Source organism: Rhizobium leguminosarum bv. trifolii WSM2297, assembly GCF_000271845.1.
The window spans coordinates 4,054,259-4,107,866 of the sequence record NZ_JH719395.1; the positions used below are offsets into that span (position 1 = coordinate 4,054,259).

The 53,608-nt window shown below is 61.6% G+C and carries 56 protein-coding genes, 1 tRNA gene and 4 pseudogenes (1 of these 61 only partly in view); 37 read left to right on the plus strand and 24 right to left on the minus strand.

What is annotated here, in order from left to right; genetic code table 11:
* Positions 1-7 precede the first annotated feature (7 nt).
* Complete coding sequence (locus RLEG4DRAFT_RS34805; RefSeq protein ID WP_003583892.1) at positions 8-562, plus strand: fasciclin domain-containing protein; 555 nt, start codon at positions 8-10, stop codon at positions 560-562.
* Positions 563-685: 123 nt separating this feature from the next.
* On the opposite strand, the gene yihA is transcribed toward RLEG4DRAFT_RS34805, so the two are convergent.
* From yihA to rpmH, 4 genes are all read right to left on the minus strand, one after another.
* A complete protein-coding gene (yihA, locus tag RLEG4DRAFT_RS34810) occupies positions 686-1,339 on the minus strand; it encodes a ribosome biogenesis GTP-binding protein YihA/YsxC (RefSeq protein WP_003583893.1) in 654 nt (217 codons plus the stop codon).
* Between the two features lie 280 nt (positions 1,340-1,619).
* On the minus strand, positions 1,620-3,413 hold the full coding sequence (gene yidC, locus RLEG4DRAFT_RS34815; RefSeq protein WP_003583894.1) for a membrane protein insertase YidC: 1,794 nt from the start codon (positions 3,411-3,413) through the stop codon (positions 1,620-1,622).
* On the minus strand, positions 3,413-3,814 hold the full coding sequence (gene rnpA, locus RLEG4DRAFT_RS34820; RefSeq protein WP_003583895.1) for a ribonuclease P protein component: 402 nt from the start codon (positions 3,812-3,814) through the stop codon (positions 3,413-3,415). The genes yidC and rnpA overlap by 1 nt, the downstream gene beginning before the upstream one ends.
* 21 nt (positions 3,815-3,835) lie before the next feature.
* Positions 3,836-3,970 (minus strand): 50S ribosomal protein L34, encoded by a 135-nt coding sequence (rpmH, locus tag RLEG4DRAFT_RS34825; protein WP_003570740.1) that lies wholly within the window; start codon positions 3,968-3,970, stop codon positions 3,836-3,838.
* 420 nt (positions 3,971-4,390) lie between these two features.
* Here rpmH and RLEG4DRAFT_RS34830 point away from each other — a divergent pair, with 420 nt between their 5' ends.
* The 4 genes from RLEG4DRAFT_RS34830 to RLEG4DRAFT_RS34845 all read left to right on the plus strand — a co-directional run bounded on the left by RLEG4DRAFT_RS34830 (position 4,391) and on the right by RLEG4DRAFT_RS34845 (position 9,234).
* The gene (locus tag RLEG4DRAFT_RS34830) at positions 4,391-6,388 is read left to right on the plus strand and encodes a methyl-accepting chemotaxis protein (RefSeq protein ID WP_037095012.1); all 1,998 of its coding nucleotides are present in this window, start codon (positions 4,391-4,393) and stop codon (positions 6,386-6,388) included.
* A gap of 362 nt (positions 6,389-6,750) precedes the next feature.
* Positions 6,751-8,283, plus strand: coding sequence for an ATP-binding protein (locus RLEG4DRAFT_RS34835; protein WP_003583897.1), 1,533 nt, complete (start codon positions 6,751-6,753; stop codon positions 8,281-8,283).
* 123 nt (positions 8,284-8,406) lie between these two features.
* Positions 8,407-8,483, plus strand: a tRNA-Arg gene (locus tag RLEG4DRAFT_RS34840).
* Between the two features lie 157 nt (positions 8,484-8,640).
* Positions 8,641-9,234, plus strand: coding sequence for a DNA methylase (locus RLEG4DRAFT_RS34845; protein WP_003583898.1), 594 nt, complete (start codon positions 8,641-8,643; stop codon positions 9,232-9,234).
* 115 nt (positions 9,235-9,349) lie between these two features.
* Here the strand turns inward: RLEG4DRAFT_RS34845 and RLEG4DRAFT_RS34850 are convergent, their stop codons facing one another.
* The 3 genes from RLEG4DRAFT_RS34850 to RLEG4DRAFT_RS34860 form a co-directional block, all read right to left on the minus strand.
* On the minus strand, positions 9,350-9,775 hold the full coding sequence (locus RLEG4DRAFT_RS34850) for a hypothetical protein (RefSeq protein ID WP_003570730.1): 426 nt from the start codon (positions 9,773-9,775) through the stop codon (positions 9,350-9,352).
* Positions 9,776-10,044: 269 nt separating this feature from the next.
* Positions 10,045-10,290, minus strand: a complete 246-nt coding sequence (locus RLEG4DRAFT_RS34855; RefSeq protein WP_003583899.1) for a DUF982 domain-containing protein — start codon at positions 10,288-10,290, stop codon at positions 10,045-10,047.
* A gap of 82 nt (positions 10,291-10,372) precedes the next feature.
* Positions 10,373-10,894, minus strand: coding sequence for a hypothetical protein (locus RLEG4DRAFT_RS34860; protein ID WP_003583900.1), 522 nt, complete (start codon positions 10,892-10,894; stop codon positions 10,373-10,375).
* A 301-nt stretch (positions 10,895-11,195) separates the two neighbouring features.
* Here RLEG4DRAFT_RS34860 and RLEG4DRAFT_RS34865 point away from each other — a divergent pair, with 301 nt between their 5' ends.
* Both RLEG4DRAFT_RS34865 and RLEG4DRAFT_RS34870 read left to right on the plus strand, forming a co-directional pair.
* On the plus strand, positions 11,196-11,375 hold the full coding sequence (locus RLEG4DRAFT_RS34865) for a hypothetical protein (protein ID WP_003583901.1): 180 nt from the start codon (positions 11,196-11,198) through the stop codon (positions 11,373-11,375).
* 56 nt (positions 11,376-11,431) lie between these two features.
* On the plus strand, positions 11,432-11,728 hold the full coding sequence (locus RLEG4DRAFT_RS34870) for a hypothetical protein (RefSeq protein WP_003583902.1): 297 nt from the start codon (positions 11,432-11,434) through the stop codon (positions 11,726-11,728).
* A gap of 38 nt (positions 11,729-11,766) precedes the next feature.
* Here the strand turns inward: RLEG4DRAFT_RS34870 and RLEG4DRAFT_RS34875 are convergent, their stop codons facing one another.
* Complete coding sequence (locus RLEG4DRAFT_RS34875) at positions 11,767-12,642, minus strand: LysR substrate-binding domain-containing protein (RefSeq protein ID WP_003583903.1); 876 nt, start codon at positions 12,640-12,642, stop codon at positions 11,767-11,769.
* Between the two features lie 104 nt (positions 12,643-12,746).
* Between RLEG4DRAFT_RS34875 and RLEG4DRAFT_RS34880 the strand changes: the two genes are divergently transcribed.
* Positions 12,747-13,451 carry an SDR family oxidoreductase gene (locus tag RLEG4DRAFT_RS34880; protein WP_003583908.1) on the plus strand — a complete coding sequence of 235 codons (705 nt, stop codon included), beginning with the start codon at positions 12,747-12,749 and terminating at the stop codon, positions 13,449-13,451.
* A gap of 8 nt (positions 13,452-13,459) precedes the next feature.
* Entirely contained in the window at positions 13,460-14,062 is a 603-nt protein-coding gene (locus RLEG4DRAFT_RS34885) for a pyridoxamine 5'-phosphate oxidase family protein (protein ID WP_003583910.1), read from the plus strand.
* A gap of 18 nt (positions 14,063-14,080) precedes the next feature.
* Here the strand turns inward: RLEG4DRAFT_RS34885 and RLEG4DRAFT_RS41070 are convergent.
* Positions 14,081-15,564: pseudogene (locus RLEG4DRAFT_RS41070) on the minus strand (hypothetical protein).
* 44 nt (positions 15,565-15,608) lie between these two features.
* Entirely contained in the window at positions 15,609-15,983 is a 375-nt protein-coding gene (locus RLEG4DRAFT_RS34895; protein ID WP_432416831.1) for a hypothetical protein, read from the minus strand.
* A gap of 295 nt (positions 15,984-16,278) precedes the next feature.
* On the opposite strand from RLEG4DRAFT_RS34895, the pseudogene RLEG4DRAFT_RS58750 reads away from it, so the two are divergent.
* A pseudogene (locus RLEG4DRAFT_RS58750) lies at positions 16,279-16,867 on the plus strand (hypothetical protein).
* Between the two features lie 89 nt (positions 16,868-16,956).
* Here RLEG4DRAFT_RS58750 and RLEG4DRAFT_RS34905 read toward each other — a convergent pair.
* A complete protein-coding gene (locus tag RLEG4DRAFT_RS34905) occupies positions 16,957-17,655 on the minus strand; it encodes a class I SAM-dependent methyltransferase (RefSeq protein WP_003583915.1) in 699 nt (232 codons plus the stop codon).
* Between the two features lie 296 nt (positions 17,656-17,951).
* Here RLEG4DRAFT_RS34905 and RLEG4DRAFT_RS34910 point away from each other — a divergent pair, with 296 nt between their 5' ends.
* From RLEG4DRAFT_RS34910 to RLEG4DRAFT_RS34950, 9 genes are all read left to right on the plus strand, one after another.
* On the plus strand, positions 17,952-18,272 hold the full coding sequence (locus RLEG4DRAFT_RS34910; RefSeq protein ID WP_003583916.1) for a hypothetical protein: 321 nt from the start codon (positions 17,952-17,954) through the stop codon (positions 18,270-18,272).
* Between the two features lie 191 nt (positions 18,273-18,463).
* The gene (locus RLEG4DRAFT_RS34915) at positions 18,464-18,835 is read left to right on the plus strand and encodes a hypothetical protein (protein ID WP_003583917.1); all 372 of its coding nucleotides are present in this window, start codon (positions 18,464-18,466) and stop codon (positions 18,833-18,835) included.
* 155 nt (positions 18,836-18,990) lie between these two features.
* Positions 18,991-19,293, plus strand: coding sequence for a hypothetical protein (locus tag RLEG4DRAFT_RS34920; RefSeq protein ID WP_003583918.1), 303 nt, complete (start codon positions 18,991-18,993; stop codon positions 19,291-19,293).
* Positions 19,294-19,726: 433 nt separating this feature from the next.
* The gene (locus tag RLEG4DRAFT_RS34925; RefSeq protein WP_003583919.1) at positions 19,727-20,398 is read left to right on the plus strand and encodes a class I SAM-dependent methyltransferase; all 672 of its coding nucleotides are present in this window, start codon (positions 19,727-19,729) and stop codon (positions 20,396-20,398) included.
* A 19-nt stretch (positions 20,399-20,417) separates the two neighbouring features.
* Positions 20,418-21,053: a TetR family transcriptional regulator gene (locus RLEG4DRAFT_RS34930; protein ID WP_003583920.1), complete on the plus strand. Its 636-nt coding sequence runs from the start codon at positions 20,418-20,420 to the stop codon at positions 21,051-21,053.
* A 215-nt stretch (positions 21,054-21,268) separates the two neighbouring features.
* Positions 21,269-22,150: an aldo/keto reductase gene (locus tag RLEG4DRAFT_RS34935; protein WP_003583921.1), complete on the plus strand. Its 882-nt coding sequence runs from the start codon at positions 21,269-21,271 to the stop codon at positions 22,148-22,150.
* Between the two features lie 545 nt (positions 22,151-22,695).
* Positions 22,696-23,973 carry an alpha/beta hydrolase gene (locus tag RLEG4DRAFT_RS34940; protein ID WP_003583922.1) on the plus strand — a complete coding sequence of 426 codons (1,278 nt, stop codon included), beginning with the start codon at positions 22,696-22,698 and terminating at the stop codon, positions 23,971-23,973.
* A gap of 151 nt (positions 23,974-24,124) precedes the next feature.
* The gene (locus tag RLEG4DRAFT_RS34945; protein ID WP_003583923.1) at positions 24,125-25,375 is read left to right on the plus strand and encodes an NAD(P)/FAD-dependent oxidoreductase; all 1,251 of its coding nucleotides are present in this window, start codon (positions 24,125-24,127) and stop codon (positions 25,373-25,375) included.
* A 52-nt stretch (positions 25,376-25,427) separates the two neighbouring features.
* On the plus strand, positions 25,428-26,465 hold the full coding sequence (locus RLEG4DRAFT_RS34950) for a proline racemase family protein (RefSeq protein ID WP_003583924.1): 1,038 nt from the start codon (positions 25,428-25,430) through the stop codon (positions 26,463-26,465).
* Between the two features lie 53 nt (positions 26,466-26,518).
* On the opposite strand, the gene RLEG4DRAFT_RS34955 is transcribed toward RLEG4DRAFT_RS34950, so the two are convergent.
* Entirely contained in the window at positions 26,519-28,072 is a 1,554-nt protein-coding gene (locus tag RLEG4DRAFT_RS34955) for a putative bifunctional diguanylate cyclase/phosphodiesterase (RefSeq protein WP_003583925.1), read from the minus strand.
* A 618-nt stretch (positions 28,073-28,690) separates the two neighbouring features.
* On the opposite strand from RLEG4DRAFT_RS34955, the gene RLEG4DRAFT_RS34960 reads away from it, so the two are divergent.
* Complete coding sequence (locus RLEG4DRAFT_RS34960) at positions 28,691-29,101, plus strand: hypothetical protein (protein WP_003583926.1); 411 nt, start codon at positions 28,691-28,693, stop codon at positions 29,099-29,101.
* Positions 29,102-29,188: 87 nt separating this feature from the next.
* Here RLEG4DRAFT_RS34960 and RLEG4DRAFT_RS34965 read toward each other — a convergent pair whose 3' ends face one another.
* From RLEG4DRAFT_RS34965 to RLEG4DRAFT_RS34985, 5 genes are all read right to left on the minus strand, one after another.
* Positions 29,189-29,566 (minus strand): TfoX/Sxy family protein, encoded by a 378-nt coding sequence (locus RLEG4DRAFT_RS34965; RefSeq protein ID WP_003583927.1) that lies wholly within the window; start codon positions 29,564-29,566, stop codon positions 29,189-29,191.
* Positions 29,563-29,922 carry a nuclear transport factor 2 family protein gene (locus RLEG4DRAFT_RS34970; protein WP_003583928.1) on the minus strand — a complete coding sequence of 120 codons (360 nt, stop codon included), beginning with the start codon at positions 29,920-29,922 and terminating at the stop codon, positions 29,563-29,565. The genes RLEG4DRAFT_RS34965 and RLEG4DRAFT_RS34970 overlap by 4 nt, the downstream gene beginning before the upstream one ends.
* Positions 29,919-30,500 (minus strand): TetR/AcrR family transcriptional regulator, encoded by a 582-nt coding sequence (locus RLEG4DRAFT_RS34975; RefSeq protein ID WP_003583930.1) that lies wholly within the window; start codon positions 30,498-30,500, stop codon positions 29,919-29,921. Before RLEG4DRAFT_RS34975 ends, RLEG4DRAFT_RS34970 begins: the two co-directional genes overlap by 4 nt.
* A gap of 146 nt (positions 30,501-30,646) precedes the next feature.
* On the minus strand, positions 30,647-31,321 hold the full coding sequence (locus RLEG4DRAFT_RS34980; RefSeq protein ID WP_003583931.1) for a hypothetical protein: 675 nt from the start codon (positions 31,319-31,321) through the stop codon (positions 30,647-30,649).
* Between the two features lie 96 nt (positions 31,322-31,417).
* A complete protein-coding gene (locus tag RLEG4DRAFT_RS34985) occupies positions 31,418-32,473 on the minus strand; it encodes a GlxA family transcriptional regulator (RefSeq protein WP_003583933.1) in 1,056 nt (351 codons plus the stop codon).
* A gap of 160 nt (positions 32,474-32,633) precedes the next feature.
* Between RLEG4DRAFT_RS34985 and RLEG4DRAFT_RS34990 the strand changes: the two genes are divergently transcribed.
* From RLEG4DRAFT_RS34990 to RLEG4DRAFT_RS58755, 7 genes and pseudogenes are all read left to right on the plus strand, one after another.
* The gene (locus tag RLEG4DRAFT_RS34990; protein ID WP_003583935.1) at positions 32,634-33,512 is read left to right on the plus strand and encodes an ABC transporter substrate-binding protein; all 879 of its coding nucleotides are present in this window, start codon (positions 32,634-32,636) and stop codon (positions 33,510-33,512) included.
* 80 nt (positions 33,513-33,592) lie between these two features.
* Positions 33,593-34,345, plus strand: coding sequence for an amino acid ABC transporter ATP-binding protein (locus RLEG4DRAFT_RS34995; RefSeq protein WP_003583936.1), 753 nt, complete (start codon positions 33,593-33,595; stop codon positions 34,343-34,345).
* 5 nt (positions 34,346-34,350) lie between these two features.
* Positions 34,351-35,010, plus strand: coding sequence for an amino acid ABC transporter permease (locus RLEG4DRAFT_RS35000; RefSeq protein WP_003583938.1), 660 nt, complete (start codon positions 34,351-34,353; stop codon positions 35,008-35,010).
* Positions 35,007-35,666: an amino acid ABC transporter permease gene (locus RLEG4DRAFT_RS35005; protein WP_003583939.1), complete on the plus strand. Its 660-nt coding sequence runs from the start codon at positions 35,007-35,009 to the stop codon at positions 35,664-35,666. Before RLEG4DRAFT_RS35000 ends, RLEG4DRAFT_RS35005 begins: the two co-directional genes overlap by 4 nt.
* A gap of 20 nt (positions 35,667-35,686) precedes the next feature.
* On the plus strand, positions 35,687-36,913 hold the full coding sequence (locus tag RLEG4DRAFT_RS35010; protein ID WP_003583941.1) for an Atu1372/SO_1960 family protein: 1,227 nt from the start codon (positions 35,687-35,689) through the stop codon (positions 36,911-36,913).
* 1 nt (position 36,914) lies between these two features.
* Positions 36,915-38,174, plus strand: a complete 1,260-nt coding sequence (locus tag RLEG4DRAFT_RS35015; protein WP_003583943.1) for an FAD-dependent oxidoreductase — start codon at positions 36,915-36,917, stop codon at positions 38,172-38,174.
* Positions 38,119-38,390, plus strand: a pseudogene (locus RLEG4DRAFT_RS58755) (RidA family protein); the annotation flags it as partial. The gene RLEG4DRAFT_RS35015 and the pseudogene RLEG4DRAFT_RS58755, both read left to right, overlap by 56 nt.
* Positions 38,391-38,505: 115 nt before the next feature.
* Here the strand turns inward: RLEG4DRAFT_RS58755 and RLEG4DRAFT_RS35025 are convergent.
* Complete coding sequence (locus RLEG4DRAFT_RS35025; RefSeq protein WP_003583944.1) at positions 38,506-39,396, minus strand: LysR family transcriptional regulator; 891 nt, start codon at positions 39,394-39,396, stop codon at positions 38,506-38,508.
* A gap of 226 nt (positions 39,397-39,622) precedes the next feature.
* On the opposite strand from RLEG4DRAFT_RS35025, the gene RLEG4DRAFT_RS35030 reads away from it, so the two are divergent.
* Positions 39,623-40,033 carry a DoxX family protein gene (locus RLEG4DRAFT_RS35030; RefSeq protein ID WP_003583946.1) on the plus strand — a complete coding sequence of 137 codons (411 nt, stop codon included), beginning with the start codon at positions 39,623-39,625 and terminating at the stop codon, positions 40,031-40,033.
* 198 nt (positions 40,034-40,231) lie between these two features.
* Here the strand turns inward: RLEG4DRAFT_RS35030 and RLEG4DRAFT_RS39570 are convergent.
* Positions 40,232-40,351 (minus strand): annotated as a pseudogene (locus tag RLEG4DRAFT_RS39570) (transporter); the annotation flags it as partial.
* Positions 40,352-40,652: 301 nt separating this feature from the next.
* Between RLEG4DRAFT_RS39570 and RLEG4DRAFT_RS35040 the strand changes: the two are divergent.
* On the plus strand, positions 40,653-41,516 hold the full coding sequence (locus RLEG4DRAFT_RS35040; RefSeq protein ID WP_003583948.1) for an alpha/beta fold hydrolase: 864 nt from the start codon (positions 40,653-40,655) through the stop codon (positions 41,514-41,516).
* Between the two features lie 33 nt (positions 41,517-41,549).
* On the plus strand, positions 41,550-42,554 hold the full coding sequence (locus RLEG4DRAFT_RS35045) for an NADP-dependent oxidoreductase (protein WP_003583950.1): 1,005 nt from the start codon (positions 41,550-41,552) through the stop codon (positions 42,552-42,554).
* 153 nt (positions 42,555-42,707) lie between these two features.
* Here RLEG4DRAFT_RS35045 and RLEG4DRAFT_RS35050 read toward each other — a convergent pair whose 3' ends face one another.
* The 3 genes from RLEG4DRAFT_RS35050 to RLEG4DRAFT_RS35060 form a co-directional block, all read right to left on the minus strand.
* On the minus strand, positions 42,708-43,289 hold the full coding sequence (locus RLEG4DRAFT_RS35050; protein WP_003583951.1) for a TetR/AcrR family transcriptional regulator: 582 nt from the start codon (positions 43,287-43,289) through the stop codon (positions 42,708-42,710).
* Positions 43,290-43,586: 297 nt separating this feature from the next.
* A complete protein-coding gene (locus RLEG4DRAFT_RS35055) occupies positions 43,587-44,060 on the minus strand; it encodes an RbsD/FucU family protein (RefSeq protein ID WP_003583953.1) in 474 nt (157 codons plus the stop codon).
* On the minus strand, positions 44,044-45,291 hold the full coding sequence (locus RLEG4DRAFT_RS35060) for an ROK family transcriptional regulator (protein ID WP_003583956.1): 1,248 nt from the start codon (positions 45,289-45,291) through the stop codon (positions 44,044-44,046). Before RLEG4DRAFT_RS35060 ends, RLEG4DRAFT_RS35055 begins: the two co-directional genes overlap by 17 nt.
* A 326-nt stretch (positions 45,292-45,617) precedes the next feature.
* Between RLEG4DRAFT_RS35060 and RLEG4DRAFT_RS35065 the strand changes: the two genes are divergently transcribed.
* The 7 genes from RLEG4DRAFT_RS35065 to RLEG4DRAFT_RS35095 all read left to right on the plus strand — a co-directional run bounded on the left by RLEG4DRAFT_RS35065 (position 45,618) and on the right by RLEG4DRAFT_RS35095 (position 52,473).
* Entirely contained in the window at positions 45,618-46,637 is a 1,020-nt protein-coding gene (locus RLEG4DRAFT_RS35065) for a sugar ABC transporter substrate-binding protein (protein WP_003570686.1), read from the plus strand.
* A gap of 156 nt (positions 46,638-46,793) precedes the next feature.
* Positions 46,794-47,858: an ABC transporter permease gene (locus tag RLEG4DRAFT_RS35070; protein WP_003583958.1), complete on the plus strand. Its 1,065-nt coding sequence runs from the start codon at positions 46,794-46,796 to the stop codon at positions 47,856-47,858.
* Positions 47,859-47,860: 2 nt separating this feature from the next.
* Positions 47,861-48,643 (plus strand): ATP-binding cassette domain-containing protein, encoded by a 783-nt coding sequence (locus RLEG4DRAFT_RS35075; protein ID WP_003583959.1) that lies wholly within the window; start codon positions 47,861-47,863, stop codon positions 48,641-48,643.
* On the plus strand, positions 48,640-49,272 hold the full coding sequence (locus RLEG4DRAFT_RS35080; protein ID WP_003583961.1) for a nucleoside triphosphate hydrolase: 633 nt from the start codon (positions 48,640-48,642) through the stop codon (positions 49,270-49,272). The genes RLEG4DRAFT_RS35075 and RLEG4DRAFT_RS35080 overlap by 4 nt, the downstream gene beginning before the upstream one ends.
* 72 nt (positions 49,273-49,344) lie before the next feature.
* A complete protein-coding gene (gene pyrC / locus RLEG4DRAFT_RS35085) occupies positions 49,345-50,385 on the plus strand; it encodes a dihydroorotase (RefSeq protein ID WP_003583963.1) in 1,041 nt (346 codons plus the stop codon).
* 168 nt (positions 50,386-50,553) lie between these two features.
* Positions 50,554-51,732, plus strand: coding sequence for a GGDEF domain-containing protein (locus tag RLEG4DRAFT_RS35090; RefSeq protein WP_003583964.1), 1,179 nt, complete (start codon positions 50,554-50,556; stop codon positions 51,730-51,732).
* Positions 51,733-51,936: 204 nt separating this feature from the next.
* On the plus strand, positions 51,937-52,473 hold the full coding sequence (locus RLEG4DRAFT_RS35095) for a glyoxalase superfamily protein (RefSeq protein ID WP_003583966.1): 537 nt from the start codon (positions 51,937-51,939) through the stop codon (positions 52,471-52,473).
* A 206-nt stretch (positions 52,474-52,679) separates the two neighbouring features.
* Here the strand turns inward: RLEG4DRAFT_RS35095 and RLEG4DRAFT_RS35100 are convergent, their stop codons facing one another.
* Together RLEG4DRAFT_RS35100 and RLEG4DRAFT_RS35105 are read right to left on the minus strand one after the other, a co-directional pair.
* Positions 52,680-53,162: a DUF1772 domain-containing protein gene (locus RLEG4DRAFT_RS35100; RefSeq protein WP_003583967.1), complete on the minus strand. Its 483-nt coding sequence runs from the start codon at positions 53,160-53,162 to the stop codon at positions 52,680-52,682.
* A 2-nt stretch (positions 53,163-53,164) separates the two neighbouring features.
* Positions 53,165-53,608: the 3' portion of an NmrA family NAD(P)-binding protein gene (locus tag RLEG4DRAFT_RS35105; RefSeq protein WP_003583969.1), read on the minus strand. Its footprint extends 381 nt past the window's final position; only the last 444 of its 825 coding nucleotides appear in the window; the start codon falls outside the window, past its right edge; it ends in the stop codon at positions 53,165-53,167.

The window sequence follows — 53,608 nt, forward strand, 5'->3', positions numbered from 1 at the left end:
GAAAATCATGATCAAGTCCGTATTGCGCGGCTTCGCGCTCGCCACCGCCCTGTCGGCTGTCGCCTTTGCCGCCGCCAAGAACCCGATCGTCGGCGGTGCGGCGATGTTCGACAGCAAGAACATCATCGAAAACGCCGTCAATTCCAAGGATCACACGACGCTGGTCGCAGCCGTCAAGGCAGCCGGCCTCGTCGGCACGCTCGAGGGCAAAGGCCCCTTCACCGTCTTTGCGCCGACCAACGAAGCTTTCGCAGCCCTGCCGAAGGGCACTGTCGAAACGCTGCTGAAGCCGGAAAACAAGGCGACGCTCACCAAGGTTCTGACCTGCAATGTCGTCGCCGCCGATGCGATGGCCAAGACCGTTGCCAAGATGATCAAGGATGACGGCGGCGAGCACGACATCAAGACCGTCGGCGGTTGCGTGCTGAAAGCCAAGGAAAGCATGGGCAAGATCACCCTGACCGACGAAAACGGCGGCGTCTCGCATGTGACGATCGCCGACGTCAAACAATCGAACGGCGTCATCCACGTCGTCGACAAGGTGCTGCTGCCAAAGATGTAAGCCTATCCGTATCGGCAATGCATGGGGCGCTCTTTGGGGCGCCCTAAACTTTTGTTTTACGCAATTCCCGGCCGCTTTACGCTTTGCCTGGGAAAACCGCTTCACACTTTTCCTGGAATTGCTTTATTTCCAGTGGGCGATGCCGACGGTTTCAGCGATTGCCTGGCGCAATTCATCCATTCCGTCGCCCTTTTCGGACGAAGTGGACAGTACGCCGGGATAGGCGGCCGGACGCTTGCGGATTTTTTCCGCCGTTTCGGCAAGCAGCTTCGGCACGGCCGGCGCCTTGATCTTGTCGGTCTTGGTCAGCACCACCTGATAGGAGACGGCCGCCTTGTCGAGGAGATCGAGCACGTCGTCGTCGTTCTTCTTGATGCCGTGGCGGCTGTCGATCAGCACATAGACGCGCTTCAGCGTCGCGCGGCCGCGCAGATAATCGAAGACCAGCTTGGTCCAATTGTCCACCAGCTCCTTCGGCGCCTGCGCATAACCATAGCCCGGCATGTCGACGATCGCCATCGGCGGCAGGTCTTGGCCTTCGCCGGAATAGCCGTCCGGAACGAAGTAGTTGAGTTCTTGCGTGCGCCCCGGCGTGTTCGACGTGCGCGCCAGACCCTTCTGGCCGACCAGCGCATTGATGAGCGACGACTTGCCGACATTCGAGCGGCCGGCAAAGGCCACCTCAAGCGGCCCTTCCGGCGGCAGGAAGTTGAGCGACGGGACGCCGCGGATGAAGATCCATGGGTGGCCGAAGAGTGGCTTTTCGGTTTCGGGCATGCGGGCTCTCCGGGTTTGATCTGATCAGGTTTAGTTGACAAGCCCGCTCTCAACGAGCGTCACCCACGGCCCGGGAGATCGTCGATAGCGGCCCCTCATCCGGCTGCCGCCACCTTCTCCCCGCTTGCGGGGCGAAGGGGATATGCTGCGACCCCTCCGTTCCCATCGGCCTCTCGCAGGGCACGTCCCCTCTCCCCGTTTTTACGGGGAGAGGGTTAGGGTGAGGGGCAGCCCTAGCGCGAACGGAACAAGCCCGAGCATGACGAGATATTGGCAAGCCTTATTTCGATGGCGCCGTCTTTCGTCGGAACAGCCCCTTCAGATTGTCGAACAGCTCGACCTTGACGCCGTGGCGCTTCATGATCACCGACTGCTGGATCACCGAGAGCGTGTTGTTCCAGGCCCAGTAGATGACCAGGCCGGCCGGGAAGCTTGCCAGCATGAACATGAACACCAGCGGCATCCAGGTGAAGATCATCGCCTGGGTCGGATCGGGCGGCGTCGGGTTCATGCGCATCTGCAGGAACATGGTGATGCCCATGATCAGCGGCCAGACGCCGAGATGCAGCAGTGTCGGCGCTTCGAAGGGCAGCAGGCCGAACAGATTGACGATCGACGTCGGATCGGGGGCCGAAAGGTCCTTGATCCAGCCGAAGAACGGCGCATGCCGCATCTCGATGGTGATGTAGATCACCTTGTAGAGCGAGAAGAAGATCGGGATCTGCAGTGCCACCGGCCAGCAGCCGGCGATCGGATTGATCTTCTCTTCCTTGTAGAGCTGCATCGTCGCCTGCTGCAGCCCCATGCGGTCGTCGGCGAATTTCGCCTTCAGTTCCTCCATCTTCGGCTGCATGCGCTTCATGTTCGCCATCGAAGCGTACTGCTTGCTGGCGAGCGGGAAGAACAGCGCCTTGACGACGATGGTCGTGCACAGGATCGCCACGCCGAAATTGCCGAAGTAGCGGAAGAAGAAGTCCATCAGCTTGAACATCGGCTTGGTGATGAAATAGAACCAGCCCCAGTCGATCAGCCGGTCGAACTTCGGGATCGAATAGCTGGTCTCATAGCCGTCGATGACGGGCACTTCCTTGGCGCCGGCAAAGACGAGGTTCTTAACCTCGATCGATTGGCCCGGCGCCACGGTGAAGGCGTCGTCCTTGTAGTCGGCCTGATAGCGCGGCTGGCCGTCGGCAAAATGCGAGAAGCGTGCTTCATAGGCTGACGTCTGCGGCGGAATGATCGTCGCGGCCCAGTATTTGTCGGTAATGCCAAGCCAGCCGCCGGTGGATTTCGGCGGCATCACGGCTTCCTTCTCGGCGGCCGTATATTTGGTTTCGACGAGCCCGTCTTCGCCGATGACGCCGATGAAACCTTCATGCAGCACGTAGACGGAGGGCGTCGTCGGCTTGTTGTAACGCGTCACACGGCCGTAGGAAGACAATGATACGGGAGCCTGGCCGGTATTTTCGATCTTGTCGGCGACGGTGAACATGTAGCGTTCGTCGACGGAAATCGTCCGGGTGAAAGTCAGGCCCTTGTCGTTGGTGTAGGAAAGCGTCACCGGCGTCTTGTCGGTGAGCTTGGCGCCCTCCGGCGCCGTCCAGAGCGTCGAGGCGCCGGGAACGTTGCCCGTCGCGTCGCTGCCGATATAGCCGAGCTCGGTGAAATAGCCGTCCTTGGTTTCCGCCGGGCTGAACAGGGTGATGGTTGGGCTCGAGTCGTCGACGGTCTCGTGATAGCCCTTGAGCTTCAGGTCGTCGAGCCGGCCCCCGGCAAGGTTGATCGAGCCGGAAAGCGCAGGCGTATCGATGACGACGCGCGGGTTCTTTGCGAGCGCCTGTTCGAGCGTCGCCGTGGCGACGGCCTGACCGGAAGGGGCGGTACCAGTCGTTGGGGCCGGCGCCGCGCCGTCGGCTGCGGGCTGCTGCACCTGTTCGGTCTTCTGCTGCGCCTTCTGGGCTTCCTGCGCCTTGCGCTGGGCCTCGATGCGCGGATTCATATAGAGAAACTGCCAGCCGAGGACGATCAGCACCGAGAGAGCGATCGCAATGAAGTAATTGCGGTTTTTTTCCATCATACGTTCCTGGGGCGTCCGTCTCCGGAGCGCCGGGGTTTCGGCCTGGTTTCCACGCGAAATTTCAGTTCCGCGGCCAATTCTTTGAAGGACGCCTCAAGCACGTCCCTGCGCGCGACAACCACATAGTCGTGTCCGGGCTGCATTGCAAACCCTGCATGAAGCCGCACCGCCTCTTTCAGGCGGCGGCGCATGCGGTTGCGTTCGACCGCGTTGCCATGTTTTTTGGTGACTGTAAATCCGACGCGGGCTTGGCTGTCGGGTTCCTTCCGGTCGAGGACTTCGAGAAGGAAGAAGCCGCCGCGGCGTTTTTCGCCCTCGCGCACGGCAAGAAACTGCGGGCGGCTTTTCAGCCGCCCGACAGTGTGTTTCTGATCTTTGGTCGTCAATTCGCCCGCCATCTCTTTTCGGGCAACCCGGCCTTAAGCCGAAAGACGCTTGCGGCCCTGCGCGCGGCGGCCGGCGATGACCTTGCGGCCACCCTTGGTAGACATGCGCGCACGGAAACCGTGGCGACGCTTGCGAACAAGCTTGGATGGTTGGTAGGTACGCTTCATTTATTTAAAACACCGCGGAGTGCGGCCCTTCTTGAATTTGCATAATGCAAGGAGCGTTGTTTTTCGAACGGGCGGGCCATGGAAGGCTGAGTGACCGGACGTGCGGCGGCTTATAAGGACGAAGCCCGTGAAAGTCAATTATACCGGATAACTTCGCTTTGCGCCGCCGGTTGACAAGTATTTTCGCACTCTGGTGTTAAGAAATTCGATCTGCGCTGATTGGTTGTGATTTGTAGTTCGTTGCAGCTGAATGGTCCTGTTTTTCAGGGCTTTGCGCGCGCCGATCGGGCTCAACCTGGATAATTTTCCCCAGCCATAATCGTAAATATTGGAAATCTAACTTTAATGAATTTCGCCGATATTCGCATCATCGGCTGGAATTTGCTTTCCAGGCAGTGGCGTAGCTCAGGAGACAGTGCATTGAAGATCCGCGGCAAAATTAATCTGCTGGTATGCGTGATGGGCTCCGTCGCGCTTTTGATCGGCGCAACGGCATTGTCGGCCATGCACGAATATAGTCGCAACCTGACGGCCTATGAGCAGGCTGCCGCCCGCGCCTATGCCGGCGAACGCCTCAACCGTTTCGTTACCGCGGTAGTTATGGAATCGCGCGGCATCTATGCCGCAAAGACGATCAAGGATACGCCGAACTTCGCCAAGGGCCTGCTGGCCGGCCTCGATGAAATCGACAAGGTCATCGCCGGCTGGGCGCCGCTCGTCCCCGAGGACGAGAAGGCCGATTTTGCCAAGCTCGTCGCCCGCGCCGCCGAATTCCGCACCTTCCGCGCCGAGACCGCCCGTCTCGGCACGGAAGCCGGCCCCGAGGCCGCCAGTGCGCAGGGCAACAATGACGCCAACCGCGCCAACCGCAAGGCGTTCCAGGCTGAGATCGATGCGGTCGTCGCCACCGATAAGGCCGCGCTGGAGACCGTCAACGCCGAGATCGAGAGTTTCCGTTCCTGGGTGCTGGTGCTCGTGCTCAGCATCACCGGCATCGGCATCGCAGCCGGCATCGGCATGGGCTTCTATATCGGCACCAGCCATCTGAGCCGCCCGATCAAGCGTGTCACCCAGGCGATCAAGGCGGTCGCCGACGGCAACTTCGAGGCCGAGGTTCCCTTTGCCGGGCGCCAGGACGAAATCGGCGAGATGGCCGCAGCGGTTGCGGTCTTCAAGGCGAACGGCCTTGCCATCAAGCGCCTGAACGCCCAGGAGGCGGCGATGCGCGCCAAGAGCGACGACCTGCAGTCAAGCATGTCGGTCGTCGTGGCCGCGGCTGCGGCCGGCGACTTCAGCCACCGCATCAGCAAGGACTATGAGGACGAGAACCTCAACCAGTTCGCCGGCAACATCAACACGCTGCTGTCGAGCGTCGATACCGGCATTGGCGAAACCCGCCGCGTCATCGCCAGCCTTGCCGAAGGCGATCTGACCCAGACGATGCGCGGCAGCTTCCAGGGCGCCTTCGCCGAGCTGCAGCAGAACGTCAACAATACCTTCGTCACCCTGCAGGCGACGATGCGCGAAGTGCGCGAGACGACGGAAGCGATGAACGGCAACACATCAGAGCTGCGCAATGCCAGCGACGACCTGTCGAAGCGCACCGAACAGCAGGCGGCCGCCCTCGAACAGACCTCGGCAGCGCTCGATCAAATCACTGCCGTCGTCCAGAACTCCACCGAGCGGGCGCATGAAGCAACCGTCATGGTCTCCGAAGCCAAGGACAAGTCTGGCGCCTCCGGCATTGTCGTGCGCAACGCCGTCGAGGCCATGGGCCGCATCGAGCAGGCCTCGCGCGAAATCAGCCAGATCATCAACGTCATCGACGAGATCGCCTTCCAGACCAACCTGCTGGCGCTGAATGCCGGCGTCGAGGCGGCACGCGCCGGCGAGGCCGGTAAGGGCTTTGCGGTGGTCGCCCAGGAAGTGCGCGAACTCGCCCAGCGTTCGGCAAAGGCGGCCAAGGACATCAAGGCGCTGATCACCAAGTCGGGCAATGAGGTGCAGGTCGGCGTCAAGCTCGTCCAGGCGACCGGCGAGGCGCTGGCCGAAATCGGCACCCGCGTCATCGCCATCAACGACCATATCCACTCGATCGCGACCGCTGCGACCGAACAGTCGACCGGCCTCAAGGAAGTCAATACCGCCGTCAACCAGATGGACCAGGTGACCCAGCAGAACGCCGCGATGGTCGAAGAGACCTCCGCCGCGACGCACAGGCTTTCGGCCGAAGCCGGCGGGCTGGTGCACCTGATTTCCCGCTTCAAGCTGTCGAATGATGCCCCGGCACCGGTGGCGCTTGTCCGCAACGAGCCGCAAAGGCCGGTCGCCTCGCCCGCCCGCCGCGCGATCGCCAAAGTCGCCCGCGCCTTCGGCGGCAACGCGGCCGCCGCCGAACAGAGCTGGGAAGAGTTCTGATCACTCCTGATCACGCGCCTTTTAACGCCGCCTCCGGGCGGCGTTAGTTTTTCTGCCGGTTCGCGCCGGGCAAAGACCCCGCCCCAAACCCCTCCCCACAAGGGGAGGGGCTTAACCTGTCTCACCGGCGCTTCCCACTTCGTCGTTTCATCCGCGGAAAGGCTGATATTTGCTGTGCGGGCGCCGCAGGTTTGTCCCTCCCCTTGTGGGGAGGGGTTGGGGAGGGGCCTTCCTCCTCACAAGCGGCGTTTCTTTGTGACGACGTGACGCTGCTCGCAAAGATTTGAAAGCGGAGCCTTTTGGTCTAATATAGAGCTCCAACGGTGAGGGCGGCCACACGCCGCCGATCGGGCGAGACCAGAATGCCGGTACAAGATCAGGGCGACAATCCTTCGGCGGATATTCCCGCGGCCGGCGAGACCGCAAGGGCGCCGTGCCCGTCTGTTGGCATGTTCGGCGGCATGTTCGGTGGACTCTCGGGCAAGCTGCTCTGGCTTACCGTCATCTTTATCATGCTCGCCGAGATCCTGATCTTCTTCCCCTCGGTCGCCAGCATGCGCATCCGCTGGCTGGAGGAAAGGCTGAACACGGCCGCTGCCGCCGCCATCGTCATCGATGGTCTGCAGCCGGTCGAGCTGCCGCGCGCGCTGCAGAAGGAGACGCTCGAGGCGACCGGTACCAAGGCGATCGTGTTGCGCAAGGACGGCACCTCGCGGCTCTTGGCGACGACCGATATGCCGACCTCGGTCGACGAAGCCTATGATCTCACCGACGTGCCGCCGGCAACGGCGATACGCGATGCGCTCGACACCTTGATCTTCGGCGGCAACAGAATGATCCGCGTCTACGGCCCCGTCGGCGACACCAATACCGGTGTCGAGGTGGTGATGAGGGACAGGCAGCTGCGCACCGCGATGTTTGCCTATGCCCGCAACGTTCTGCTGTTGTCGGTGCTGATTTCGCTCTTCACCGCAACGCTGATCTTCTTTGCGATCAACCGCATCCTGATCGGCCCGATCCGCCGGCTGACCGGCAGCATGCAGCAATTCTCTTCCGATCCCGAAAACCCCGCCCACATCTATATCGGCGATGGCGGCCGCGACGAACTGGCGGTCGCCGGCCGCAACCTGACCTCGATGCAGATGGAGCTGCAGAAGACGCTGAAGCAGCAGAAGAACCTCGCCGCTCTCGGCCTCGCCGTCTCCAAGATCAATCACGACATGCGCAATATCCTGGCCTCGGCGCAGCTGATGTCGGACCGGCTGGTCGATGTCGACGATCCGATGGTGAAAAGCTTCGCCCCGAAGCTTTTGCGCACCATCGACCGCGCCGTCGGTTATACCACCGAGGTCCTGTCCTACGGCAAGGCGAGCGAATCCGCCCCGCGCCGCCGCCATATCCTGCTTTTGGAACTCACCCAGGACGTCAAGGACATGCTGGCGATCGATCCGCAAAGCGGCATCGAATTCACCGAGCAGATCGGCGCCGATCTCAAGGTCGATGCCGATGGCGAACAGCTGTTCCGGGTCATCCACAATCTCTGCCGCAACGCGCTGCAGGCGCTGACCGCGCCGGGCGAGGGTGCCCCGGGCGCCGTCAGGCGCATAACCGTCGCCGCCCAGCGCGTCGGCAGCGTCGTCAGCATCACCGTGGATGATACCGGCCCCGGCATGCCTTTGAAGGCGCGCCAGAACCTGTTTGCCGCCTTCCGCGGCTCCGCCCGCTCCGGCGGCACCGGCCTCGGCCTCACCATCGCCCGCGAGCTGGTCCTGGCCCATGGCGGCACCATCGCACTGGTGGAAAAACCGACTGCGGGAACCCAGTTCCGCATCGAGATCCCCGATCGCCCGGTTTCGCTGGAGGATTACCGCAGCCGGACGCATCTCGAGAAGTGACGGGATTTCAAAGGCACGCGGCCGCAAACTTTGAAACGCGCGATTTTTTCAGAAATGCTCTTGCATTGTCCCGAAGGACGCTTTAGAGGATCGCCCACGCAAGCGGCACCGCCGCAATTGCACGCACCCGTAGCTCAGCTGGATAGAGCACCAGACTACGAATCTGGGGGTCAGGAGTTCGAATCTCTTCGGGTGCGCCATTTTCCTTTTTATCAGCTTTCATCCGCGCTTGGCTCCTGAAGGGTAACGTCATCTGACGTGTTGCTCCGATACTGTGCGTAACTGAACCAGCATTTTTTCCCATAGTCTGAGCGGCGGAACTGGTCCGGTGGCTCTTGTCTGCGGAGGAAGTTTGCCGTGACAATTTCAGAATTATTGACCGTCTCGAACCGACATCAATTTCCCTTGCCGGACTTTCAGAACGGGGATGAAATCAGGTTTCCCGGCGATTTGGTGTCGGCCTTGCTGGATCGGTTCACAAAATCAGGAGACGCCGTCTTCGATCCCTTTGTGGGCTTGGGAACGACTTTCTTTGTCTGCGAGCAGCGGGGCAGAATCCCTTATGGGACAGAAGCCGACCGGCAGCGATATGAATGGGTCAAGCAACGCATCACGACAAAGCATCATCTGGTTTGTGGTGATAGCGCAGAGCTGGCAGCCTTCGATTTTCCGGAGATGGATTTTTGCATCACATCGCCGCCATACATGCCCCATTGGCATAAATGGAACCCGCTTTATAACGGCGATCCGGAATATGATGGCTATGGCGTTTATCTGAAAAGAATGCAGGAAATATACGGCCAGATCTGCAAACGCATGAAGGCAAACGCTTACCTTGTCGTTCAGGCCGACAATCTGACCAATGAACAATTCTCCCCCCTTGTCTGGGATCTAGGAAGAGCTTTGTCAGAGGTTATGACGCTTGAAGGGGATTATGGTGAATTGGTCTGAAGCAGTGGAAAACGGCAACCGGTTCACACAGTGCCTCGTGTTCAAGAACGCAAGGGGCTGAAAAGTTTGCCGCGACGGCCGCTCCAGTGACTGCCCAAGGCAGCGAACCGAAAAACTATTGAGCGGTCGGGTAGTCTCTCTCAAAGTCTTCCCTTTCTTCCTTCCCGAGCGCGGATGAGTAATAGCCACTGCAAATCAGATATGAGCACTCATCCGGGTCGCCCATTTCCCAACCCGGCAGGCAGGTTACCACGCGCTGAAATTTTGCGTTGCAAAGGCCGTGGTTTGCCAGGAGCCTCGGCTCGTTTCCGAAATACGCGCTTATGGCTTTCTGGCGAGTCCATGCAGGAACGGCTTTCCAATCCGCGGCGCCACCCTCGTCGCTGACATTGGCGATCGCACAGAGCGACCAATTGGAAATTACAACCGGCTGATCGCAGGGAAAGGCCTGGACAGCGCTTCCCAGCAGGATCGAAACCAATGCCAACAGCCGCTGGCCATAGACCATCGCGCCCTTCTTCCTCATGCCGACCTTTCGCATCCTGGCCTCCACCGCGTGCAATTACCTGTCATCATTTGACGGGATCAGGTAATCTCCAAACCGCCATAAGATTTTTTTCCTAGTTCATGAAATGTTCTTACGCTAGATTGCTCGCCGTTGCAACCGTGGAATGTTGACTGTCGAACAATATTGTGGCGATGGGCGCTGTGGTGGCAACCCGCGGACAAAGACCGCAGCAGTGCCGGAAACCGCCGGCTCGTGCAACTGGGCGGAGGCATCAAGCCCAACCGAGTCCAAATGCCCTGGCCCTACTCCTTGATCGGGATGCCGGCTTCGATTGCAGCTTCGATAAAGGCACGCCGCGCCTCTTCCCGGGTTCGCTTCCCCGACATGACATCGGCGCAGACCGCACACGCCCGATCCAGGGCCGGACCGTCTTCGGTCGGCCAGTCTTCGATCAACGCCCATGTTGCGGCCTGGGTCGTCTGGATGACCACCCACTGATCCGGGCCTTCGAGGGCCAGCGTCACCGGCTTCTTCCAAATGGTCTGCATTGTCTGAGGAACCTCCGCTGCGTGCTCTCTGCTGCCTCCTCAGATAAGGCAGTTTATCGCGCGTGGCGAGGCATGGCGCCTCTTAAAAATCCTGAGTGAATTCACATGCCAGCAATGTTTTGCCCGGCAAGGCGTCGCCTTGGCGGGCGACGATGGAAACCTTTCCAGGCCCGGCAAGTCCAGGTTCCGGCTGCTGGGCTGCCGGAAGCTCGCGCGAATAGCCCTTGGTGGATGTTCCGAGCAGGTCCGAGGTCTCCGGCTTCAACCCGTATTTTGCTGCCAGATCGTCAGCGCGTTGGCCCTCGACCAGAATTCCGACCGCGTTGCTGGCAAAGAACACCTCGGTCGATTTGAAGCCGTCGCGGCCTATCTGGTTCGGGATCTTGTAGATCGCCGCACCGAGCGACGAGGTGTCCGGCTTGGCCAGAGCTTCCGCGGCATCGTAGATCTCCATTGCCGACGTCATCGTATAGGGTGGTTTGCAAAGGGCCGCGTCAAAGAATTTTGCATTGGCCGAAGCCGCCATAGTGTTTTCGGCCTGGAAAATCTGAATAGCGGCGCAGAGCGCGAGGGCAGCGGAGCGAAGGAATTTGGCTTTGTGCATGAAATATTCCTAAAAATGGCTGTAGCGGGTCGCATCCGTTTGCGAATGCCAGATGCCTACGGGATTCGAAATGGTTTTGCCACTTTAAGTTTATTTTCCGCCTTTTCGAATGTGCCGCCAGATGTTTAAGTGATGTTCGATGGCAGGCCCGGAGAAACCTTGTCCCGGAAGCTTGATCGCAAGCTAAGCTCGGCTCATGGCGATGTGCGGCACTTCTCTTTGATGCGGCCCATGCCGTGATGAGCGGCTTTGCTTGTCGAGACGGAGATTGACGCAATGTCCTTACGACGGCAGGAGAGCCATGATCGCAGCCTATATCGACGAAATCATCATGTTTTGCGCCGGCCTGTGGATGACATCCGTGGGCTTTGGTTATCTGCCGATGCCAGGTTACGCGGCCACCCCGCCGCTGGTTCGTCACTTCAAATGGATGGGTCCGATGCTGCTTGTCATAGCCATCATTCTGGCCGCTGCCTCATAGGATGACCATATTCGGAAGGGCAGGGGCCGGAGAGTGCCCCACGCTGGAGTGAACCGATGAACGATATCTTGGCCTGCCCCTCGTGCGGATTGGATAAAACAGAAGCGATCGTCCACCGCGGCTCGTACATTCTGCGCTGCGCCGCCTGCGGCGAAGCGATCGTCGCGACATCCTTCATGGCGATCTCCGACTCGGATTATCAGTTTTCAGCCTTTGCCGATCCGGGTCCCGGGAAACGCCCTGGGCCGGAGGGGCTCATTGCGCGTGGGCCACTGCGGCAGATCTCACCGACAATCAGCGACGCGGCGCGTGAGGGAGCGCTGATCCTTCTGATCCCTGAAGGCGCGCCATAGCTTCTCTTATGTATGTCGTTCTCCTGTGCCGCTCTGCATCAGTCGAGCGCCAGCCGTGCTGCACACCAGTGCCATACCGCATCGACGGCCTTTCGCGGCGATGACGAGCGTTTGCGGATCAGGAAATAGTCGGGTTCGATTGTCGTCGTCGCATCCGTCACCTGCACCAGCCGCCCGGCCTCGAGATCCGCCGCCACGAAAGCCCTGCATGCCAGGGCGACGCCCTGGCCGGCGAGCGCGGCATCAAGCGCCAGCGTCGTGTGGTTGAACACGGCACCCGGCAGCTTCTCGCGCGACCGTAGGACGAGCGGCCAGGAACTGAGCGTGTCATGCAGAAGCGGCAGCATGCGAAGGGTATCGGCGGTCAGCGGAAGGTCCAGGCCCCTGACCAGATGTGGACTGGCGACGGCGACGAGTTCGTGGCGAAACAGCAGCCGTGCCTCCAGCGAGGCCGGAAAAGGCCCGCGGGTCAGGCGCACCGCAATGTCCACCTGATCACGGTCGAAATCGGACAGCGCCTCGGTGGCGACCGTGCGCAGTTCCACGTCGGGAAGCGCCGCCTTGAACTCGGCAAGGCGCGGGATCAACAGCTTGGCGGCGACGGTTGGGGTGACGCTGATCGTCACGGCGTCCGGCCGTGCGAGAAGCCGGCCCGTCGCCTCACCGAGCGTGTCGAAGGCGCGGCTCACATCGGCAAGATAGGCAGCACCCTGGGAGGTCAGGGCCAGGCCGCGCGGCAGGCGCTGAAACAGCATCAGGCCGAGTTGATCTTCCAGCGCCCGAACCTGTTGGGCAACCGCCCCTTGCGTGACGCCCAGCTCCTCGGCGGCGGCGCGGAAATTCAACCTGCGGCCCGAAACCTCGAAGGCGCGCAGGGCATTCAGCGGCGGCAGCTTGCGGCGAGTTTGCATCATGGCAATTCCAGTAGATTTTCTACAGTCTCGCACGTTTCTTTCTGGCGGGAAACTCGGCGTCATCTCTGGCATAGTGTGAGGCAAATCAATCGTTGGAGGCTCCGATGTCGAAAGAAAAAGTCGCTCTCATCACCGCAGGCGGTTCCGGCATGGGTGCCGCCGCGGCACGGAAGCTGGCCGAGGATGGCTATCACATTGCGGTGCTCTCCTCGTCGGGCAAGGGCGAAGCGCTCGCCAGGGAGTTGGGCGGTGTCGGGGTCACCGGCTCGAACCTGGTGAACGACGATGTCAAGCGGCTCGTCGATCTGGCGATGGAGAGATGGGGGCGGATCGACGCGCTGGTCAATTCTGCCGGCCATGGCCCGCGCGCGCCGATCCTCGAAATTTCCGACGAGGACTGGCACAAGGGCATGGAGGTCTATTTCCTCAGCGCCGTGCGGCCGACCCGGCTGGTCGCGCCGATCATGGAAGCCCAGGGCGGCGGCGCCATCGTCAACATCTCGACGGCATGGGCCTTCGAGCCGTCGCCGATGTTTCCGACCTCGGCGGTCGCCAGGGCGGGGCTGGCGAGCTTCACCAAGATCTTCGCCGATACTTATGCGCCGAAGAACATCCGTATGAACAACGTCCTACCCGGTTGGATCGACAGCCTGCCGGCCACCGACGAGCGGCGCGACAGCGTGCCGATGGGCCGCTATGGCACCGCCGAGGAAATCGCGGCAACGGTTGCCTTCCTGCTCTCCGAAGGTGCTGGCTATATCACCGGCCAGAATATCCGCGTCGATGGCGGCATTAGCCGTTCAGTCTGAGCCAGGCCATGGAAGCAAATCATGAAGCCGTGCCGCCGAACCTCGCCGAGATCGACGCTTCTGCATGGGAGGAACTGGGAACGGCGGCGGCCGGTCCGCAGTCAGGTTTCCGGTTCTTGAACCTCTGCTCCGTCGACGCCGAGGCAAGACCGCAGGCCCGCATGGTGGTGCTGCGGCGCGCAGACGGCTCATCGCGGCTTCTGGAATTTCACACCGATATGCGCAGCCCGAAATGGCGTGAGTTTTCGGAAAATCCGCATGCGACGGTGCTCGGCTTCTGCCTGCAGACGCAATTGCAGTTGCGGCTGCAGGGAACGGTCGAACGCCATGCCTCCGGCAGCGACCTCGCCAAGGCCGCCTGGGACAAGCTCTCGACCTGGACGCGGATGACGTATGCCGGCGGTCCGCCCGGCGACGAGCCTGACGCCATCGATGAGGCGGCTTTGCCGAAGCCTGTGGATGAGCCTAAGGGAAAGCCGCATTTCGGCCTGTTGATCTTTCGCGCCCGGACGCTGGACTGGTTCCAGTTGCGCCGGCAGGGCAATCGCAGAGCGCTGCTGACCTACGACGAGACGGGCGCCGTTGCAGCCAGTCGATGGATCAATCCATGACAGGGATCGGTGGCGCCCTCACGGGCGCAGCCGGACGACGATCGAAGCTCCGGCAACCCTCAACTGTTCCGCCATCGCTTCCAATTCTTTCCGATCCGCTCCCGAGAGAACTATGCGGCCATCCATGATCGGCTCCCGCATCCAGGGTTCCATCACGACCTTGTCGTTGATCAGCAACTGCGTTTGCCGCCCCAATGCCGCCTGGGTGAAATCGCGGAAAATGGCTGCGCTTTCCGGGGTAAGCACGATATTCAGTCCCTGGTCGTAGGAGATGGGAGACCGGGCTATCTCCGCACTCTTCACCGCAAGCGAGACCGGCGCGATCGCCTTGGCTCCCTGATTGCCTGCGGCAACGGTGCTATCCTGCGATGCTGGTGGCGCAGCGGCGTGGAAAGTTCATCCAGGATGCCTGGTGCAGCGTCGGCCGATGGCAGTGGCTCCACATGCAGATCGGGCGTCTGCAGATCCTTCGCCGTCAGGACGGTGGGAAGCGGCAAGCGCGCCGGCATATCCTCACGCAGAATGTGGGTGTATATGCGCAACGTCGAGCCGCCCGCCGTCATGCTGACGGTCTCGGTTGCTTCGACCGCCGAACCATCGTCCAGCGACACCACGAATTTAGCGCTTCGGTTCTTGCTGGCGCGTTTGATTGAATCCAGTTGATCGGCAGCAAGACTTTTTACCCGGTCGGGAAATGCCGTCATCATCTTGGTGATCGCCGCCTGCTGCGACTGGCTGAACGCCGCGGGATCGAATTCCTCCGATAGCGACAGGGTCGCGGTGCGCGTGGCCGCGTCGGTGGATTCCAGGGTCCAGGTCGACACCACGGGCACATCGACGCCGCCATAATCCTCGGTCCGCGACACCGCCAGGGGCTGGCCGATCTGCATGACCTCGTCCTGATAGGATTGTCCTGTCGCCAGCAGTTGCGCCTCCGGCACCAGGGCGACTGCAATGAGTAGAGGATTCTGCTCTATCTTGCTGATGATGTCATCGACACCGCTTGCCCGCGTCGCCGAGGCGCCAGCTGCGGCGGCCCCGCCCGGCCCATTGGCGGCCATCTCCCGCATATGCGCCAGGATCTGATCGACGCCGGAGAGATTGTTGGGATAGCCGTTCAGGTCCGTTGCCAGTTCGAGCGTGGTGGTGCCATAGGCTGTCAGGGAATTGCGATAGAGCAGGTTCATCTGATAGCTGTCGGCAGGACCTGCGGTGCCTGCCGGCAGATCGGCGTTGAGGGACCAGCGCACCCGCATGCCGTTTTCATCCCGCGACAGGACGCTCATGCGCTGGCGAAACGCACCGCGCGCCGTCACCGAGGCGGGCTTGTCGAACCAAAACGACATATCGGTTTCGGTGGCTTTTTGAACGCTGTAGCCATGCTCGACGCCGGTCGCCGGCGCATAGCCCGGGATGGTGAAGCCGTCGTCGGACCATGCCGGACTGGAGAGCGTGACGCAGACGCAAAACCAGACAACTCTTCTCCAGTGTGGTGATTTCATGCTGGCTGGCCTCTGAGATTGAAGGATATGGCGGTGGCCTGAGATCAGCCCCCTTCCGGTATTCTTTTCCATGAGGCGCCGTCGCAAATGCGATAAGAGCATTCGTCCTTGTTGCCCTCATCCCATCCCGGCCAGCAGACAACGACGCGGTGGAACTTGGCGTTGCAAAGCCCGTGGTTGGCCAGCGAACGCGGATCATTCAAGAAATACCGGCTTATGGCTTTGCTGCGAGTCCATGCAGGTACTGCCTTCCAATCAGCGTCGCCACCCTCTTTGCTCAACGAAGCGATCTGACAGGACTTCCAGTTGGACAGCACGATGGGCTGATCGCAAGGAAAGGCATGGACGGCGCTCCAAAGAAAGATTGAAAGCAATGCCAGCAGACGCTTGCCGTAAGTCACCATGTGCTTCTCCCCCATACCGATCACTTGCACCGTCCCGGACGTGTGTGATTCACCTGTCAACATCTTAGCAGCCAGGCTCGGGTGACATAAGATCCAAACTAAGAATATTTTCCTATATCGCCGGTCACTTTTGCGCTAGCTTGCTCGCAATTGCAACCATGGAATGCCGGATGTCGAGCAAATTTTTCCTTATCGGCGCGGTGATCGCCCGGACGCGCCGGGGCCGTCGCCCGCTTTATGAACTGAATTCCCGGTCTAGCAGAGCGGGAGTCTTGCCGAAGGATCGGCCGGCAACAGGGGGGAGGGGCTGATGGTGGAATTCAACCCGCGAGACAAAAGCCGCACCAGTGCCGGAAAGACGCGGGCGATGGTGCGCAAACATACCGCGCCGCCCGGCGGCAGCGATGACGGCAGCCTTCGCTGGCAATGGTTGACGATCCAGCTGCTGGAATCGCCGGCTTTCACGACATTGAGCGCCAATGCCTGCCGCGCCTTCTTTCGCATCGTCATCGAGCACACCGCCCACGCAGCACTTGAGAACGGCAAGCTGGTCGTGACCCATCCCCAGTTCGTGGCCTACGGCGTCACCGGCGAATATGTCGCTGATGCTCTGGACGAGCTGGAATATAAGGGACTCGTAAAAGTTCGCCGCGGCCGGGCCGGCAGCGGGGTCGCGCATCCCAACCGGTTCACGCTGACATTTGTCGGTGATCATGAGGGTGCGCCAGCCACCGACGAGTGGAAGGGGTGCACGGCCGAAAACTGCCGGAGATGGTCCGAGACCGACCGCAAGCTTGCCGCCGATAAACGCGGCCGCGTCGGCCGGGAAGAAAAAAACCTCACTTCGGAATCCCGAAATACTGCCGCTTCGGGATCCCGAAATTCGCCGCGCTTCGTGAGGGGTGAGCCTCAGGAAATGTTGAAGCATTTCAATGCCGCAACCAATTTCGGGATTCCGCAGTGCTATATAGAGTTTGGTGGGAGTTGCCTAACGAAGGCATTTTGCCACGATCAGAAACTCCGTCTCCCGCCCGCCGATCTTGCCGGCCGAAACGGTGCGAAGCAGAAGACCGAAAGCCTCATAAAGCCAATAAAGCGGGGGAAATCGGTCCTTGAGCGCATGCACCTGGGTCGACACATACTCGCCGACGAAGACGATATCCATGCCGAGGTCCTTCAGTGTCCCGGCAATCTCCGAATGGGATGCCTCTGCGGCGTGCTCGACACGAAAGGGCGCATAGCCTGGCTTGCCGGCGTTTTTCTGCCTGAGGACGTAGCGATAGAACAGCACGTGGCTCCACCAGGGCGTCAGGTCGGTGAAGATCCCTTTGGCCGAGCTCAGGATCGGACCCTTCACGAACACCAGGCCACCGGGAGACAGGGTGTCATGGGCTCTGAGCAGGGCGGCGCGCGGGCTTTCCAGATGTTCGAGAACGTCCCAGAAGACACAGGCGTCGAAGCGACGATCCCCGTAGTCTATGGTTTGAGCATCGCCGAGGATTCGCTCGGCGGCGTCCCTGTTCTTCGCGAGCTGCTCCTTCGAGATGTCGAGGACAGTATATCGCGCGCCTTGCAACGGGATATGGGTGCGAGAGCCGCCGCCAACTTCAAGGATATCGGTTTTGAGTTTGCTGGAAAACGCTAATTGCGCATGCGACAGCGCGTCGTTTACCCACGGCGAAGCCATAATCTTCCTCACCCGGATAGATTAGTGTCTGCGACTATAAGTAAGCATTAATGTAATATTTAAGCAATATTTAAACTTTCGGACGGCCGGGCAAGCCCCGGCTTTTGCCTCGGGCGACATGCATTAGAGCAATTCCAGCAAAAGTGCGTAGAGATTTGCGTCCGGAATTGCGTCAAAACAAAGAGATAGAGCATTTTCGTGATTCGAAGAAAAACGGAGATGCTCTAGTTTCGCGCAACCTTGCTGATGTACCCGCAGGTCTGATGAACTCAGAGGCGCTTCGGCCGGAGGAATGCATGACGGTTGGAATTTTGCGGGCTCCGGCAGTCCTGGCGATGATCATGGCGCTGGCCGGCTGCATCGACCACGCCAATGATCCGGTGCTGCTGGCGATCGGCGTGCCGGTCAATCCGCCTGCTGTTGCCCACGGCATCTGCATGACCGACGGCAACGCCATGTATCGCGAGGCGAGGAACCAGTATCAGCTGCGCGCCCAGCTGACCGGCTATGCCGAGGCCGATGAGCTGGAGGCGGAAACGACGGCGCGCGCCGCTGCCCATCGGCAATATGTCGCCTGCCTCTCCGGCCAGGGCTACCGGACATTATACGCGAATTGAGAACAGAGAATTCACGTTTCCGCCCCAGCGCCGTTTGAGCCCTTCTGCCGATCGCGACTTTTCACGTTTTTTGGCGATTTGGTCACGCCGGATCGCTTGCAATCACAAGTTCCGGAAGTTGCATGGGAGCCCGGAACTCAGGCCTCGGGAAAGGCATTTTCTTCACATAAATCCACGAAGGAGGGTTTATCATGAAGATGTTCAGACTTGCCCCTTCCACCGCCGCACTCGGCGCTTTTCTCGCCCTTGCGTCCACTGCTCCAGCGCTGGCAGCCCCCGTCCAGACGGTTCAGCCGCCCGAATTTCTGGCGGTAAAAATGGAGCAATATAAACCACATGCCGGATCCTGGCATGGTTATCAGGGCTTCCGCACCGAGCGCCCCGGCACCCGCCGCCATTCCGATGGCTACTGGTACCCGCTTGCCGCATTCGGCGTCGAATCCGGTGTCACCGGTTCCATCGTCCGTCAGCCGGTGAACAGACCAGCAGCCCCGGAAATGTGCAACCCCACGTTCTCAGGATCGATCGGTTCCGGCAGTATGCCCTGCGATAACGGCTATTGAGCCGGCAAATGAAAAGGCGGCGATGAGCCGCCTTTTTCTCCTTCGGGGCATCCCGCTCACATGTCTGTGATCTCGGCTTTGGCACTGTAGTTTGTGACAGATCGCCTTCCTAACTCGGGGTCGTAAATTCCCTGAATCCTCCCAAGGAGACGATCATGACCACCACTTTCAAGACCGGCCTGATGGCCGCAGCCCTCGGTGCGACCCTCGGCCTGTCGGCCCTTTCAGCCGCTGCCGCTCCCCTCCAGTCGAGTGCCACCGAGCAGGGCGCAACCGCCCGACCGGTTGTCCAGCAGCAAACCAAGCTTGACCACGACAGGCGCACGACCGGTTCGATCGGCGAGCGTGCCGGGGACAGCATGGGTCCGACCCACTATATGATGAACCCGAAGAAGCCCCTCAACATGGATTGCAAGCTCGGCTTCAACCCGACGAGCAGCTCCAGCTGCAATTACTGAGGAGGTCTCGGCAGTCCCGTTCACGCCGATGCAGCCGGACCTGTGTTTTGCCCCTCACCCTAACCCTCTCCCTGTAATGACGGGGAGAGGGGACGTGCCCTGCGCAAAGTATGCGAGGAACGGAGAGGTCGCGGCACGCCCCCTTCGCCCCGCAGGCGGGGTCCGAAGGACCGGTCGAGACCCGTGGCTCGACCCCGGTCGGTGCCGGCAGGCGGATGAGAGGCGGCACGGAATGCACATTTCCCCCTCACAGTCGCCGCAGACGTTGCATCAAGTGCAAAAATGCAATAAGTACAGAATCACCTAATTTGTGAATGACGCTGATGCGATACGCCGCATCGAAGCGCGATTGACGCATCTGCCTTGGAATTGCCATGCTCGCCGCGATGGTCGCTTTTCATAATCAATCGAATTTCAGACAGGTGGGACAGTCATGACCGCAAAGGCTGCATGCTCCGATTTCCTGCATTTTTTCCGCTCCTGGATCAGCAATCCGCTGCGGGTCGCCGCAATCGCCCCGTCGGGCGATTCACTTGCCAGGATCATGACCAGCGAAATTGCCGCACTCGACGGGCCGATCATCGAGCTCGGCCCCGGAACCGGCGTCTTCACCCGGGCGCTGCTGGCGCGTGGCGTCAGCGAGGCGGATCTGACACTGATCGAATACGGTCCGGAGTTCATCACCGCGCTGCAGGCGCGGTTCCCGACAGCGCGCGTATTGCAGATGGATGCGGCCCAACTCGCCCATGCCGATATTTTCGAGGGCGAGCCGGTCGGCGCGGTTGTCAGCGGCCTGCCGCTTTTATCGATGTCGCCACGCAAGATCGCCTCGATCCTGGCCGGCGCCTTCGCCTATATGCGGCCGGGCGGCGCCGTCTATCAGTTTACCTATGGTCCGCGCTGCCCGGTGCCGCGGCCGATCCTCGACCGTCTCGGCCTGAAGGCGGTGCGCATCGGCGGCACGGTGCGCAACCTGCCGCCGGCCTCCGTCTATAGGATTTCCCGCCGCAAGCCGCTGGAATTGTCGCGCGAGCGCTTCAGCTATCGTGAGAGTGAAGTCGAACTCGACGATGTCGCCGCCTTTTCCAGCGAGACCGGCGGCTGAACGATGATGCCGGGCGTAAATGGCTGACAGCAAGCGGACGGCGGCGACGGAAGGCAGGCGGGAACGCAAGCGGCGGCAGACGCGCGACCGCATCGAGCACGCGGCGATGACCCTCTTTCTCGAGCGCGGTTTCGAGGTCACCACCATCGAGGACATCACCGAAGCGGCCGACGTCTCCAAGCGCAGTTTCTTCGATTATTTCCCCTCCAAGGAAGAGGTGGTTTTCGCCTGGCAGGATGGTTTCGCCGATCGGCTAATGGCGGAGATCGCCGCAAGGCCGGCAGAGGAGCCCTCGGTCGCGGCGGTCGAGGCGGCGATCACCGCAACCGTGATCGCCTCTGTCGACGAGCGTAGCCTGGCGCTTGGTGAACTCATCCATAGCACGCCGGCGCTGAACGCCCGCGACCAGCTGAAATATGCCAGGCTCGAACAGAAGCTCGCCGAGGCGCTGCTTTTGCGCAAGGGAAATGATCCGGGAGAGCGCTCGCGCATGCGCGTCCTTGCGGCTGTTGTGATCGGCGCGCTGCGCGTCGGCGGCGAACTCTGGCATGCGCGCCCGCCGGGTGCCTCGCTGCACGATTTCGCCCATGGGATCTTCGCCGAGCTCTGGAAGATCCTGGCGGAATTCGGCGACCAGGCGAAGAACAGGGTTTGACGGGTGTCGCTCAGTCCGCGCACGCTGCGGCATTTTCAGTTCCGTCCCTGTGCGTCCCCGCGGCGCCTTCCTATATGTGCAAGCGTTGTAGCAGCCAGATTCTCAATATCACCGTGATCGGCGGATCATCACCACGCGCCGATGGCCGGTGAACCCGGCGGCACCTCGCCGTTCCAGCGACTTTAACAATTTCATTGACCAGGAGAGGAAAGACCATGTCCAGTCTTAACGCAGCCAAGTCAGGCACCTTCAAGATCGGCGGCGAGATCGAGATCAACCGTCTCGGTTTCGGCGCCATGCGCGTCACCGGCAAGGGCATCTGGGGCGAGCCCGCCGATCATGCCGAATCCATCCGCACGCTGAAGCGCCTGCCTGATCTCGGCGTCAACTTCATCGACACCGCCGATTCTTACGGTCCCGATGTCTCCGAATGGCTGATCAAGGAAGCGCTGCATCCCTATGGCGGCAAGTCGATCGTCGCCACCAAAGGCGGCCTGACCCGCCAAGGCCCCGATATCTGGATGCCCGTCGGCCGCCCGGAATATCTGATCCAGCAGGTGCATAAGAGCCTGCGCAATCTCGGCCTCGAGCAAATCGATCTCTGGCAGCTTCACCGCATCGATGCGAAAGTGCCGGCCAAGGAGCAGTTCGATGCGATCAAGTCGCTGCTCGATGCCGGTCTGATCCGTCATGCGGGCTTGAGCGAAGTCTCCGTTGCCGACATCGAGGCGGCCTCGAAGCACTTCAAGGTCGCGACCGTCCAGAACCGCTACAATCTCGTCGACCGCACCAGCGAAGATGTGCTCGATTATTGCACCAAGCACAATATCGGCTTCATCCCCTGGTATCCGCTGGCGGCCGGCGACCTCGCCAAGCCAGGCTCGCTGCTCGATAGCATCGCCAAAAAGCACAATGCCGGGCCGAGCCAGATCGCGCTCGCCTGGGTGCTGAAACGCAGCCCGGTCATGCTGCCGATCCCCGGCACCTCGAAGGTGAAGCACCTCGAGGAAAACGTCGCGGCGGTGGATATTGTGCTCTCGGACGAGGAATTCTCGGCGCTCGACGGTGAGGGTCGGAAGGTTTTCAAGGCGGCGTGAGGGGTGGGTGTAACCCGCCGGCCGCCCCATGCGGTTGTCCGGTCGGGCCAGCCCTCATCCGCCTGCCGGCACCTTTGCCTGGGTCGAGCCACACGTCTCGACCCCGGCAAGGGTCAGGGTGAGGGGCCGTTATCTGCGCGAACGGTAATTTAAGGATTGATCATCCAGGCGAAATTCTCGGCACAATTTTGACCATCCGATCAAACATGCTGAAAAATGAGGCGGCGGTCTGTCATTTTAAGGGCAAGCATTGCACCCACTGCATTGCTGCATTGCGGTATTTTCGCTATTCCGAATCAAATGAATGGGCTATTACTATCTTCGTAAGCAGCGCACTCCTCCTCCCAGCGCTCTTACATCGGACTGACAACACTCCTCCTCCCAGTTGTCAGTCAGGATCAAGAGCCCGACGCACCTCCTCCCGCGTCGGGCTTTTTTCTTTTTCCGCTCAAGCTTCCAGCCCATCCGGTTTGACTCGGCAAGCCTCGTCAGCCTATTTGAACGGGCGTCGCCTGTCCGGTGCGCGCACCGGTTGGAGTTTGATCATGATCGGCAAATGGCGCGGCCCGCGGGCGGCTCTGACAGGTCTTCTGCTGGCGGCTTTCGCGCTCGCCGGCTGCGGCGGCAGGCCGATCGGCGTCATGCAGGCGGCCGGCACTGTGCCGCCGGGCACCTCGAAGGTCGATCTTCTCGTGGCGACGACGCGCGCTGCCGACGACAATCCGGCCGTGCTGTTCTCCGGCGAACGCGGTACGGGGCTGACCGTCAATGCCGTCGATATCTCGATCCCGCCGGAAGCCAATCGCAAGGTCGGCCAGGTGCAATGGCCAAAGCGGTTGCCGGCCGATCCGCTGCGCGACTTCGTCACCGTATCCGTCGATCCGCTGGAAGGCGAGCGGGCGGGCGAGACCTGGCTGAAGGGCCACATGCCTAGGAGTCGCCGCGTGCTGGTCTTCGTGCACGGCTTCAACAATCGGTATGAGGACGCCGTCTACCGCTTCGCGCAGATCGTCCATGATTCGCATGCCGACGTCGCGCCCGTCGTCTTCACCTGGCCGTCGCGCGCCAGCATCTTCGATTACAATTACGACAAGGAAAGCACCAACTATTCCCGCGACGCGCTGGAGGAGCTGCTCACCCGCACCGCCGCCAATCCCGCCGTCAGCGACGTCACCGTCATGGCCCATTCGATGGGTACCTGGCTGACCGTCGAGGCGCTCCGGCAGATGGCGATCCGCAACGGTCACGTCGCCTCGAAGATCAACAATGTCATCCTTGCCTCGCCGGATCTCGATGTCGACGTCTTCGGCCGCCAGTTCATGAGCCTCGGCAAGGACAAGCCGCATTTCACCATCTTTGTCTCCAGAGATGACCGGGCTCTGGCTTTGTCGCGGCGCATCTCCGGCAATGTCGATCGCCTCGGCCAGATCGATCCTTCCGTCGAACCCTATCGCAGCAAGCTCGAGGCGGCCGGTATCACCGTGCTCGATCTGACCAAGCTCAAGGGCGGCGACCGGCTGAACCACGGCAAATTCGCCGAAAGCCCGGAAGTTGTGAAGCTGATCGGCGACCGGCTGATTGCCGGCCAGACGATCACCGATTCCAATGTCGGCCTCGGCGAAGCCGTCGGCGCGGTGGCGATGGGGGCTGCCCAGACCGCCGGAAGTGCGGTCAGCGTCGCCGTCAGCACGCCGATCGCAATCTTCGATCCGCGCACCCGGCGCAATTACGATGCGCAGTTGAAGCGTCTCGGCCAATCGATGGACAATACCGTCGGCTCGGTCGGCGACAGCGTCGGCGCCGGCCTGCCGGAAAGCCAGTAAAAATTCCACCGAGCAATTCCAGCAAAAGTGCACGGCGGTTTTGCGTTTCGGAGTTGCGAGAAAACAAAGAGGTTCTCTAGGCATCACTGCCGATCTGATATATCAGAGGGGCGAACGGCAATTCGGTCTGCCGTGTGGGTGGGTTGACGGCATGGCGGATGAGACAAAAAAGAGGGTGGTGGTCGTCGGCGCGGGCGTGATCGGCGCCTCGATCGCCTTCGAATTGCAGCGGCGTGGCCTTGCGGTGACGCTGATCGACAAGGCCGAGCCGGGGCGCGGCACGTCTTACGGCAATATGGCGAGCATCGCGCTCGATTTCGTTGCCGGTTCCGGCCCCTCGACCTGGAAGAAAATGCCCGGCTGGCTGCTCGATCCCGAAGGCCCGGTCTGGCTGCGCCCGTCCTATGCGGCAAAGATGCTGCCCTGGTTCCTGCGTTTCCTTGCGGCTGGTCGCCCTTCGCGGCTTCGAGCGATCGAGGATGCCGGCATGAGCCTGTCGCGGCGGGCGCTTTCCGATTTCAGGCAGATGCTCGAGGCGATCGGTGCGCCCGAGCTGATGACCGAGGAAGGCTGCCTGGCGATCTACGAGACCGAGGCGGAATTTGCCGCCGACCGCGGCCATCTCGCCATGATGCAGCGCTACGGCCTCGAATTCGAGGTGCTGAGCAACGGCGCCATCCAATATTATGAGCCGGCCCTGTCGCCTTCGATCGCCAAAGCCGTGCTGCTCCCCGACAATAAGTCGATCCGCGATCCCTATCAGCTGGTGGTCAAACTGACTGAAGCGGCCAAAGCCGCAGGCGCGGCCTTCGTCTCCGGCGCTGTGAGGAACATCGAGCGCAAGGGCGATGGCACCGTGGTCGTTCTCCTTGAGGATGGCAGCCGCATCGAGGCCGGTTCCGTCGTGCTTGCCGCCGGTGTGCACACCCGTTTCCTTGCCGCCAAGCTCGGCGAGCCGATCCCGCTCGAAACCGAGCGCGGCTATCACACGCAGATCATGAAGCCCGGCATATCCATGCGTTATTCGATGATCTGGCCAGCGCGCGCCTTCATGGTGACGCCGACGGCGGGCGGCATCCGCGTCGGCGGCAATGTCGAACTCGCCGGTCTTGACGCCGCTCCCGATTTCCGCCGCCCGCGGGTGTTGGTGCGCCATGCCCAGCGCGCGCTGCCGGGTCTCAAAGTCGAGGAGGCGGCGGACTGGATGGGGCATCGCCCGGCGCTGCCCGATACGATCCCGATCATTTCGCCGTCGTCGAAGATGCCGGGGGTTTTTTATGCGACGGGCCATGGCCATCTCGGCCTGACCTATGCCGCAACGACAGCGCGGCTGATCGGCGATATGGTGGGCGGCACTAAGCCGCCGATCGACATGACCCCATTCCGCATAGATCGATACTGAACAGAACCGCATCGATGACGTCGCCCGCCACGTCTGAACCGGAGTTTTCGATATGAGATGGAAGCGCACGATCCAGCTGCTGGATGTCCATGCCGAGGGCGAAATCGGCCGCGTCGCAATCGGCGGCGTGCCGAAAATCCCGGGCGACACCATCGCAGCTCAGCTGCATTGGCTGAACACCGATCCGAAGGGCGATGAGCTTCGCCGCTTCCTATGCCTGGAGCCGCGCGGCGCGCCGATCGGCTCGGTCAACCTGTTGCTGCCGGCAAGACACCCGGAGGCCGATGCCGCCTTCATCATCCTGCAGCCCGACCAGGCGCATGCCAGCTCCGGCTCGAACTCGATCTGCGTCACCACGGCCCTGCTCGAATCCGGCATCGTCGAGATGCAGGAGCCGGAGACGATCGTGACGCTGGAAACCGCGGCCGGCCTCGTCAAGGCGACGGCAACCTGCCGCGACGGGCGCTGCGAAAAGGTGAGGCTCACCATGGTGCCGTCCTTCGTCCATCAGCTCGACGTCGAAATCGACACGCCGCATTGGGGGAAGATCAAGGCCGATCTCTGTTATGGCGGCATCTTCTATGCGCTGGTCGATGTCGGCCAGATCAATCTCAAGATCGAGAAGGCCAATGCCGCCGGTCTCGTCCAGGCGGGCATGATCCTGAAAGAGCTGATCAACCGCGACATCAAGGTCGTCCATCCCGAGATCCCGGCAATCTCAGGCGTCGCGTACGTGATGTTCCGCGATACCGAGGCCGACGGCACGGTGCGCACCTGCACCACCATGTGGCCGGGGCGTGCCGACCGCTCGCCCTGCGGCACCGGCAATTCCGCCAATCTCGCCGCGCTCCATGCCCGTGGCAAGGCCAAAGCCGGCGATGTCTTCACCTCGAAATCGATCATCGGCTCCGAATTCGAGGTCGGCCTGCAGGCGGTCACCGAGGTCGCCGGCCGCCCCGCGGTCATCCCGACCATCACCGGCCGCGGCTTCACCTTCGGCCTCACCCAGGTGGCGCTCGACCCCTTCGACCCACATCCCGGCGGCTTCGCGCTCACCGATGTCTGGGGACCGTCGGCCGGGGAGATTTGATCTTCAGGGGCATGGTTCCGCCGTTCGGATCCAACGCACCTCTTCCGGGCGGATCATGCCATTAACGGCGTTGCAAAATCCTGGTGGCGGCGTGATGCGGCGATCTCCGCGATCGGCGCCGGTCTGCCGAGCAGATATCCCTGGCCGATATCGCAACCGAGATCCTGAAGCCGCTGAAGCTGGCTTTCCTCTTCGATGCCTTCGGCCGTTATCGTCACGCCAAGTCCGGTACCGAGAGCGATAATGGCCTTGATCACCTTGTCCTGCTTGTCATTGGTCTCGAACGAGGCGACGAAACTCCTGTCGATCTTGATTTTGTCGAAGCGGTAGTTGGACAGCTGGGAGAGGCTGGAATAGCCCGTTCCGAAGTCGTCGAGCGCAATCCTGACCCCCGCATTCACCAGATCGTCGAGGACGATTCGCGCAGTGACGGCGTCCTGGATGATGGCGCTTTCCGTCACCTCAAGCTCGACCCTGTGCGCGGGAAGGCCGACATCGCCCAAGATTTTGAGAATCCGTAAGCCGAGCAACCGGTCGCTCAGTTGGATCGGAGAAAGGTTGAAGGACAGGACAAGCTCGCTTGGCCAGGAAAGCGCATCGGTGCAGGCGCGGCGAAGCAACTGGTCCGTCAGTTCGACAATCAGGCCGGCTTCCTCCGCCACCGGAATAAATTCGCTCGGCGGGATGAACGCGCCGGATGCCGTTTTCCAGCGCGCCAGCGCCTCGAAGCCGATAATCTTGTTCGTCTTCAGGTCCACCAGCGGCTGATAATAGGGAACGATCTCAGCCTTCCTGATCGCCGCGCGCAGATCCGCCTCTATTCGAATCCGTTTCGCCAGGTCGTCCTGCATCGAAAGCACGAAGGGCTTCACCAGATTGCGCCCCTGCTTTTTCGCCACATACATCGCACAGTCCGAATGCCGGATGACTTCACCGAGGTCGCCGCCGTCCTCCGGATAAAGGGCGAAGCCGACACTGGCGCCGAGGTCGACGGCGGCGCCGTTGAAGGTGAACGGTTTGCCGATCACGCTGACGATACGGTCCCCCAAGGCGGCAAGATCGGGATTTCCAACGCGCTGGGCCAGAACGACGAACTCGTCACCGCCAAGGCGGAAAACATGGTCGCGGGGAAAGAGGGCGGAGAGCCGCTGCGCAACCGTCTTCAGCACAGCATCGCCATGATCGTGCCCCAGCAGGTCATTGATCTTCTTGAAGCCGTCGAGATCGATGCTGAACACGGCAAAGGTTTCGTGTGCCCTTTGTTCGGCCATCGCCTGCGAGCATTTCGAATCCAGAAATCTCCGGTTGGGGAGCTCCGTCAGCGTGTCGTGGCAGGCAATCCAGTCCACGTTCTTTTCGGCCTGCAGCCTGCGATGAACCTCTCTCGAAAGATCCCGGATCCGCAGCGCGGAATAAAACAGCCCCAGAAAACCGGAGATGTTCAGCGCAAGGAGCGCGTGGTCCAGCGGATAGTCGTGATGCCGCTCGATGAACCTATCCAGCCCCTCATGCCAATGGAAGCACCAGGACAGACAGAAGAGAAGCAGGAAGATCAAGAGCCAGGCCAGGATCTCAATCTGGGGTCTGGTCGCTGGGATGCGCGGCATAGCAATAGGCTCCTGTTGGGTGGAGAGCCATCATGGCCAGTTCAGAACCGCATCGTCCCTGGCGGTGGTCGAAGACCGCCACAACTCATTCGGGCGGAACTAAGAGGCCGGCTTGCCGTGGTTGATTTAACGCGCACCACCGACATGTCGCAAAGATTTTTCTGAACGTCGAAGGTTAACGCTGAGTTGCCTGGCCGCAGGTGCGGGCGTTTTGATTCGCAGATCGGATAGATCTCCCGCGAATCGGACGAGGCTTGACCACGCCCAGCCATCACCGGCCGCGGCTTCGGCCTGACCGAGGCGGCGCTCGATCTTGCCGATCCGCATCCCAGCGGCTTCGCTTTGACTGATGTCTGGGGACGGCCGGCGACGATCACCCGTCCCAAGCGACATTCCCTTTGATTGAACGAGCCGATCGGCGGCGTAGGTGCGGGTCGTACACGTGAGGCAGATGGCGCATTTCGCCGCGGGTGATACGTCGAGAGACAAGGTAGGATGGATCTGCAGTGGGGCCAAAACCAAACGGCCTTGGTGATACAATGGTTGCCCTTCTCACGGTCAATCTAATAACCTCGAACCGTGTCCCGATGTTTTCACCGATAGGTACGCGACAGAACCATGCAAGTATCAAGTCCCCCAGAGGGCTACCCGCAGATAGGAACCGTTGCAAACCCTGCCGTGCTGTACGACGGGAATGACGCTTTCGTGTGCTATGAAACCTCTGGGCGCGAGGGAGGCGACAATGTCGTGCTCAAATTCGCTGAGGTCATCGATTTCCGAATAACGCCGATGACCATTCACGGCCTGAAAGAGTGCAGGTACGTGGTCAATCCTTGGGCTTTCAATGAAATTATTGGCGGTGAGGAGACGGCGAAATGGAAGGTCCTAAATCCGCGCCTTTGGCTTATATCTTTCAATGACGTCATGATCGAAGTTCTCTTCGAGACGGTTGCTCTCATAAGCCGCGACGCGGAAGGTGGCGCACAACATACAATGCTGATTGACGTTCTGCACAAAGCGAGACCGTAAGAGAAACGGACGGCCACATCTTACGCGCGAAAGGGGATCGGCACATGCCGGTCCGTTCCTTCAGAGGCGACGCGCCGGGAGTCGGCATCAGCCGGACGCGGTGAAGGCGGGGATCTCGGGCCGTCTCCGGCCGAGCGTGGCGGCCGCGTGCAATGCGCGCTCCGCGTAGCTGCGCAGCAGCGCGGGATCGTCGACCACATGTGCCGGAGCTGCGTAGTAGCGGCGAACCGTCACCTCCCTGCCGGCAGCGCGGTAGCGGAACGGCTCCGAGCCATCTGTCTCGAACTCCGCGCGCATCGCGTCGTCGACGCGGAGGTACAAAATGCCCTTCATCACAAATCCGAACTGCGCGCCGTCCCGGACCAGGGCGGATCCGCCGAAAAAGCGCTTGATATCGATGGAGCCGGCTGGGGCGATCTGGCTCGCAAAGTCGAGCGCCAGCCCGCGTGTCGCCGCACTGCTCATGGCCGCTGCTCCGGCGGCGGATTGAAGAAGCCGGTGATTGCGCCGAACCGGCCATCGGAGATTATTGCGAAGCTCGTGCCCGTTTGCAGGACAGTCTCGTCCTCGTGGCGCAGCTCCCAGCGTGCCAGCGAGCGTTCATTGTGATGGAGGACGCTCAATATTTTAAACCGGCCCGCCGGTACGCTTTCCTTGAAGCCGGCCATGTAGGCCGAGAGACCAGCGCGCCCGGCGATCTCTCCATTCGGATCGCAATAAGTCACATCATCGGCAAGACAGGCCGACAATTCCGGCTCGCGCGCGTCAGCAGTCAACGACCAGATGGCTGCATATCGATTCCATAGTGCTTCAGCTGTCATAACCGTGTCTCCAGTTGATTGAATTCGTCTTCGATCGCCTGCCGCAAGCCGGCCTTGTCTTCGCCGCCGCGAATGAGCACGAGAAGGCCTTGATAGAAGGCAAGCAGGCGTATGGCTGTCCTGTCAGCCCTGGCTCCATCCGCGTCTCGCGCGAAGGTCGACAGCTCGCTGAGCCTTAAGCGGAATGTGGTGCGAAGCAGGCCGAGCGCTGCCTCGACACGCGGATGCGATTTGCCACCACCTCCGAACTCCACCGCCATGTTGGTGATCAGGCAGCCGAGCGAGCCATCGTCGGGCTCATGCAGCAGCGACAGGAACAGTTCGCGTAAACCGTCAAGCCCGCTTCCCGGCGGCGCAAACCGCTCGATCCGTCCTTCCAGCACCGTCCGGTTGTAATGCCCGAATGCCGCATCGAAGAGGCCGGCCTTGTCACCGAAAGAGTGATAGATGCTCCCGCCTTTGAGGCCCGTCGCCTCCTCGAGGTCTCGGATCGATGCAGCTTGATAGCCGTGCTTGCGAAAGATGTGCATCGCCCCGGTCAGGACTGCTGCCTCATCGAATTCCCGCGTTCGGCCCATCATCGCTCCGATTTTTTATCATTTGTTCTAGAATGACTGATCAAGAATTGAAACGCAACGGCCGCCCATGACTTTCTGCAAAAATTCTCACATGATCGGTAGGACCGGCTGGTAATCTCGCCAGGGCAGGGCGCATCCGGAATGGATCAATCCGCCAGCATCTGATCCGCCAGGCTGTAGCAGTGGCTCGCCTGATAGGCGTTCCGGCCGCGGTTCATGTGCGTCAGATTGAAGGTCCGAATGGCACGCAGGATACGGCGCTCCGTGAGGAATTTTCGGATCGAGGCGCAGCCCTTCACGTTGATGCCGAAAATGTCCTCGCCGCGCGGGTAGAAATAACTGACATGTTCGGGCGTCGTGACACACTGCTCGAGAAAAGCCTCGTCGACACTGCCCTGGGCGGGGGAATGGTCGGCGGTGAAATGCGACAGATGCACCAGGCATCGCGCCCGCAGGTCCTCGCCGTCGGCATAGAGCGTAAAAAGCTCCATCCAGCTGGCATTGACGCGAATGAGCGGCTTGTCGGACGTCGAGGGCAGACACGAAACCGACCAATAGTGACGCTCGGTCCTGCGCGGGATGGGGAGGCAGCTTTGTCCGTAGAGCCTCAGAATTCCCAGAAGATCTTGCGCCTGCGGGCGGCGAAGCAGCTTTTGAAAGCGTGGGACATATTTGAAGCGCTGTTCCAGCGACTCCGAGCGCTCTTCGGCGTCGATCAACTCCACCTCGCCCTCGATCCAGTCGCGCTGCTGCTCGAGATCCAGAAATAGGCGCAGCCCCGTGGTGCTGCGGCGAGGGCCCGTGCTCATGTCAGCTGCCATCCGAGATCCGTATTCTCATCGCTTCACCGGCCTAATCCCGCACATCCTATGCAGCCGCTCGACGTCGGTTCCAGCACGCGATGAAACCAGTGCACCTTACCGCGTTTGCCGCGGCGACTGGTTGAATTTTTCGCGGAAGGCCGTGGCGAAATGTGCGGCATCGGAAAAGCCGGTCTCGAAGGCGATCTGCGTCATAGAGAGGGTGCTGTTTTCCACCAGAAAGCGCGCGTAACGCAGGCGGGTCTCGATGATGAACCGCTTCGGCGTCATGCCGATGCCGCGCTGGAACAGCCGTCCGAACTGACGCGGCGACAGGCCGACCATGCTGGCTGCCTGCTCGGGTGAGACGTCACGGCCCTTGCGGCTCTCGATCAAGACGACCGCGCGCTGAATGCGGGAATCCTCGACATGACGAAAGCCGGAAACCCGGCCTTGGTCGAAAGCACTCAAGCCCTTTTGCTCGGTCAGCGACAGCTGGTGAACGGCCTTGGCCGCCCGGTCCGGCCCGCAATGGGTGCGGATCAGCTCGGTCATCAGCGACAGGATCGAGACGCCGCCGGGCACGGTGATGCGGCCGTTCTCGGTGAGGAAGTCATCGCGGGTCGAGAACGCCTGGCGGGGAAAGGCGATCTTGAAATCCTCGGCATGGAAGGGATGAACCGAGGCTTTACGCCCGGTCAGCAGACCTTCCTGGGCAAGCACGAAGACGCCGGTGCAGACGCCGATCACCGGGACGCCGGCCGATGCGGCGACCCTGAGGTAATCGCGGTGCTTGCTGGGTGCTGCGCGCAAATGCGGCAGGAGGCCGCCGATGACCGCGATATAGTCGAAGTCCGTCGGGTTGATATAGGGTGCATCGGTCTGCACCCGGATGCCGCAGCTCGCCACGGCCGTCTGGCCCGGCGTGCCCATGATCGACCAGCGGCAATGCAGCGGCCGGGAATTGTCAGCAAAATCCGCGGCGTGCCGCAAGGGCTCGACGATGCCCGTCAGCGACATCATCGGGAAGGTCGGCCAGAGCAGAATGCCGATCGAGAGATCGGCCTTGCGGTCACGGGCGGCCAACAGCCGTTCGGCCCACAAGCCATCGAGCCAGCGGACATAATCCGGCTCGCTCGGATGTGCATCTGAAAGGCTGCCATCTGCGCTCATTGCCGCCGACCTTAGAGCAGCCATGTCGCTATTTCAAAGAAAATGTCCGATTTTTAAAATTCAAGGCTGCCTTTCGGTGGCAAGCTCTCTCTCGTCGAACACGACATCCGGTGGCAAGACCGCCGGACTGGGGAACCAAAACAAATCAAGGATCAGAACAATGGCACTTTCTCTTTCGAGAAGGATGGTGATGTGCGCGCTGCTGGCAGGCAGCTTCATGGCATCGGCACCGCTCGCAAACGCCTTCGAACTTGCCGAGCAGGGCAAGCTGACGGTCGCCTTGACCGGTGACATGCCGGGCTCCGGCTGGCAGGACGGCAAGCTCATCGGTTACGACGGCGAGATCATGCAGCGCATCGCCGATAAGCTCGGCCTGAAGATACAGCCGGCGCTGATGGAATGGTCGGGCACGATCGCCTCGGTCCAGGCCGGTCGCGTCGACGTCATGCTCGGCACGATGGGCTGGACCGAGAAGCGCACGAAAATCATGACGCTGTCCGAGCCGATCCACTACTTCAAGAACGGCATCATGCAATCGGCAAAGACTAGCTGGGACAAGCTTTCCGACCTGGAAGGCAAGAAGGTCGGCACCATCACCGGCTTCTCGTTCGTCCCGGAACTGAAGAAGATCAAGGGCCTTGAGCTATCGCTTTACGACACTTCCGATGCGGCCGTGCGCGATCTGATCGCCGGGCGCATCGATGCGGTGATCGGCGACCCGCCGGTGGTTTCCTACGCCATAAAACAGAACCCCGATTGGAACATGCACTTCCTCGCCTTTACCGACAACAGCACCGATTTCCCGCTGCTGACCGGCCTCGGTCAGGTCGTCTATGGCCTCAACCAGAAGAACGACGATCTGCGCCAGAAGATGGACGCGATCATCGCTGAGATGTGGAAGAGCTGCGAGATGAAGGAAATCGGCGCGCGCTACGGATTGTCGGCCGATGTCTGGTTCAAGCCGACGGGTGAGAATTTCCGCGCCGGCGTCGACCGCCCGGCGGACTACAAGCTGCCGTCCTGCGCAGCCGGCGGCTGACCGGCCTGACGGATGAAGACCGCGGCACGCGGCTTCATCCGTCCTCCTTGCCAAGATACGAACAGCATAAGGAAACGGCGATGAATGCGCTTCTGAGCGTTGTCGGCCTGCGCAAAAGCTATGGTCCCGTCGAAGTCCTGAAGGGCATCGATTTTACCGTTGCGCCTGGCGAGAAGATTGCCCTGATCGGCCCCTCCGGCTCCGGCAAATCCACCTGTCTGCGCTGCATGAATTTTCTGGAGAAGCCGAGTGCCGGTGAAATCCGTCTCGATGGCGAGCGGATCGGCGTTCGCAACGGCCAGGTGATGGGCGACCGGCAGCTTGCGCCGCAGCGCGCCGAGATGGGCATGGTCTTCCAGCTGTTCAATCTCTGGCCGCATCTCACAGTAACGGAAAACGTCGCGATCGCGGCGCGCAAGGTGCGCGGCCTGTCTGCCGCCGAAGCGCGCGAGCTGGCCCTGGAGATGTTGGCGAAAGTGCACATGACGCACCGTGCCGATGCCTCGCCGCTGGAGCTCTCCGGTGGCCAGCAGCAGCGTGTGGCGATCGCCCGTGCGCTTGCCCAGAAGCCGAAGCTCATGCTCTTCGACGAGCCGACCTCGGCGCTTGATCCCGAACTGGTTCACGAAGTTCTGAAAGTGATGGAAGAGCTGGCGGCCGAGGGACGCACGATGCTGATCGTCACGCATGAAATTGCCTTTGCCCGCGATATCGCCGACCGGGTGCTGTTTCTCGATGGCGGAACCATTGTCGAGGCCGGACCGGCGCGCCAGGTCATTACCGCTCCGCGCGAGGCACGCACGCAAGCGTTTCTCAACAAGATACGGCACTAGGCGCCATGACCGGATTCTCCCTTTTCCTCTCAATCGTTCAGGGGCTCGCCGCCGGTCTTGGCGTCACCGTCTTCGTGACGGTGACCTCGCTGGCTTTTGCGGTGGCGCTCGGCTTCCTTCTCGCCCTCGTTAGGCAATTCGCAAGGGTGAGGTTCGTCAATATCGCGATCGACGCCTATTGCGAGATCCTCTGCAACGTGCCCGCACTGACGCATCTGTTCATCCTCTATTTCGGCCTTGCCAGCATCGGCGTCAGACTGTCGTCGATATCGGCCGCCATTCTGGGCCTTGGCCTGATCGGTGCGGCGATTACCTGCGCCATCTTCCGCGCCGGCTTCGCCTGCTTGCCAACCGGGCAGGCAGAGGCTTCGCTTGCTGCGGGGCTGACGCCGCTCCAGACCATCTTCGAAATCCTCACGCCGCAGGCCATGCGGATCGCCCTGCCGGGGCTCGGGAACTATGCGGTGCAGCTGCTCAAGGATACATCGGTCGTCTCGGCGATTGCCGCGCCCGAAATCATGTTCTTCGCCCGCTCCATGGTCACCTCGTCCTTCCAGACGACGATGATCTACGCGACGGCGGCGGCACTCTATCTGCTGCTGAGCCTGCCGTTGATGCAGGCGACGCGATTTCTCGAAAGACGTTACGGGAGACTGAAGGGATGAGCGGTTTCTTCGCGCCCTATGGCGACTATGGTGCCGAGTGGCTTCCCCTTCTTTTGCGGGCGATGGTGAATACGGCGCTGCTTTCCGTCTGCGCCTTCGCTTTGGCGCTCGTGCTCGGTCTGCTGCTGTCGCTATGCCAGAGATCAAATTTCGCGGCGCTGCGGCACTGCGCGGCACTTTACGTGACGGTCGTGCGCGGCGTGCCGCTGCTAGCGGTGCTGTTCCTGCTTTATTTCGGCCTGACCGGCATCGGCATCGTCTTTGATGCTTTCGGCGCGGCGATCGCCGGTTTGGCGCTGTGTTTCGCAGCCCAGCTCGCCGAGCTCTTCCGGGCCGGCTTGAAGGCGATCCCGGCAGGGCAAAGTGAAGCGGCGCTGGCTGCGGGCTTCACACCGGCCCAGAGCTTCCGGCTGATCATCCTGCCGCAGGTCGTCCGGGTCATTCTGGCGCCGATGATCGTCACCTTCGTCTCGCTGCTGAAAGATTCCTCGCTCGCTTCGCTGATCACCGTCAACGAGCTGGTGCTGACCGGACGGGCAATGGCCACCGAATATTTCCTGCCGCTGCAGATCTACGTGGCGGTCGGCCTCTGCTATTTCGCGATTGCCTGGCCGTTTTCGGTCCTCTCCCGCCGGCTTGCCGTGCCCGCCCGCTAACTCATTACGAGGCTCAAATCATGCCTACAGCTATGACCGCTGCCGCGGCCAGCGCGGCTCGTCCCGCCGCGTCGACACGCAAGCTCCGCCCCCTCATTCTGATCACGCCGGATCTCAGCGAGACGCCGCAACAGCCGACCGAAAGCGAATATGTGGTGCGGGCGAACTATGCCGAGGCAATCACCAGCGCCGGCGGCATCCCGATGATCCTGCCCTATGGTGCTGAAAACATCGAGGCGGCGCTGACGCTCGCCGACGGTATCCTCCTGACCGGCTCGCGGCCGGGCGCCGAAGTGGCCGATCGTCGCCGCGACTTCGAGCGTCGGCTGGTGGCAAAGGCGCTTGAAGCAGGCAAGCCGCTTTTCGGGATCTGCCATGGCATGCAGCTGATCGGCGAGTGCCTCGGCGGCGAGTTCCTGAGCGAGCTTCCGGCCGCCGGCGTTTCCCACATTCCCCAGGACCTGCCCGATGAACTGGCGCACGAGATCGTCGTCGAGCCGGGCAGCCTGCTTTCCCGCTGGGCCGAGACGGGAACGGCCCGGGTCAACAGCCTGCACCGCCATGGCCTGTCCGGTCAGGGACGTTTTCGCGTCACCGCCCGGGCACCCGATGGGATCATCGAGGCATTCGAGGGCGAGACGGAGGCCTTCTGCCTGGGCGTCCAGTGGCATCCGGAATACCGGCTGACGGTCCTCGATTCGGAAATCCTCAAGGCTTTCGTCGCCCGTAGTGCCGAAGCCGGGGAAAAGAGAAGGGCTGAGCCCGACAGGGGCGAAAACGATGCCGTGCACAGGCGCCTTACCGCGTTCGGCCTCGCCCTGCCGGAAGCCGCGGCGCCGCCCGGCGCTTTCGCCGGTGCTGTCAGAACCGGCAATATCGTGACCGTTTCCGGTCAGGTACCGCTGATAGATGGCGCCGTTCGGCGGACCGGTCAACTCGGCGCGGATGTCTCGATCGAGGAGGGGCGCGAATGCGCGCGGATCTGCCTTCTCAACGTGCTTGCTCAGCTCGAGCGCGCCAGCGGTGGGTTCGACAAGCTGCGCGGCTTCGTGCGGCTTGCGGGCTACGTTGCCGCGACCGCCGATTTTACCCGCCACGGCGCGGTCGTCGATGGCGCGTCCGAGCTGCTGCGCGATCTCTTTCCGGATCGGTGGGAGCATGCCCGCATCGCGATCGGCGTGTCATCCCTGCCGCGGGGCGTTCCGGTCGAAATCGAGCTGACCGCGCTTGTGGCGGACGAGGTCTGACATGGCGCGCATCGCGGTCATTGGCGCAGGCGTCATCGGCGTTTCCTCGGCCTATCTTTTGGCGAGGGCTGGGCACGAGGTGACGCTGATCGATGCGGCGTCCGAACCGGGCAGCGGCGCCAGCGCCGGCAACGCCGCGCAGCTCTCCTGGGCCTATGGCGATGCGATGGCATCTCCCGCGCTGCTCAAACATCTGCCGGCCATCGCCCTCGGACACGATCCCGCCTTCCGGATTCGCTGGCAGCTCGACCCGGATTTCCTCCTCTGGGGGCTGCGCTTCCTCGCCAACGCACCATTTTCGCGATGGTGGAGCAATACGCAGTCTATCTTGAAACTCGCCGGCGAGTCCCGCAGCGAGCTGGCAACGCTGCTGGCGGAAACCGGTCTTTCCTTCAACTACCGGCTTGCCGGGAAGCTGCATCTTCATCCGGATCAGCGCAGCCTTGCCGCGGCGCAACCGGCCGTCTTGCGCAAGAATGCACTCGGCTTCGAGCAGCGCATGCTTTCGCGCGCCGAAGCCGAGCAGATCGAACCCGCCCTTGTCTATTATCAGGGCGAAATCGCCGGTGCGGTCTACACGCCGGGTGATGCGCTCGGTGATGCGGCCGGCTTTTGCCGGCAGCTGACACGATATATGGCACAGCACTATCAGGTCTCGCTGCTCTTTAACCGGAAAGTGGCGGGCTTTACGCGCCAGGCGGACAGGTTTGCCACCGTGAGGTTCGATGACCGGGAGGAACTGGTGGCCGATGCCGCCGTCGTCGCTGCCGGGCCTCAGGTCCGTTTGCTTGCGGCCGAGCTGCCGGAGGTCCGTCCGGTACGTCCGGTGCGAGGCTATTCGCTGACCATGCAGCGGACCGCTGCCGCACCCGCCGTCAGCCTCACCGACGTCAAACGTAAACTGGCTTTCGCATCAATCGGGGATCGTTTCCGCGTTGCCGGTCTTGCCGATATCGAGCGCCCGGGCGCGGGCTTCGACCCGAAGCGTTTCGAAGCGCTGCGGAGTGCTGCAGCCGATGTTCTGCCGGATCTCTTTCATGGCGGCGTCGTTTTGATGCGCTGGTCGGGCGAACGGCCGATGACGCCATCATCGCGCCCGATCATCCGACCCTCCGAGGCTCTGAAAGGGGTCTACATCAACACTGGCCACGGAATGCTTGGCTGGACCCTGGCATTGGGCTCCGCCCGAAGAATGGTCGAGCTGATCGGCCAGCCGGCTCGTTGCCCTGGCCCATCTCGTCAGCCTCAAGCGGGCGATTGAAAATCTCGATCGGGTGACCGCCTGGCTGCGGGTCTTCGCGAGGGTGAATGTCGCTCCGGGCTTCAATGAAACCCGCTGGTCACAAACGGCTATTCCCATCTGATCTTGAAGCTCTACGGTCCCGACGCCGGCGCCCACGCCCGCTCGTCCATCGGCATGGCCATTCCTTTGAATGCCCCCGTCAACTGCGAAGCCGAAGTCGAAATCGACGGGTGACATGCATAAAAACAAAGGGCCTCCAGCTCATGAACGGATCGACCTCGGACTGGGCGCAGTACGGCGTTCAGAACGAGGCGGTAGCCGTCGCGCCGGATCAGCGGCGCGCTGCCATTCACTCGAGACCACGCCTGTCAACGGTGGGAGCAAAATGCTCGATTAGGATGTCGGTCAGGATGCGCACCTTGCGGGAAGGGAAGGCCCCTGGGGGGCGCAGAACGAACATGCCGAGTTCGGGGGTCGCGTAGTTTTCCAGCAACCGAACAAGATTGCCCGCTCCGATATGCGCTTCGACTAGAAAGTCCGGCAGCGCGGCCACCCCCACTCCGGCCAGCGCAGCGGCCAGCACGGCCACTCCGTTATCCGCATGGAAGCGCCCGCGCGGGCGTAGCGTGACGGTCTTGCCGCCATCGAATACCGGCCAGACCTCACCCTTTACAGTGACGGCCTGATGATAGGCCAAATCTTCCAGGGTCTTCGGCGTGCCGTGGACCGCAAGATAAGCAGGGCTGGCGACAAGCAGTCCCCGGAATGCACGGATTTTTCGGGCAATGAGGCTCGAATCGCGGGGAATGCCCAGCCGGATGGCGCAATCGAACCCTTCGCTGATCAGATCGACGAAGCGGTCGTTGTAGGAAATGTCGAGATGCAGCAAGGGATGGCGGCGCGCAAGTTCGGCGAAGATGGGGGCCAACTCGGATAAACCGAACGACAAAGGCGCGGCGACACGCAGGAGTCCACGGACCTCCCCTTCGGGCGAGAGTGTTTCCTTGGCGGCTTCCAGCTCGGCGACGACCCGCACGGCGTATTCGCGGAAGGTGGCGCCGGCTTCAGTGAGAGCGGAGCCACGCGTCGTACGCGAAAGCAGCTGAACGCCAAGCGTCTCCTCCAGCCGGACCAGACGCCGGCTGACGATTGATTTCGACAATCCCAGCCGGCGCGCGCCGGGAGCGACACCGCCCGCGTCCGCAACCTCCACGAAAGCGCGTAGATCTTCCAGATCCATGGCGTTCCACTTTCCGATGCTCTGTAGCCGCGAATGTGGGGCTAGTGGATCGATTCCGGGGACACTACCATCTTTCCGAACCGCCACCAAACATCCGGAGATATTCAATGAAAATTCCACACGTCCAGCTTACTCGGCGGTCAATTGGGCGGCTCTGGCAGCCGCGGCTGCCGTAATTGGCAAGCTGACCCCTGACACATCTCGAACAAGTAAGGAATGAAGAGATATGCGCCCTCGCTCTCCGACAACCACCGCCTCTCCGGCCACGAAAGTCAAAATCCTATCCTGGGTCCTGCGCTTACTTGCAGCCGCTGTGTTCCTCGCCGCAGGCGGGGCCAAACTGGCGGGCGCGCAGATGATGGTCGATGGCTTCAACCAGATTGGCATTGGGCAATGGTTTCGGGTGATGACGGGCGTGGTCGAAGTTGCTGGCGGGATCGCCCTGGTCGTTCCGGCGACGGCCGCATTCGGCGGACTGATGCTCGCCGTCACCATGGTATGCGCAATCATGACTCATCTCTTTGTCATCGGCGGCAACCCCGCGCCGGCCTTTTTGCTTATGGTCATGACCGGCACGGTTGCATGGCTGCATCGGACCAGCATTGCCGATATGTTGAGCCGCCTTCGCCAACGATGAGACCGGAGGGATACCGACACTCGTCCTGCAGTAGAAGAAGCCGCTGACGCCACGGCGCATGGCCTCGGCCATCTAGCGGGTGCTGGCGGCGCTTCAGGATAGGCGCAAGCAAGCTGCGAGATATCGCCCGCTTCTCCAAGATCGAGTTCGATGCGACGTGCCCGAGCAATTCCATGGAAGTGCGAAGCCGTTTTCCTGCGGTTCGTGGCGGGCGCAGCAGTCGATCATCTCCTCATCCACCGGATCGAGCCTGTCGCGCTCGGCCTTGACGGTCGAGCGGAAGATTGCCTCCGGCACGAAATCATCGATCGGCAGCAGTACCTTTCGAATCCACGTTCACGCAGAAGACGAGCGGCTGCTTCAATGGCCACCTCTCGGTTCTCCGGTGCTTTTGTCTCGCGACACTCTCATGTTTGCCCGACCATTCCTGGCGGAAACGATCCAGGCTGCCTCCCAGATCAAGGCAGGCGGCGGTTGGTTCGGCCCAGAAAATTCCGCTTGACACTTTTGATGACGAATATCATTAATGATCTATGATGACGATTGTCATTAAAAAGGGGTGAGTGATGCCGACTGCGATCCCAAGCTTGCCGGTTCGGGCCGGATGATGGAGTAAACGATGAACACTTCTGTAAGATACCTTCGGCCTGCTACCTGCTACGCCGAGGCATCAAATCTCTGGATCAATGTCGGGGAGACGCCCTTTGCCTATCGCGACCTTGGTCCTCAAGGCGCCGTACCGGTCATTCTCCTCAATCATTGGGGTGCGGTGCTGGACAATTTCGATCCGCGGATTGTCGACGGCCTCGCCACCAAGCATCATGTCATCGCGATCGATTATAGAGGTATCGGCGCCTCGGGCGGCACGGCCCCTCTGACCATCGACGAGATGGCGCGCGATATGATCGCGTTTATCCGAGCGCTTGGGTTCGCAAAGGTCGATCTTTTCGGTTTTTCTCTCGGGGGATTTGTCGCCCAGGACATCACGCTGAAGGCGCCCGATCTCGTGCGGAAACTCATTCTGACCGGAACAGGTCCGGCGGGCGGCAAAGGCATCGAAAAGGTTGGCGCCGTCTCCTGGCCGCTGATGATCAAGGCTCTGCTGACATTGCGCGACCCGAAAACCTATTTGTTTTTCACATCCACCGCCAATGGTCGCCGCGCCGCAAAAGCCTTCCTGGATCGGCTGAAAGAGCGCAAGGCGGGAAGGGACAAGGGCCCGACGCCAAGGGCGTTGCTGCGGCAACTCAAAGCGATCAAAGCCTGGGGACGGCAGGCGGCTCAGGATCTCGGCCGCATCAATATCCCGGTCCTGATCGCCAATGGCAGCAATGATATCATGGTTCCGACGATTAATAGCACCGATCTGGCCCGACGCATTCCGGGCGCGCAGCTGGTTGTCTACGACGACGCCGGACATGGCGGGATTTTCCAGAACCACGCCGATTTCGTGCCGAAGGCTTTGTCGTTCCTCGGCGCCTGACTGCGCAATAAACTTTGAATTGGAGAAAGCCCCGTGAAGGCGTTTGTCGTTGATAAGTACAAGAAGAAGGGCGCTCTGCGCCTGGCCATCCTGCCGGAACCGGAATTGCAGGACAATGATGTCCTGGTGCGGATTCAGGCCACGGCCGTGAACCTCCTGGACTCCAAGCTGCGGGACGGAGAGTTCAAGCTTATTCTTCCCTATCGCCCGCCCTTTATCCTCGGGCACGACGTTGCCGGAACGGTTGTCAGGACCGGACCCAAGGTCAGGCGGTTCAAGGCGGGTGACGAGGTCTATGCACGGCCGCGCGATCATCGGGTCGGCACATTCGCCGAATTCATTGCCATCGATGAAGCCGATGTGGCGCTGAAACCAAACAATCTCAGCATGACCGAAGCGGCGTCCATTCCGCTGGTGGGACTGACCGCGTGGCAGGCGCTGGTCGAGGTGGGCAAGGTGAGGCCCGGCCAGAAGGTCTTCATCCAGGCGGGCTCCGGCGGGGTCGGAACTTTTGCCATTCAGCTCGCCAAACATCTTGGCGCGACGGTGGCGACGACGACCAGCGCTGGCAATGTCGCGCTGGCCAAAAGTCTCGGGGCGGATGTAGTCATCGACTACAAGACGCAGGATTTCGAGAAGCTCCTGTCGGGTTACGATCTCGTGCTCAACAGCCAGGATCCAAAGACGCTCGAAAAATCCCTGGCCGTGCTGAAGCCGGGTGGCCGGCTCATTTCCATTTCCGGCCCGCCCGATCCCGCCTTCGCTGGGCAACTCGGACTGAACCTGTTCCTGAAACTGGTCTTGCGCCTGCTCAGCCGAGGCGTTCGAAAAAAGGCCAAGCGTCTCGGCATCGATTATTCATTCCTGTTCATGGGCGCTGAAGGGCAGCAGTTGGGTGAGATTACCCGCCTGATCGAACAAGGGGTGATCCGACCGGTCGTGGACAAGGTGTTCCCGTTTGAGAAGGCGGGGGATGCGCTGGCTTATGTCGAGACCGGGCGCGCCAGGGGCAAGGTGGTCATCGCCGTCGCAGACTGATGCGTGGCGCCGAAAAGCGTCGGCGGTTTTCGGGCGACGTGATGCTCGCCTAAAATCATCCTGTTCCAGAAGCGGGCAAAGCGCGTGCTTTTGCCGAGAAATGCGCAAAAAAACAAAAGCGCGAGGAGCGAATTTGAAAGATCGCGACGCGCTTTAAGGTTCCCGCGTCCGATTTTCGATGGCGTCGCGGCAATCTGTTCGGCAGGCGTCGAGCAGTTCGTCTGCCAGCGGGGAATCGTCCGGGCAGGCCCTCGACAGCACGATTGCGCCAACGGCTTGAGCGAGGATGGTGATGGCTTGCGCCCGCCCGCCGGTGCCGGAAGGGTGATTTCGTGCAATGCCGCCCTCAAGCGCACGCACGAGGTTATCTATGCCTGCAGCAAAAACGGCCTTGGTTTCCTCAGGCTGCCGCGCTGCGTCGCAACTCAGCGCCGCGGCCGTGCACCCCTGGCCGCGCCCATCCCGGTGTTCGCGCGCGAGATAAAGTTCCAGAACGGCGAGAACGTCATGACCGGCATAGCGCTTCAGGGTCTCGCTCAAACCATTCTCGGTTGCCTCCGCGATCAGCTCCTCCTTGGAGCGAAAGTGATTGTAGAAGCCGCCATGGGTGAGGCCCGCGCGCTCCATCAACTCCGCCACCCCGACGCCATCGAAGCCGCGCTCGCGAAACAGCTCCGATGCGGTGGCGATAATCCGTTCGTAGTTTTCCTGCTTCTTTTCCTTGGTGATCCGCACGTGTGACTACCTTTTCGACCGCCATGCCCCAGCTATGATGTCGTATGTCATTATAGCTTGAGTTATTGATGATGTATATCATTAATAATGGGCGGTCAGCTATAGAGCACGTGATGGCAGACAGGCATTTCACGGCACCGATCCGTCGTCATCCTTGACCCCGTGCGCAAGTAACGTCCGGACGATTGCCGAGAGGAAAGAAATTCCCCAATGCATGTCGCCTGGGGAAGTACGGAGCGGGGGATACGATGTGCATCAAACCAACGAGTGCAAGCGCGTCGTATGAATGCGGCCGCTCTAATAAACGAACGGATCCACCTCGGCTGCCTGAGCGCCTAGCTCCTTCGGATAGATCACCCCCTTGCGCAGGATGATGTTGGCATAGAGCCTCGGCTCGCTGGTCTGGATCAGCGCATGGGCGGTCTTCACTCGGCCGTAAAAATCCTGGCCGATCAGCGGCACCACCTGGCGGTGCGGCTCGTGGCGGGCGCAGCAGTCGATCATTTCCTCATGCACCGGATCGAGCTTGTCGCGCTCGGCCTTGACGGTGGAGCGGAAGATTGCTTCGGGCACGAAATCATCGATCGGCAGCACGCTGAGCACGGCATTCAGAACCGGGATCAGGCGGTGGCCGTCGAGCCGGATCAGTCGGCGGGCATGTTCGACGCCCGGATAATTGCCGTCGACGATGGCGATCTCGTCGCCGTGGCCCATGGCCCGAAGTGTAAAAAGCAACTCCGGGCTCAACAGCGGGTCAAGTCCTTTCAGCATGGTCTACCTCCTTGAAGAGAACGTTCTGGTCGGTGAGGTAACGCGCAAAGATCGGCAGGCTGGCGCCGCCGATGGCGCGTGCCTGGGCGCCGACCGCGCCCTCGATGATTTCGGGCATGACGACGCCCTGCAGGTCGAGCTTGGCGGCTTCGTCGATGGTCGCCTGCACCACGCGGCTGCGCACCCAATGGGGAAAACCGCCGTCGATGACGGCGGCGCTGAAATCGACGATCGAGGCGGCAGCGACGATCGCCTGCGCCAGCGCCTTGGCGCTATCCTGGATCCAGGCTTCCATCGGCTCGCCGAAATCCACCCAGTCGTCGGCCGAATACCATAGCGGCTCGGGATCGATGCCGCGCTCGCGCAGCATGTTTTCGAGCACGAAGATCGAGGCGATTTCGAGCAATTGCTTGGTTTCGCCGTTCCTGTCGCGCACCGGCAGCGGCCCGATCGCGCCGGCCGTGCCGGTGCGGCCGGAAAAGATCGCCGAATTGAGGACGATGCCGCCGCCGATGAAGGAGCCGATGAAGAAATAGACGAAATCCGGATAGGACGGCCCGACGCCGAACACCAGTTCGGCGCCGCAGGCGCTGGTCGCATCGTTCTGCATGAACACCGGGTGGGAGACGCGTGCGGCGATATCGGCCTGCAGGTCGACATCGCGCCAGACCTCCATGGCGCCCGCCGGCGCGCCCACCTCTTCGGCCCAGTTCCAAAGCTCGAAGGGTGCTGCGATGCCGAGGCCGGCAATGCGGCCGCGCTGCTTTTCGTCGAGCCGGCCTTCGAGCTCCTCTATGCCCGAGGTGACGAAGGCGAGGATTTCTTCCGGCAGCGGATAGGCGTAGGTCCGGTGCAGCTGCATGCGGATGCGGCCGACGAAATCCATCAGCACCAGATCGGCGCTGCGCCGGCCCATCTTCAGGCCGAAGGAATAGACGGCGTCGGCATTGAGATGCATCGGGATCGACGGCTGGCCGACCCGGCCGCGCACCGGCGCGCCCCGCGACAGCAGCCCTTCCTTTTCCAGAACCCGCATGATCACCGAGACGGTCTGCGCCGACAGGCCGCTGCGGCGCGCGATATCGGCCTTCGACAGCGCGCCGTAGAGACGCACCAGCGACAGCACGAGCCGTTCGTTATAGGCCCGCACCCTGACCTGGTTCGCACCTCCGGCCGGATTCTGAATTGGCGGCGGGACCGATGTGTGTTCCGGTCCATCCAAGGACGACATGGCCGCTCCTCCCGAGCGTTGGCCCCCTGCATAATTGCTTAAATCGGAATCGGCTTAAGCAATTATCCAGCAGTTCGAAGTGGTACGGCGTCCTTTGCGCCTCTGCAAAGACGCGTGGCGCCGTACGCCTAATTTGAACGGAGCATGCCACATCGAATTAATAATTCAATTGGATTTATTTATTGACAAGCCGTTTTCTTTTCGCTCTTAATTGCCGTCGTCAAGGGCACGGGACAGCTTTGGAAGCTTAACAATCCACGGCGAAGTGTCATATCTTAAATTCCGGCCCCGCAAGGGCGGCGCCGGTAAACTCTGGGAGGAGTTCCATGAAGAAATCTGTTCTCGCTTTCGGCGCGCTCGCGCTCGGTGTCGCCTTTTCCGCTCCGGCGATGGCGGCTGACGTTTCCGCCTGCCTGATCACCAAGACCGACACCAACCCCTTCTTCGTCAAGATGAAGGAAGGTGCGACGGCCAAGGCCAAGGAACTCGGCGTTTCGCTGAAGTCCTATGCCGGCAAGATCGACGGTGACAGCGAAAGCCAGGTGGCAGCGATCGAAAGCTGCATCGCCGACGGCGCCAAGGGCATCCTGCTCACGGCTTCCGACACCAAGGGCATCGTGCCTGCGGTCAAGAAGGCCCGTGATGCCGGCCTGCTGGTCATCGCTCTCGACACGCCGCTCGAGCCTGCAGATGCCGCCGACGCCACCTTCGCCACCGACAACCTGCTCGCCGGCAAGCTGATCGGCCAGTGGGCCAAGGAAACCATGGGCGACAAGGCCAAGGACGCCAAGGTCGGCTTCCTCGATCTGACCCCGTCGCAGCCGACGGTCGACGTTCTGCGCGACCAGGGCTTCATGATGGGCTTCGGCATCGACCCGAAAAACCCGGACAAGATCGGCGATGAAGATGACAAGCGCATCGTCGGCCATGACGTGACCAACGGCAATGAAGAAGGCGGCCGCAAGGCCATGGAAAACCTTCTGCAGAAGGATCCCGGCATCAACGTCATCCACACGATCAACGAGCCGGCCGCTGTCGGCGCCTATCAGGCGCTGAAGGCCGTCGGCATGGAAAAGAACGTGCTGATCGTATCGGTCGACGGTGGTTGCCCGGGTGTGAAGTCGGTCAAGGAAGGCGTCATCGGCGCCACCTCGCAGCAATATCCGCTGCTGATGGCGTCGCTCGGCATCGAGGCGATCAAGAAGTTCGCCGACAGCGGTGAAAAGCCGAAGCCGACCGAAGGCAAGTCCTTCTTCGACACCGGCGTTTCGCTCGTCACCGACAAGCCGGTCTCCGGCGTCAAGTCGATCGACACCAAGGAAGGCACGGACAAGTGCTGGGGCTGAGCCCTATCTGATTGAAAGAGAAACGGCCGGGGCTTGATCCCCGGCCGTTTTCGACGGACGATGCGACGTCGCCTCACGAACCGGCTCAGTTAAGACCGGATGGATATCGGTGACGGCCCCCGCGCGAGTTCGGCGCGCGGATGCGGAGGAGGAACCATGACCGGAACACAGGAATTCGAACGCGTTCTCGACGGCAGCGACAAGAGTGTTGCCTCCTTCGAGCACCAGGATGTCTCGCTGATCAAGCGCGCCCAGCATTTTCTGCACTCGACGCCGGCCGCCGTGCCGCTGATCGTGCTGGTGCTGGCAATCATCATCTTCGGCATCGCCCTCGGCGGACGGTTCTTCTCGTCCTACACGCTGACGCTGATCCTGCAGCAGATCGCCATCGTCGGCATTCTCGGCGCCGCCCAGACGCTGGTCATCCTGACGGCCGGCATCGATCTGTCGATCGGCGTCATCATGGTGATCTCGGCGGTCATCATGGGCAATGTCGCCATCACCTATGGCATACCGACACCGATTGCGGTTGCAGCCGGCATGTTTGTCGGCGGCCTTTGCGGATTGCTGAACGGCTTTCTCGTCGCCTACATGAAACTGCCGCCCTTCATCGTCACGCTCGGCACCTGGAATATCGTCATGGCGACGAATTTCATCTATTCGGCCAACGAGACGATCCGCGACACCGACGTCGACGAACAGGCGCCGCTGCTGCATCTTTTCGCCATGAGTTTCAGAGCCGGCACCGCCGTGCTGACGCTCGGCGTCATCGCCATGGTGCTGCTGGTGCTGCTGCTCTGGTATGTGCTCAATCACACCGCCTGGGGCCGGCATGTCTATGCGGTCGGCGACGATCCGGAGGCCGCCAAGCTCTCCGGCATCCAGACCAAGAAGGTGCTTTTGACCGTCTACACCATATCGGGCGTCATCGCCGCCTTCGCCGCCTGGGTGTCGATCGGCCGCAACGGCTCGATCTCACCATCCTCGGCCGTCACCGACTATAACCTGCAGGCGATCACCGCGACCGTGATCGGCGGCATCTCGCTGTTCGGCGGCCGCGGCTCGATCCTCGGCACGCTGTTCGGCGCGATGATCGTCGGCGTCGTCTCGATGGGCCTCAACATGCTCGGCGCCGACCCGCAATGGAAAGTGCTTTTAACAGGCGTGCTGATCATTGCCGCCGTCGCCATCGACCAGTGGATCAGAAAGGTTTCGGTGTAATCATGGCTCGCGAACCCCTTCTCACCGCCCGCGGTCTGGTCAAGCGTTATGGACGCGTGACCGCGCTCGACAATGCCGATTTCGACCTTTACCCGGGCGAAATCCTCGCCGTCATCGGCGATAACGGCGCCGGCAAATCGTCGCTCATCAAGGCGATATCGGGCGCCGTCACCCCGGACGAGGGGGTGATCACCCTCGAAGGCAAGCAGGTGCAGTTCCGCTCGCCGATGGAAGCGCGTGAGGCCGGCATCGAAACGGTCTATCAGAACCTCGCTTTGTCGCCGGCGCTGTCGATCGCCGACAACATGTTCCTCGGCCGCGAGATCCGCAAAAAAGGCCCGCTCGGCTCGATGTTGCGCATGCTCGACCGGCCGGCGATGGAAAAGCTGGCGCGCAACAAGCTCTCCGAACTCGGCCTGATGACCATCCAGAACATCAACCAGGCGGTGGAAACGCTCTCCGGCGGTCAGCGCCAGGGTGTCGCGGTTGCCCGCGCCGCCGCCTTCGGCTCCAAGGTCATCATCATGGACGAACCGACGGCAGCCCTCGGCGTCAAGGAAAGCCGCCGCGTGCTGGAACTGATCCTCGACGTCAGAGCCCGCGGCCTGCCGATCGTGCTGATCTCGCACAACATGCCGCATGTCTTCGAGGTCGCCGACCGGATCCATATCCACCGTCTCGGCCGCCGCCTGACGGTGATCGATCCGAAGGAATACACCATGTCCGACGCCGTCGCCTTCATGACCGGCGCCAAGGCGGTGCCGACGGAGCCCGTCGCGGCATGAGCGTACGCATCGATGACATCGCCGGCGAGGTTATCGGCCGCGCCGGCGATGCCAAACGCTTCCTGATCGGCGTCGCCGGGCCTCCCGGTTCGGGCAAGTCGACCATGGCCGACAATCTGGCGGCGGCGTTGAAAGCCAGAGGCGAAAGTGCTGCAGTTCTGCCGATGGACGGCTTCCACATGGATAACGCCATCCTGATCGAACGCGGCCTTTTGGCCCGCAAGGGCATCCCTGAAACCTTCGATGTCCGCGGCTTCCTCGATATCGTCCGCGCCGTCCGGCCGGCCGATCAGGAGGTTCTGGTGCCGGTCTTCGACCGCGCCCGGGAACTGGCCATCGCATCCGCCCGGCCGATCGATCCCAAGGACCGTTTCATCATCGTCGAGGGCAACTATCTGCTCTTCACGCAGGGAAAATGGGCCGAACTCGACGGGATCTTCGATTTTTCGATCATGTTGGCGCCGCCGATCGAGGTGCTGGAGGAACGGCTCTGGGCGCGCTGGCGCGGTTATAATCTCAGTGAGGAGGCGGCCAGCGCCAAGGTCTACGGCAACGACCTGCCGAACGGCCGGCTGATCCTTGAAAATCGCCGCCCGGCCGATGTGACGCTGGAGATCGCGCTGGCGTGATCCCACGGTGATTGTTTTCACATAAGGGATAGTGGTATCGAAGCCGCAGACGCATCGTTTCGGAGGCCCGCCATGCAATCGATCACCATCCGCCGTCCTGACGACTGGCATCTGCATCTGCGCGACGGCGCCATGCTGGAAGGCGTGATCGCCGATACGAGCCGCACCTTCGCCCGCGCCATCATCATGCCCAATCTGGTGCCGCCGGTCGTCACCACGGCAGACGCCACCGCTTATCGCGAACGCATCCTCAAGGCGCTGCCGGCCGGCCATCGCTTCCAGCCGCTGATGACGCTTTATCTCACCGAACATACCAGCCCCGATGATGTCGAGGCGGGCGCCAGCAGCGGCCTGATCACCGCCGTCAAGCTTTACCCGGCGGGCGCCACCACCAATTCGCATGGTGGCGTGCGCGACATGGAAAAGGCGATGCCGGTGCTGGAGCGCATGGCAAAGATCGGCCTGCCGCTCTGCGTCCACGGCGAGGTGACGACGCCTGATGTCGACATCTTCGACCGCGAGGCCGTCTTCATCGACACCGTGCTCGATCCGCTGCGCCGGCGCCTGCCCGAACTGAAGGTGACGATGGAGCATGTCACGACATCGGATGGTATCGACTACATCAAGTCCGCCAAATCAAATCTCGCCGGCTCGATCACCACCCATCATCTGATCATCAACCGCAACGCCATCCTCGTCGGCGGCATCCGGCCGCATTATTACTGCCTGCCGGTCGCCAAGCGCGAGAACCACCGGCTGGCCTTGCGGGCTGCCGCCACCAGCGGCGATCAGCGTTTTTTCCTCGGCACCGATTCCGCCCCGCATGTCGACCCGCTGAAGGAATGCGCCTGCGGCTGCGCCGGCATCTACACCTCGATCAACACGATGAGCTGCCTGGCTCATGTCTTCGAACAGGAGGGCGCTCTGGAACGCCTCGAAGCCTTCGCCTCGCTGAATGGTCCGGCCTGGTATGGGCTTCAGCCGAACGAGGAGCGCATTACCCTGTCACGCCAGATCGATCCGGTCGTCTTTCCCGCCAGGATAGAAACCGGCGCCGGCCCGGTGACGGTGTTCGACCCGATGTTTCCGCTGCATTGGCAGGTGGTGGCGTAAGCGCCATTTCAGCGTTTTCAATTTTAAATAGAAAATTCATCTTAAGTTCCGGCGCGACGTTAAACGCGTAACATTTTTATTGTGCAGTGCATCATTTGTTAACGGATGCATAAGACATTCCTCATCGCCGACCCCACTGCCAATTCATCTGGCGGAGACTGAAAAAGCATGATGCTTGACTACAACTCCCTTTTGTTGGCGCTCGGCGTCTCCACGGCATGTCTTGCCGTAACCTTGATGGGCAGCTGGCTTGTCCGACGGGCCGAAACGGTGCTGCTCACCGCTACCATCGGCCTTGTCCTCGTCATCGCCGGCATTTTTGTCTACGGCGCTTATGTGAACAGGCCGGAGACAGCGCTGGGTGTGGCCAATTTCGTGCTGTTTCATGCCGGTTTTGCCACCATATGGGGTGCCGCCAGGCAGTTTCTCACCGGGCGTCTGTCTGTTCCGGCCATCTCGATCCGGGCGCTGGCCGCGATGGTCTTCTCCATCGTGCCGATGTTATCGGGTTATGACGGCCTGGCCTTCATCGCCGACAATCTTGCCATCGCCCTGCTGCTCTTTGCCACTGCCAGGCAATATTGGCTGGCCCGTGCCGAAGCGCCGGCGCCGATCCTCGGCATCACAGTGCTCTATACGCTGACGGCGATCTCCTTCGTCCTCTGCGCCGCGGTGCTGATCTCCGACGGCAAGCTGGTGCTGGGCAAGGCGCCGAGCAACTGGGCCGAAGATCTGAGCCTCGCCGTCTGCATCGCCGGCATGACCGGGATCGGCGCGCTGTCGCTGGCGCTGCATCAATGGCGGCTTGCCGCCCGCCATCGTCTGGAGGCGATCACCGATCCGCTGACCGGGCTGCTCAACCGCCGCGCCCTGTTCGATCAATACGGCACGCGCCCGATGGGCTCGACCACCGCCGTCATCGTCTTCGATATCGACCACTTCAAATCCGTCAACGACCGCTATGGCCATGCGTGCGGCGACCGCGTGATCAAGGTCTTTGCCGCCGAGCTCGCCAGCCATTGCCGCCCCGGTGACATCGCCGCGCGGTTGGGCGGCGAAGAGTTTGCGCTGGTGCTGAAGGAGATCATGCCCGGCCGCGCCGAACTTGCGGCCGAGCGGATCCGCAGGGCTTTCGAGGCGCGCGAGATCGATATCGACGGCGAGGTGCTGAAATGCACCGTCAGCATCGGGGTCGCGCCCGGGCGCGCCAAGAGCCTGGATTTCGACGCCATGCTGAGTGCCGCCGACAAGGCGCTCTACGCCGCTAAGCGCGGCGGCCGCAACCGCGTCGAGCTTGCCGGCCACCTGGAGGCGGTTGCCGTCGAGGTGTCGCGCACCGCGTCTTGATCGCCGATTGATCCTCTCCTACTATCGCCCTCGGCCGGATGCGGCCAGCCGCCCCGCGACGCCCGATGTTTCACACTTTGGCGTTATGGTGAATGCATCCAGAGAACATCCTTCACATCCCTTGCCGTTTGGCGATCGATGGCGAACGGGTCAGCAGACGCGGGCACTGATCGTCCTGTTTGCCGCCAACGGAAGGATGACATGATGCGCGATTTTCGCGATGCCAAGCTCATGGCAAAGACATTGCGGCAGGCCCTTGCCGACCGCGACATTTCTCTCACCCACAGCGAGACGCTCGAAATCGTCGCCCGGCAGTTCGGGCTCGAGCAATGGAATATCCTCGCCGCAAAGATAGAGGAAGCGGGTGCTCCTCGCTCTGCCATCGGCATTGAGCCGCCGATGCCGATCTTCCGCATCTTCTCCGTGGAAAAGGCGATGGAATTCTATTGCGGCTTCCTCGGTTTCCATCTCGATTGGGAGCATCGCTTCGGCGAAAACAGCCCGCTCTATTGCCAGGTCTCACGCGACGGCATGGCGCTGCACCTCAGCGAGCATTCCGGCGACGCCAGCCCCGGCGCAAGAGCCTTCGTCCGCGTCGCCAATGTGCGGGCCTATCACGCCGAACTTGCCGGCAAGGACTACCCCTACATGAACCCCGGCGTGGAGGAGGCGCCGTGGGGACTTGAGATGACCGTCATCGATCCCTTCAGCAACCGCATCGTCTTCTGCGAGCAGAGGTAGGCGGGGGCGGTTGGACTCCCTCTTCTCCCCGCCGGGGGTTAGAAGGACGGGTTGAGACCCGTGGCTCAACCCCGGGCGGTGGCCCGAAGCCATTCATTGCTCTTCGCTTTTGCTCTGAGCATTCGCGGCTTTGCCGCTCACCCCCTCAACCGCCTGCCGGCACCTTCTCCCCGCTGGGGAGAAGAGACGCGTAGCTCGCGCCCCTCCTAGATAACCATCAGCGCCCGCACGAAAGCGACCGAGGCAAGCAGCGAGGCGATCGTCCGCACATGGTTCCACCATGTCCAGTCCCTGAGATAGGTCGCCCAGAGCTGAGCCGCCTCTGCTCCGCCGCCGCTGACCTTTTCCAGCGCATCGTTCATCGGCACGTTGAAGATGATGGTCGAGAGGAAGGAGGCGAAGACATAGAGGGCGGCACCTGCCAGCATCAGCGCGGATGCGCCGCCGCGCCAGTTCATCAGCGCCAGTACTGTGATGACCAGGCAGAGGATTGCCGTCGGCACGAAAAGCGCCATGAAGGGCGAGCGGACGATCGTCACATTGATCGAGTTCATCGCGGCAATGCCCTGTTCGGCCGGGATGCGCGAGAAGGCGGTCATGATGAAGGTCGAGAAGGCGAAGAAGATGCCGGCGACGAGGCCGCTGCCGATCGCCGCGGCGACGAGCGAGAGGATCAGGACGATCTGCATTGTCAGGCGCTCCATATTCCGGTGGCCGCCGTCCGGCGAGCATATTGGCTGAAATCCGTGGCGGGACGGTCGAGGATTTCGGTGACGCCGCTCATCGTGCTGGAATTGCGGCCGTCGAGCACCTGGCCGAACAGCTCTTCCAGAAGCTCGATCACCCCCTGCGGCAGGCCGGCGGCGGCAAGCCCGCCGGTGAAATCGGCCATCGACACCTGCTCGTATGCGATCGGCCGCCCGGCGGCCTCGGCGATTTCGGCGACCGCCTGCCGGAATGTCAGAGCTCGCGGCCCGGTCAGTTCGTAGGTCTTGTTGCGATGCCTGGGATCAGTCAGGGCGGCGACGGCTGCATCGGCAATATCGTCGGCATCGAGGAACGGTTCGCGGATCTCGCCTGCCGGCAATTGCAGCCTGCCGGCACGGAGCGGTTCCAGAAACGCGCCCTCGCTGAA

Bases quoted from the DNA above. Each gene is read 5' to 3' on its own strand.
- RLEG4DRAFT_RS34965 (WP_003583927.1), bottom strand. From the start codon at position 29,566: ATGAGCAGTGCGGCGACACGCGGGCTGGCGCTCGACTTTGCGAGCCAG.
- RLEG4DRAFT_RS34875 (WP_003583903.1), bottom strand. From the start codon at position 12,642: ATGATGCAAACTCGCCGCAAGCTGCCGCCGCTGAATGCCCTGCGCGCC.
- RLEG4DRAFT_RS35015 (WP_003583943.1), top strand. From the start codon at position 36,915: ATGGCGCGCATCGCGGTCATTGGCGCAGGCGTCATCGGCGTTTCCTCG.
- RLEG4DRAFT_RS35030 (WP_003583946.1), top strand. From the start codon at position 39,623: ATGCGCCCTCGCTCTCCGACAACCACCGCCTCTCCGGCCACGAAAGTC.
- RLEG4DRAFT_RS35000 (WP_003583938.1), top strand. From the start codon at position 34,351: ATGACCGGATTCTCCCTTTTCCTCTCAATCGTTCAGGGGCTCGCCGCC.
- RLEG4DRAFT_RS35060 (WP_003583956.1), bottom strand. From the start codon at position 45,291: ATGTCGTCCTTGGATGGACCGGAACACACATCGGTCCCGCCGCCAATT.
- RLEG4DRAFT_RS34885 (WP_003583910.1), top strand. From the start codon at position 13,460: ATGGAAGCAAATCATGAAGCCGTGCCGCCGAACCTCGCCGAGATCGAC.
- RLEG4DRAFT_RS34805 (WP_003583892.1), top strand. From the start codon at position 8: ATGATCAAGTCCGTATTGCGCGGCTTCGCGCTCGCCACCGCCCTGTCG.
- RLEG4DRAFT_RS34895 (WP_432416831.1), bottom strand. From the start codon at position 15,983: ATGGGGGAGAAGCACATGGTGACTTACGGCAAGCGTCTGCTGGCATTG.
- RLEG4DRAFT_RS35070 (WP_003583958.1), top strand. From the start codon at position 46,794: ATGACCGGAACACAGGAATTCGAACGCGTTCTCGACGGCAGCGACAAG.
- RLEG4DRAFT_RS34975 (WP_003583930.1), bottom strand. From the start codon at position 30,500: ATGGGCCGAACGCGGGAATTCGATGAGGCAGCAGTCCTGACCGGGGCG.
- RLEG4DRAFT_RS35065 (WP_003570686.1), top strand. From the start codon at position 45,618: ATGAAGAAATCTGTTCTCGCTTTCGGCGCGCTCGCGCTCGGTGTCGCC.
- RLEG4DRAFT_RS35010 (WP_003583941.1), top strand. From the start codon at position 35,687: ATGCCTACAGCTATGACCGCTGCCGCGGCCAGCGCGGCTCGTCCCGCC.
- RLEG4DRAFT_RS34855 (WP_003583899.1), bottom strand. From the start codon at position 10,290: ATGCAGACCATTTGGAAGAAGCCGGTGACGCTGGCCCTCGAAGGCCCG.
- RLEG4DRAFT_RS34910 (WP_003583916.1), top strand. From the start codon at position 17,952: ATGACGGTTGGAATTTTGCGGGCTCCGGCAGTCCTGGCGATGATCATG.
- RLEG4DRAFT_RS34945 (WP_003583923.1), top strand. From the start codon at position 24,125: ATGGCGGATGAGACAAAAAAGAGGGTGGTGGTCGTCGGCGCGGGCGTG.
- RLEG4DRAFT_RS34915 (WP_003583917.1), top strand. From the start codon at position 18,464: ATGAAGATGTTCAGACTTGCCCCTTCCACCGCCGCACTCGGCGCTTTT.
- RLEG4DRAFT_RS34835 (WP_003583897.1), top strand. From the start codon at position 6,751: ATGCCGGTACAAGATCAGGGCGACAATCCTTCGGCGGATATTCCCGCG.
- RLEG4DRAFT_RS34850 (WP_003570730.1), bottom strand. From the start codon at position 9,775: ATGCGAAAGGTCGGCATGAGGAAGAAGGGCGCGATGGTCTATGGCCAG.
- RLEG4DRAFT_RS34955 (WP_003583925.1), bottom strand. From the start codon at position 28,072: ATGCCGCGCATCCCAGCGACCAGACCCCAGATTGAGATCCTGGCCTGG.
- RLEG4DRAFT_RS34930 (WP_003583920.1), top strand. From the start codon at position 20,418: ATGGCTGACAGCAAGCGGACGGCGGCGACGGAAGGCAGGCGGGAACGC.
- RLEG4DRAFT_RS34860 (WP_003583900.1), bottom strand. From the start codon at position 10,894: ATGCACAAAGCCAAATTCCTTCGCTCCGCTGCCCTCGCGCTCTGCGCC.
- RLEG4DRAFT_RS34925 (WP_003583919.1), top strand. From the start codon at position 19,727: ATGACCGCAAAGGCTGCATGCTCCGATTTCCTGCATTTTTTCCGCTCC.
- rnpA (WP_003583895.1), bottom strand. From the start codon at position 3,814: ATGGCGGGCGAATTGACGACCAAAGATCAGAAACACACTGTCGGGCGG.
- RLEG4DRAFT_RS34865 (WP_003583901.1), top strand. From the start codon at position 11,196: ATGATCGCAGCCTATATCGACGAAATCATCATGTTTTGCGCCGGCCTG.
- RLEG4DRAFT_RS34905 (WP_003583915.1), bottom strand. From the start codon at position 17,655: ATGGCTTCGCCGTGGGTAAACGACGCGCTGTCGCATGCGCAATTAGCG.
- RLEG4DRAFT_RS34960 (WP_003583926.1), top strand. From the start codon at position 28,691: ATGCAAGTATCAAGTCCCCCAGAGGGCTACCCGCAGATAGGAACCGTT.
- RLEG4DRAFT_RS34985 (WP_003583933.1), bottom strand. From the start codon at position 32,473: ATGAGCGCAGATGGCAGCCTTTCAGATGCACATCCGAGCGAGCCGGAT.
- RLEG4DRAFT_RS35025 (WP_003583944.1), bottom strand. From the start codon at position 39,396: ATGGATCTGGAAGATCTACGCGCTTTCGTGGAGGTTGCGGACGCGGGC.
- rpmH (WP_003570740.1), bottom strand. From the start codon at position 3,970: ATGAAGCGTACCTACCAACCATCCAAGCTTGTTCGCAAGCGTCGCCAC.
- RLEG4DRAFT_RS34990 (WP_003583935.1), top strand. From the start codon at position 32,634: ATGGCACTTTCTCTTTCGAGAAGGATGGTGATGTGCGCGCTGCTGGCA.
- RLEG4DRAFT_RS35075 (WP_003583959.1), top strand. From the start codon at position 47,861: ATGGCTCGCGAACCCCTTCTCACCGCCCGCGGTCTGGTCAAGCGTTAT.
- RLEG4DRAFT_RS35080 (WP_003583961.1), top strand. From the start codon at position 48,640: ATGAGCGTACGCATCGATGACATCGCCGGCGAGGTTATCGGCCGCGCC.
- RLEG4DRAFT_RS35090 (WP_003583964.1), top strand. From the start codon at position 50,554: ATGATGCTTGACTACAACTCCCTTTTGTTGGCGCTCGGCGTCTCCACG.
- RLEG4DRAFT_RS35005 (WP_003583939.1), top strand. From the start codon at position 35,007: ATGAGCGGTTTCTTCGCGCCCTATGGCGACTATGGTGCCGAGTGGCTT.
- RLEG4DRAFT_RS34950 (WP_003583924.1), top strand. From the start codon at position 25,428: ATGAGATGGAAGCGCACGATCCAGCTGCTGGATGTCCATGCCGAGGGC.
- RLEG4DRAFT_RS35055 (WP_003583953.1), bottom strand. From the start codon at position 44,060: ATGCTGAAAGGACTTGACCCGCTGTTGAGCCCGGAGTTGCTTTTTACA.
- yihA (WP_003583893.1), bottom strand. From the start codon at position 1,339: ATGCCCGAAACCGAAAAGCCACTCTTCGGCCACCCATGGATCTTCATC.
- pyrC (WP_003583963.1), top strand. From the start codon at position 49,345: ATGCAATCGATCACCATCCGCCGTCCTGACGACTGGCATCTGCATCTG.
- RLEG4DRAFT_RS35100 (WP_003583967.1), bottom strand. From the start codon at position 53,162: ATGCAGATCGTCCTGATCCTCTCGCTCGTCGCCGCGGCGATCGGCAGC.
- RLEG4DRAFT_RS34980 (WP_003583931.1), bottom strand. From the start codon at position 31,321: ATGGCAGCTGACATGAGCACGGGCCCTCGCCGCAGCACCACGGGGCTG.
- RLEG4DRAFT_RS34970 (WP_003583928.1), bottom strand. From the start codon at position 29,922: ATGACAGCTGAAGCACTATGGAATCGATATGCAGCCATCTGGTCGTTG.
- RLEG4DRAFT_RS35040 (WP_003583948.1), top strand. From the start codon at position 40,653: ATGAACACTTCTGTAAGATACCTTCGGCCTGCTACCTGCTACGCCGAG.
- RLEG4DRAFT_RS34940 (WP_003583922.1), top strand. From the start codon at position 22,696: ATGATCGGCAAATGGCGCGGCCCGCGGGCGGCTCTGACAGGTCTTCTG.
- RLEG4DRAFT_RS34995 (WP_003583936.1), top strand. From the start codon at position 33,593: ATGAATGCGCTTCTGAGCGTTGTCGGCCTGCGCAAAAGCTATGGTCCC.
- RLEG4DRAFT_RS34870 (WP_003583902.1), top strand. From the start codon at position 11,432: ATGAACGATATCTTGGCCTGCCCCTCGTGCGGATTGGATAAAACAGAA.
- RLEG4DRAFT_RS35095 (WP_003583966.1), top strand. From the start codon at position 51,937: ATGCGCGATTTTCGCGATGCCAAGCTCATGGCAAAGACATTGCGGCAG.
- yidC (WP_003583894.1), bottom strand. From the start codon at position 3,413: ATGGAAAAAAACCGCAATTACTTCATTGCGATCGCTCTCTCGGTGCTG.
- RLEG4DRAFT_RS34935 (WP_003583921.1), top strand. From the start codon at position 21,269: ATGTCCAGTCTTAACGCAGCCAAGTCAGGCACCTTCAAGATCGGCGGC.
- RLEG4DRAFT_RS34880 (WP_003583908.1), top strand. From the start codon at position 12,747: ATGTCGAAAGAAAAAGTCGCTCTCATCACCGCAGGCGGTTCCGGCATG.
- RLEG4DRAFT_RS34920 (WP_003583918.1), top strand. From the start codon at position 18,991: ATGACCACCACTTTCAAGACCGGCCTGATGGCCGCAGCCCTCGGTGCG.